This window comes from Mycobacterium sp. 852002-53434_SCH5985345, assembly GCF_001667155.1.
In the GTDB taxonomy this organism is placed as follows: Bacteria; Actinomycetota; Actinomycetes; order Mycobacteriales; family Mycobacteriaceae; genus Mycobacterium.
In genome coordinates, this window is the sequence record NZ_LZIE01000007.1 from 1 (window position 1) to 57,210 (window position 57,210).

The following is a 57,210-nucleotide window of genomic DNA, read 5'->3' on the forward strand; positions in this document are numbered from 1 at the left end:
CGGGCCAGCCGCGCCGCGGTGTAGACCCCGTCATGCGGATCGCTGGGGTTGGACGGCTTGTTCTCCTTGCCGTCGGAGAGCAGCACGATGCGGGCCGGCGGCGGGGTGTCACCCCCGGTGATCGCGGTGGCGCTCACCGCGTGCAGGGCGGTGAAGATGGCCTCGCCGGTGGCCGTGCTGTCGGCGAAGTCGAGCTTCTTCAGGGCGTCGATGGTCGCCTGGTGCTGCGGGGTCGGCGGCACGAGCAGGTACGGCGTGCCCGCGAAGCCGACCAGCCCGAGGTTGATGCCGGGCGTCAGCTGGCTGGCGAACTGGCTGGCCGCCTCCTCGGCGGCCTTGAGCCGGTTCGGTGGGACGTCGGTGGAGGCCATGGACTCCGACACGTCGATGACCAGCATGACGACCGCGCGGTTGAGCGGGATCCGGACGTCGGAGGTCGGCCCGGCCATCGCGGTGGTCAGCAGCACCAGCGACACGGCCAGCAGGATGGTCGGCACGTGCCGCCACCGGCTGGGGTGCGCCGGTGCGACCCGCTCGAGCACCTCCATGTTCGCGAACCGCAGCACCCTCCGGCGGCGGGCGAACTGCAGCACGACGTAGAGGCCCAGGACCAACAGAACGAGCAGCAGGAACAGGAAGAACCACGCGTTCTGGAAGCCGGTGACCGAGACGGGGCCCAGCAGGGGCAGCTTCATGTGCAGCCACACTATGCGCGAACTGTGGACCGCGCACGGCCCGCCGGGTCAGCCGGCGACGAGGTCGCGGCGCTGCGTGAACTTGATGTCGAGGCTGCGCAGGTGGGTCTGCAGCCCGGCGTCCTGGATCGGGATCAGGTGTGCGGGCTGGTCGGTCTCGTTGTAGTGGGCGTGCCACATGCCCGGCGGGGTGGTGAACGCGCAGCCGGCCCGCCAGTCCACCCGGGTCGGGTCGACGATGTCGCCGTGCTCGTCGAGGCGGGTGCCCAGCAACGTGTAGCAGCCGCTGGCCGGCGCGTCGAGGATGAGGTCGAGGGCCACCGACTGGTGCCGGTGCGGGCGCTGCACCTGGTTCGGGGGCAGCACGCCGAACATGGCCCACAGGACGTGGGTGATGGTCAGCGTCTGTTCCTGGTTGGCGTTGGCCAGCAGCACGCTGACCCGGCTCTTCTCGTTGGCGCCAGGGCGCGACGCGATCTCCTCCAGCTTGGCCACCGCATCCGAGCGGCGGAACTTGGTCGCCCGGAACCGCGGCTGCGTCGCTTCGGCGCCGAGGTATCGCATCAGCGGCTCGTCGTGCACCCAGTACATGGCGGTGTCGGCAGCGGCGTAGAAGACCGAGCGGGTGCCCGCGGGAAGGGTGAGGAAGTCGCCCTTCTCCCACTGCACCAGGTGGCCGTCGACCGCGGCGAAGCCGCGCCCGTAGAGCACGTAGTACAGCTGCGAGGTGGCGTTGGGGCTGGTGTCGACCTGCTCGCCCGGCCGGATGCGCACGAAGTTGGCCAGCAGCGCGGGGCTGGTCGCCGCGCCGGTCTCGATCTGCAGTTCCTTGGACAGATCCAGCGGAATCACCCCGGTGGGCTGGTCGGTGTAGACATCAGCATCGAACCGGGTAACCGGAACCTGCGGGACGTGTCCCGAGCCGATGGGGTTGGCGGCCTTGGAGTATTCGAAATACTCGGCGTCGGAGGCCCAGTCCTGGAAGCGACCTTCGAAGCCGTACTCGGCCACGTTGATCATCGGCGCGGGAATCGTCGGATCCAGGTTCGGGGTCAGGGCGGTTTCGGTGACGGACATTTCGCGTCTCCTTCGGACTGCTCGCGGGCTTCGTCGCTGCATCTCATGTTTCTTTCGTATCTATCTTGTATCTCAGTTGTCGCCCTGTCAAGGGTGGCGGTGGTGTACGGTCACGACACTGCTGGGATACGACTTAGCTACCGGAAGGCTGGATGGCAACGAGTGACCCGCGGCCGGGCACGGCCAAGGACCGCGCGCTGGATTACGTCAAGACGCAGGTCCTCACCGGCGCGTTCCCGGGCGGGGAGCTGATCAGCGAGGGTGACGTGGCCACCGCCCTTGGGATGTCGCGCACCCCCGTGCGCGAGGCGTTCCTGCGGCTGGAGGCCGAGGGGTTGCTGCGTCTGTACCCGCAGCGCGGCGCCCTGGTGGTCCCCGTTTCGCCCGACGAGGTTCGCTCGGTGATGGAGGCGCGGCTGCTGCTGGAGCAGTTCGCCGCCACCAAGGTGGTGGGCCGCGGGCCCGCGGCGTGCGCCGCGGTTTTCGAGCGACTGTCGGGCGAGCTGCTACGGCAGGGTGCCGCCGTCGACCGGTCCGACTGGGCCGAGTTTCTCGACGCCGACCGTGCCTTCCACGCCGTCACGCTGGCCGAGTCGGGGAACGCCATCTTGTCGGGTTTCTATGGGTCCCTGCGGGATCGGCAGATGAGGATGATCGGCGAATCGGCGCTGCGCGAGCCCGACCGGGTGACGACGATCCTCGACGAGCACCGCGAAATCGCCGAGGCGCTGCGCGACGGCGACGCCCAGCGCGCGCTGCGCGCGGTGCAGACGCACCTGGCCGGCACGGTGCGCGCGATCGGGCTCGCGGCCGACCTGAACTGACTTCCACACGAATTGTGTTAGAAGTCCGTATTTTCGGGGAAATCCTTCTCGCAGATGGCGCCCACCCCGGGTGCCGTTACGACAGGAGCTGAAATGGTCGGATCCATCATCCTCGCCATCATCGTGGGCGCGATCGTCGGTGTGGTCGCTCGCCTGGTGATGCCGGGGAAGCAGAACGTCGGCATGATCATGACCGTCGTGATCGGCGCCGTAGGCGGTTTGATCGGCTCGGCGGTCGCCAGCCAGTTCGGATACCACAACGCCAACGGTGGCATCGCGTGGGTTCCGTTCTTCATCGGAGTCGGCGCCGCGATCGTCCTGATCGCGCTCTACGAAGCGCTGACGGGACGTCGCACCGGCACGCGCCTCACCCGCTGAGCCGAAAGCTGCGCCGCGCGCCCGCTTTTCGGGCGAGCGGCGTCAGCCTGCGATGAGCACGGCGTAACGCGGTTTGATCACGTCGTCGATGATCGCCAGCCGCTCGTCGAACGGGAGGAACGCCGACTTCATCGCATTGATGGTGAACCGCTCGAGGTCGCTCCAGCCGTAACCGAAAGCCTCGACCAGTCGGCACATTTCAAGGCTCATCGTGGTATCGCTCATCAGCCGGTTGTCGGTGTTCACGGTGACCCGGAACCGGGTGCGGGCCAACAGGTCGAATGGGTGGTCCGCAATGCTTTTCACCGCGCCGGTCTGCACGTTGGAGCTCGGGCACAGCTCCAACGGGATTCGCTTGTCCCGCAAAATCGATGCCAGCCGGCCGAGCCGAACCCGGCCGTCGCCGAGGACTTCGATATCGTCGACGATGCGCACGCCGTGGCCCAAGCGGTCGGCGCCGCAGAACGCGATCGCCTCGTGGATGGACGGCAGACCGAACGCCTCCCCCGCGTGAATGGTGAAGCGCGCGTTGTGGTCTCGCATGTACTCGAAGGCGTCCAAGTGCCGCGTCGGCGGGTTCCCCGCCTCGGCGCCGGCGATGTCGAATCCGACAACCCCCTTGTCCCGGAACCGGATTGCCAGCGCGGCGATCTCCCGGGACACTGCTGCGTGCCGCATGGCCGTGACCAGCAGCCGCACCACGATCGGCCGGCCCGCGGCGGCGCAGGCCTTCTCGCCGTCGGCGAAGCCGGCCAGCACGGCGTCGACGATCGCGTCGAAGGACAGCCCACGGTCGATGTGCAGCTCGGGCGCGAATCGGATCTCGGCGTAGACGACCGAGTCGGCGGCCAGGTCCTCCACGCATTCGTAGGCGACGCGATGCAGAGCGTCGGACGTCTGCATCACCGCAACGGTGTGCGAGAACGGCTCCAGGTAGCGCTCCAGCGAGCCGCTGTGCGACTGGGTGCGAAACCAGGTGGCCAGCTCGTCGACGTCGGTGGTGGGCAGCCCGTCGTAGCCGGTCTGGCCGGCGATCTCGACCACGGTCGACGGGCGAAGCCCCCCGTCGAGGTGATCGTGCAGCAGCGCCTTGGGCGCCTTCTTGATCTGCTCGAGTCCCAGGGGTGTGGTCACTTGACGATCCGATCGATGATCAGCGGCCGCGAGACCGGTGGCGTGTCGCCGATGCTGTAGCCGCCGTCCAGTTCGGCCAGCGCCGCGGCGAAGCGCTCCGGGGTGTCGGTGTAGAGGGTGAACAGCGGCGCGCCCGCCGCGACCGGTTCGCCGGGGCGGCGGTGGATCCGGATGCCGGCGCCGGCCTGCACCCGTTCGCCCGGACGGGACCTGCCCGCGCCGAGCCGCCAAGCCGCCAGCCCCACTGCCATCGCGTCGATATCGCCCATTGTGCCGCCCCGGGCGGCGGTCACGGTGTCGGAATGCGCACCGATCGGCAACGGAACCGACAAATCGCCGCCCTGCGCGGCGATGAGCCGGCGGAACCGGTCCATCGCGGTGCCGTCGCGCAGCGTCTCGGCGGGGTCGCGACCGTCGACTCCGGCCAGCTCGAGCATCTCGGCGGCCAGCCGCAACGTCAGCTCGACCACGTCGGGCGGGCCGCCGCCGGCCAGCACATCCAGCGACTCGGCGACCTCGACGGCGTTGCCCACGGTCGCGCCCAGCGGGCCGTTCATGTCGGTCAACAGCGCGCGGGTGGGCACCCCGTGCGCCGCACCCAGCTCGACCATGGTGTGGGCCAGCTCGCGGCACCGGTCCGCGGAGCGCAGCAGCGCCCCCGCACCGACCTTCACGTCGAGCACCAGCGCGCCGGTCCCCTCGGCCAGCTTCTTGCTCATCACCGAGCTGGCGATCAGCGGCAGCGACTCGACGGTGGCGGTGACGTCGCGCAGGGCGTACAGCTTGGCGTCGGCCGGCGCCAGCTCTCCGGCCGCGAAGATGGCGGCGCCCACATCGCGGAGTTGGTCGCGCACCCGCCGGTTGGACAGGGCGGCGGTGAACCCGGCGATGGACTCGAGCTTGTCCAGGGTGCCGCCGGTGTGCCCCAGGCCCCGCCCCGACGCCTGCGGCACCGCGGCGCCACAGGCGGCCACGACGGCCACCAGGGGCAGGGTGATCTTGTCCCCCACGCCACCCGTGGAGTGCTTGTCCACGGTGGGCTTACCCAGGTCGTGGAAGTCAAGCCGTTCGCCGGACGCCAGCATCGCCGCGGTCCAGCTGGCGGTCTCGCCGCGGTCCATGCCGCGCAGGAAGATCGCCATCAGCAGCGCCGACATCTGTTCCTCGGCCACCCGGCCGCGGGTGTAGGCGTCGACGACCCATTCGATGGCGGCGTCGGACAACCGGCCGCCGTCGCGCTTGGTTCGGATCACCGTCGGCGCGTCGAATGCCGGCCGAGTCACGGGGTCGCCTGCGGTCTCAGGGCGCGGTCACGTTCTCTTTGACGAACGACGCCAGCGCGCCGACCAGCTGGCCGGAGAACGGCAGCGGCTTCGTATAGCCGGTCGCGGCTCCGCTCGGGTCCTCCTTGAGGACATGATTGACGCCGGTCAGGTGGACGTAGTCGGTCTTGGTGGCCGCCCCGGCCAGCCCGGAGGCCAGGTGGTCGACGTCCTGGCAGGTGATCTGGCGGTCAGCGTCGCTGCAGGTGAGCAAGACCGGCATGCCCCGGGGCAGCTTGGCCGCAAGGGCCACCGGGTCGAGCGCGTCCTCCTCCAACAGGGCCCGCGCGTTGGCGGCGTTGATGATCGGCCGCAGCCCCGGGGGCTCGTTCGGCGGGACCTGCCCGGTGTCGCGAAATTCTTGGATGGCGCCATCGACCGCCGCGGTGCTTTCGGCGGCCTGCGCGGCGGTGAGGCGCCCGGCCTGCACCGCCGCGTCGGCCTGGGCGTGGGCCTGCTCGGATACGAGGTCAAGCAGGCGCCGGCTCGCCGGTTCCACCAAACCGAGGGCGCGCACCGGGGGGACGATCCCGAGCGCGGCGGTGGCCAACGTCAACGCGTACAGGGCGCCCTCGCTGTGCCCCACCACCATCAGGCGCGACCGGTCGATGCCGGGTTGCCCGGCGAGAAACTGCAGCGCCGCGGTCGCCTCGCCCTGGAACGCGCCGATGTCGACCTTCCCCGGGTCCGCCGCGTAGGGGCCCAGGCCGGTCTGACCGGTGCCGAGCTTGTCGTAGCGCAACGTGGCGACGCCGTCGTCCGAGAGCGCCTGCGCCAGGTTGCGCAGCGTGTCGACCTGACCCGGCATCAAAGCCGAGTCGCCGTTGCGGTCCGTCGGCCCGCTGCCGGCGATCAACAGCGCCGCCGGCACCGTGGCCCGCCCCGCCGGGTGACGGAACGTGCCGTACACCGTCATGTCCGCCACCGAGAACGACACCGCGTCGTCCACCCACCCCGCCTGCCCCGCCGAAGCAGTCGGCGACGGCGGCCTCGCGGCGGGCGGTTCCGACGCGCAGCCCGCCAAACACGGGCCGGCCGCGATAAGCGCGGCGCCCAGCACCACGGGCGCGATGCGGCGCCCCGTGCTGAGGCCGATCATCGGCGCCCCCGCTCCACGTCGGCGGCGCCGAAGGCGTCGGGCAGCAGCTCGCCAAGGCGGCGGGGCCCGGCCGGATCATCGATCAGCAACTCGGGGCCGCCGTGCTCGAGAAGTACCTGGCGGCACCGCCCGCACGGCGTCAGCGGGAACCCCCGCCCGTCGACGCAGGCCAGTGCGATCAGCCGGCCGCCGCCGGTCGTGTGCAGGGCGCACACCACGCCGCATTCGGCACAGAGACCAAGGCCATATGAGACGTTCTCCACATTGCAGCCGGTGACCACGCGACCGTCGTCGACCAGGGCGGCCGCCCCCACCGGGAACCGCGAGTAGGGCGCGTATGCCGCCGCCGCGGCGCCGATTGCCTTGTGGCGCAGCGTGTTCCAATCGACATCCGGCATACCTGACCCCGCTTCGCTCATGCCACGTGAGACTGCCACCCTAACCCTGACACGCGACTTCGCTTGGCGGACTGCTCGGCACGGGGCGTCGCCGCGCCGGGTTAGGCTGAACTGCGTCGATGTCAGAAGGTGGTGAGGACTGGGTGACCACACAGGCGACAACCGCGGATCCGGCAAAAGAATCTGCACCCTCGCGCAGGCGGCGTCCACCCCGGACCCTGTATCGGGGCGACCCGGGCATGTGGTCGTGGGTGTTGCATCGCATCAGCGGCGCGACCATCTTCTTCTTCCTGTTCGTCCACGTGCTGGACGCCGCGATGCTGCGGGTCAGCCCGCAGACCTACAACGCGGTGATCCACGACTATCAGACCCCGGTGGTCGGCCTGATGGAGTACGGGCTGGTGGCCGCGGTGCTCTTCCACGGGCTGAACGGCATCCGCGTCATCCTCATCGACTTCTGGTCCGAGGGCACCCGCTACCAGAAGCTGATGTTCTGGATCGTCGGCGTCGTGTTCCTGCTGCTCATGGTTCCGGCCGGGGTCGTCACCGGCATCCATATCTGGGAGCACCTCCGATGAGCGCCCCCGACCTGCAGCTGGGCCGGGGCCAGGTGGCCCCGGTGCACCAGCGCAGCCACGACCGGCCGGCCAGCCTCGACAACCCGCGTTCGCCGCGCCGCCGGGCGGGCATCCCGAACTTCGAGAAGTTCGCGTGGCTGTTCATGCGGTTCTCCGGCGTCGCGCTGATCATCCTGGCCGTCGGCCACCTGTTCATCATGCTGATGTGGGACAACGGCGTTTACCGCATCGACTTCAACTACGTGGCGCAGCGCTGGGCCTCGCCGTTCTGGCAATTCTGGGATCTGGCGCTGTTGTGGCTGGCGCAACTGCACGGCGGCAACGGCCTGCGCACCATCATCGACGACTACAGCCGCAAGGACAGCACCCGGTTCTGGCTCAACAGCCTGCTGCTGCTGTCGATGGGATTCACGTTGGTGCTCGGCACCTATGTGCTGGTGACATTCGACCCGAATATCGGAGGCTGACCGGTGATCCAGCAACACCGCTACGACGTGGTGATCGTCGGCGCCGGCGGCGCGGGCATGCGCGCGGCGGTGGAAGCCGGCCCACGCGTGCGGACCGCGGTGCTGACCAAGCTCTACCCCACCCGCAGCCACACCGGCGCCGCCCAGGGCGGGATGTGCGCGGCGCTGGCCAACGTCGAGGACGACAACTGGGAATGGCACACCTTCGACACCGTCAAGGGCGGCGACTACCTCGCCGACCAGGACGCGGTGGAGATCATGTGCAAGGAAGCCATCGACGCGGTGCTAGACCTCGAGAAGATGGGGATGCCGTTCAACCGCACCCCCGAGGGCCGCATCGACCAGCGCCGGTTCGGCGGGCACACCCGCGAACACGGTAAGGCCCCGGTGCGCCGGGCGTGTTACGCAGCCGACCGCACCGGACACATGATCCTGCAGACCCTCTACCAGAACTGCGTCAAGCACGACGTGCAGTTCTTCAACGAGTTCTATGCGCTGGACCTGGTTTTGACGGAGACGCCGAGGGGCCCTGTGGCCACCGGCGTGGTGGCCTACGAGTTGGCCACCGGCGAGATCCACGTCTTTCACGCCAAGGCCGTGGTCCTCGCGACCGGCGGGTCGGGCCGGATGTACAAGACCACCTCCAACGCACACACGCTCACCGGTGACGGCATCGGGATCGTGTTCCGCAAGGGACTCCCGTTGGAGGACATGGAGTTTCACCAGTTCCACCCGACCGGTCTAGCGGGGCTGGGCATCCTGATCTCCGAAGCGGTGCGCGGCGAGGGCGGCCGGCTACTCAACGGCGAGGGCGAGCGGTTCATGGAACGCTACGCGCCGACGATCGTCGACCTGGCGCCGCGCGACATCGTCGCCCGCTCGATGGTGTTGGAGGTACTGGAGGGCCGCGGCGCCGGCCCGCACAAGGACTACGTCTACATCGACGTCCGCCACCTCGGCGAGGACGTGCTCGAGGCCAAGCTGCCCGACATCACCGAGTTCGCCCGCACCTATCTGGGCGTAGACCCCGTGCACGAGCTGGTCCCGGTCTACCCAACCTGTCACTACGTGATGGGCGGCATCCCCACCACTGTCACCGGACAGGTGTTGCGGGACAACACTTCTACGGTGCCGGGCCTGTATGCGGCCGGCGAATGCGCGTGCGTGTCGGTGCACGGGGCCAACCGGCTGGGCACCAACTCGCTGCTGGACATCAACGTCTTTGGCCGCCGCGCCGGCATCGCCGCCGCTGACTACGCCGATGGGCACGACTTCGTCGACATGCCGCCCAATCCGGAGGCGATGGTGGTCGGCTGGGTCGGCGACATCCTGAACGAGCACGGCAACGAACGGGTGGCCGACATCCGCGGCGCGCTGCAGCAGTCGATGGACAACAACGCCGCCGTGTTCCGCACCGAGGAGACGCTGAAGCAGGCGCTGACCGACATCCACGCACTCAAGGAGCGCTACTCCCGAATCACCGTGCACGACAAGGGAAAGCGCTTCAACAGCGACCTGCTGGAGGCCATCGAACTGGGCTTCCTGCTGGAGCTCGCCGAGGTCACCGTGGTGGGCGCGCTGAACCGCAAGGAATCCCGGGGCGGGCATGCCCGGGAGGACTACCCGAACCGCGACGACGTCAACTACATGCGCCACACCATGGCCTACAAGCAGGGCACCGATCTGCTGAGCGACATCGCGCTGGACTTCAAACCCGTCGTGCAGACCCGCTACGAACCGAAGGAACGGAAGTACTGATGACTGCAGGCGAGTCCGCCGAACCCCGCGTGGAGCCGCCACTTCCGCCCATCTCCGAGGGGGCGGTGATGGTGACGTTGAAGATCGCGCGATTCAACCCCGACAATCCCGACGCCTTCGCGGAAACCGGTGGCTGGCAAAGCTTTCGGGTGCCGTGCCTGCCGAGCGACCGGCTGCTCAACCTGCTGATCTACATCAAGAGCTACCTGGACGGCACGCTGACCTTCCGGCGCTCCTGCGCCCATGGGGTGTGCGGCTCGGACGCCATGCGCATCAACGGCGTGAATCGGCTGGCCTGCAAGGTGCTGATGCGCGACCTGCTGCCAGGAGAGCGGCGCAAGGCCAAGAAAGGTGGGCTGACCATCACGGTCGAACCGATCCGCGGCCTGCCGGTGGAGAAGGACCTGATCGTCGACATGGAGCCGTTCTTCGACGCCTACCGCGCGGTCAAGCCGTACCTGGTCACCAGCGGGAATCCGCCGACGCGGGAACGCATTCAGAGCCCCACCGACCGCGCCCGCTACGACGACACCACCAAGTGCATCCTGTGCGCTGCCTGCACCACCAGCTGCCCGATCTTCTGGCACGAGGGCAGCTACTACGGCCCCGCCGCGATCGTCAACGCGCACCGCTTCATCTTCGACAGCCGCGACGAGGCGGCGGCCGAACGCCTCGACATCCTCAACGAGGTGGACGGGGTATGGCGGTGCCGCACCACCTTCAACTGCACCGAGGCCTGCCCGCGCGGGATCCAGATCACCAAGGCGATCCAGGAGGTCAAGCGCGCGCTGATGTTCACCCGCTGACCAGCCCGGCGGGTCAACAAAGTTCGTGATGACTAGTTCGGTTGCCCCCCAACCGTTTTGCCTGATACATCGCCGCATCGGCGGCGGTGATCAGCTCGCTTAGAAGAGCTTGCGGTTCGACCGCGGTGTCGTCGAGGCGGGCGCACGCGGTGCCGATGCTGGCGGTGACTCCCGCGGTCGAGGCCGCGATCGCCCGGCACATCCGCGCGGACAACGACTCGGCGTTGCAGCCGGCCGAAGTGCCGGCCAACAGGAATTCCTCACCGCCGCTGCGCGCCGCCACCGCCTGATCGTCGGCGGCGGCCAACAGCGCCTGGGCGACTTGGACCAGAGCGTGGTCGCCGGCGGCGTGGCCGCACCTGTCGTTGAGGGCCTTGAAACTGTCGAGATCGATCAGCATGACCACGAGGTGCGAGTCGATGCCCCGGCGCGCCAGGATCATCCCGAGCGCCTCGTGCTGGAATGCACGCCTGTTGAGCAGGCCCGTCAACGGATCGCGGTCCGCGGTCAGCAGGTCTCCCGACAGGGCGCGCACCAGGACTCGGATCGCCAACGGCAGCGCGATGTTGACCTCGATCACCAGCCACAAATCCACCCCGGCCAGGCTCGGGTGCCCGGATCGCGCCAGCGACAACGCCTCCCAGGATCCGACGGCGGCGGCGACCGCGAAGTTGTACAGCACGAATCCCGTCGTGTGGAAGAAGGCCATGTAGGCGCCGAAGGTCGCGAAAGCGATGCACCCAATCAGGGCGGCCAGCGGGTTCGGGTGCGCCAGACACGCCAGGGCGACCGCGATGTTGCACGTGACGGCGAAGGCGACCGACTGCCGGCGGGTGGGCCAGCGCCACACCCACAACAGCACTCCCGCGACCCCGCCGGCGACGGCAACCCACATCATCGCCACCGGGACCTGCCCGCGCGGGCCATCCGAGCCGGCCAGCAGCGCGAGCAGGCACAGCACCATCGACGCGGCGATGGACGCCATCACGGCCCGGGTTGCTCCGCTGAGGCGCCGCGAAGCGAGGTAACCCGAGAGCCAGTCATACTGGTCGGCCCGCCACCATGGGGTGAACAGCGCGGTCATCGTCGGCTCCCCATCGCTACCACTGATCCTCGATGTCGAGTGGCTAGCGGCATGCTACGACGCTCGCGCGGTCGACGAGGCGGATTGCCGCCTCTTAGCGGGGACGCCTACCGCGCGGTGGCCTTCGTCATCGCGGTCGGTTTCGGGCATCTCGGTCGCGGGTTGCTCGTCGGCCGGGGACTGGCTGGCACCGCCGGGCGTGCTCGACGGGCTGGGCGACCTGAAGCCGGTGTCCGTCTGGGGCCGGTCGCGCCGCCCGTGCCTTACGCGCCGCCGGCCGCACCCTGTTGGCGTCCCTCGTATGGCGGCACCGCGCTTCCCGTGTCCTGCGGAGGCAACTCGCCCGTTCCGCCGTAGGTGTCCGACGCCGTCGAATCGCTCATGGGCGGATTGGCGTCTTCGTCGACCGTTCCGACGGGACGGTCCGCGCGGCCCGGCTCGGGCGTGTCCGAACCGGTGTCGCGCGCGCCGCCGCCAACCTCGGGATCATCGAAGTGTTCCAGCCGCGGATTCTCGGACTGCTGATCGTTTTGAGAGGTCATCTCAGTCTCCTCACCCTCTCATCGCGCCGCACCAGATCGCGGCGCCGATGGGAGACGGGTTACCCGAGGCGACCATGGGGAAACGCTCGCGGGCGCGCCCGTCACACTTGTCCGACCCGTCTCGTCTTCAGGGGTATGACACAGAAAACCCGCATCGAGCCCCTGTCCCCCAAGCGCGCCGGGCTGCTGACCCGCGCCATGTACCGGATCGCCAAACGGCGCTACGGCCAGGTACCCGAGCCCTTCACCGTGACCGCCCACCATCGCAAGCTGATGATCGCCGGCGCCGTGCACGAGACGATGATCGACCGGGCGTCCAAGGTGCTGCCGGTCAGCGTGCGCGAGCTCGCCGTCCTGTGGACCGCGCGCAGCGTCGGTTGTTCCTGGTGCGTCGACTTCGGGTCGATGCTGCAGCGCCTGGACGGCCTCGACATCGAGCGGCTCAAAGAGATCGACAATTACGCCACCTCAACGGCGTTCACCGACGACGAGCGCGCCGCGATTCGCTACGCCGACGCGATGACGACCGATCCGCACACCGTCACCGACGAGCAGGTCGCCGACCTGAGGGCCCGGTTCGGCGATGCCGGCGTCATCGAATTGACCTATCAGATCGGCGTGGAGAACATGCGGGCCCGGATGAACACCGCGCTGGGCATCACCGAGCAGGGCTTCAACTCCGGGGATGCCTGCCGCGTGCCCTGGGCTAGCGAGACCGCAGCGGAGAGCCGGTGAACTTGTCCGGGTTGGCGATATCCCAAAGCGCGCAGACCTTTCCGTCACGCACCGTGAACACCATGATCCGCGGCAGCATCTCCCGGTAGCCGTCCGACGCGGGGCAGCCGGCCGTGTAGACGCCCAGTTCGCCGTTGACCAGCCCCAGCTCATACGAGCTGAACATCGCCGATCCGTAGCGCTGCGCGAGGCCCAGCATGAACCGGACCACCTTGTCCGGGCCGCGGATGGTCTGAACGGCCGTGGGGGCCTTGCCATTCGAATCGCCGGTAAAGGTGACGTCGGGATGCAGCAACGAGACCACAGTGTCCAGGTCGCCGGCGGCCATGGCGGCCAGCAACCGGCCGACGACCTCGTCGTGCGACGGGTCGGGCTTTGGCGGCGGTTCCGCCGTGACGGCCTTGCGGGCCCGCGACGCCAGCTGCCGGGCGCCGGCCTCGCTGGTGCCCAGCACGTCGGCCACTTCAGCGAAGGGCACCGCGAACCCGTCGTGCAGCACGAAGGCGACCCGCTGGTCGGGCGACAGGCGTTCGAGCACCACCATCGCCGCGAACCGGGCGTCCTCGCGGGCCACCACGGCGGCCAGCGGATCAGCGGGGTCGAGCCCGGTCACCACCGGCTCCGGCAGCCAGTTGCCGGTATAGGTCTCGCGCCGGTGTGCGGCCGAGCGCAGCTTGTCCAGGCCCAGCCGGCTCACCACCGTGGTCAGCCACGCCCGCGGATCGGTAATGGTGGCTTCCCGCCCGTCGAAGCGCAGCCAGGCTTCCTGAACGATGTCCTCGGCGTCGGCCACCGTGCCGGTGAGCCGGTAGGCGACTGCCATGAGGTGCGGCCGCAGCGCTTCGAAGAGTGAGACCTGTTCGGTCCCGGTCATATCCCGAGCCTAGCGTGAAGACGGCGAGCGCCGGAACGGCGCGAGTAACGAACCGCGCCATAAAGCCGAGCGCTACGCTCACGGTCACCATGACAGAACACTTGTGGCTGCACTTCGCCCGGCACGGCGCCGGCATCGCGCCGCCGGTCATCGTCCGCGGCGACGGCGTGACCATCTTCGACGACCGCGGCAAGAGCTACCTCGACGCGCTGTCCGGGCTGTTCACCGTGCAGGTCGGCCACGGGCGCACCGAACTCGCCGAGGTCGCCGTGCGACAGGCGAGCACGCTGGCGTACTTCCCGCTGTGGGGTTACGCCCACCCGACCGCTATCGAGCTCGCCGAGCGCCTTGCCCACTACGCCCCGGGTGATTTGAACCGGGTGTTCTTCACCACCGGCGGCACCGAGGCCGTCGAGACCGCGTGGAAGCTGGCCAAGCAGTACTTCAAGCTGACCGGAAAACCCGCTAAGCACAAGGTGATTTCGCGGTCGATCGCCTACCACGGCACCACCCAGGGCGCCCTCGCGATCACCGGCCTGCCTTCCTACAAGGCGCCGTTCGAACCGGTGACGCCCGGCGGATTCCGGGTGCCCAACACGAACTTCTACCGCGCGCCCGACCCGTTTGCCAACGACCCCAAGGCGTTTGGGCAATGGGCCGCCGACCGGATCGCCGAGGCGATCGAGTTCGAGGGCCCGGCGACCGTCGCCGCGGTGTTCCTGGAACCGGTGCAGAACGCGGGCGGCGCCATTCCCCCTCCCCCGGGCTATTTCGAAAGGGTGCGGCGGATCTGCGACGAGTACGACGTGCTGCTGGTCTCCGACGAGGTGATCTGCGCGTTCGGCCGCATCGGGTCGATGTTCGCCTGTGACGACTTCGGCTACGTGCCCGACATGATCACCTGTGCCAAGGGGCTGACGTCCGGCTACTCTCCCCTGGGCGCGATGATCGCCAGCGAGCGACTGTTCGAGCCGTTCAACGACGGCAAGACCACGTTCCCGCACGGCTATACCTTTGGCGGACACCCGGTTTCGACGGCCGTGGGGCTGGCCAACCTCGACATCTTCGAGCGCGAGGGCCTCAACGACCGCGTCAAGCAACACGCGTCCGGTTTCCGCGCCATCCTGGAGAAGCTGTACGACCTGCCCATCGTCGGCGACGTGCGCGGCGAGGGCTACTTCTACGGCATCGAGCTGGTCAAGGACAAGGCGACCAAGGAAACGTTCAGCGCGGAAGAATGCGAGCGCGTGCTGCACGGGTATGTGTCGCCAGCACTCTTCGAAGCGGGCCTGTATTGCCGCGCCGACGACCGCGGCGATCCCGTCGTCCAGGTGGCGCCGCCGCTCATCAGCGGCCAGGCCGAGTTCGACACCATCGAATCGGTATTGCGCGGCGTGCTCGCGGAGGCGTCCAACAAGATTTAGCGGCGCTTCACCGCGTCGGCCGCAACCAGAACCTCCCGAGAATGCGCCGCCGTCGGGTTGCTCACCATCCGGGTCACCGCGTTGCACAGCCAGGTGAGCGCTTCCCGCAGGCCGGCGTCGGACGTGGCGTCACGATGTTGCTGCAGTTCGGTCAGCACGCCTTCCAGGCCGGAGCGCCGTACCTGCGTCGCCTTCTCGACTTCCTTGACCAGCTGTTGCAGCGACCGCGGAGCATCGCGGTTCCGCCGCAACCGGGACCAGAGACGATCGGTGTGAATGGCGGGCCCTCGGTCTCGGCGGGAAGATTCGTTGCTGTCACGCTGACGGCATGCCCAGCGTAATGGCTCGGCGGCGTTCCCGCGCGATCCGGCGGCTTCGCAACTTCCGTACCACCAGTCACAGCGCGGCTCCCTCGAATCGAGCCTGTGATCGCCTAGTCTGCACAAGCAATGAACTTCCTACGCCCCGCATCGTGCCTGGCAGCGGCCGTTTTCCTGATCGCTGCCCCGGTGACGCTGGCCGCCCCCGCCGCCCATGCCGAGCCCGGCGCCGGACCCAACGCCGCACCCGCGAACTGCCCCTTCAAGGTGAACACCCCACCCGCAGTGGATTCGTCGGAGGTTCCGCAGGCCGGTGACGCGCCGATCCCGCTGGCGGTGCCCCCCAAGCCGGTCGGCGGCGAGGCGCTGGCCGGCTGCGGCATCGTCGCCGCCCCCGATACACCGGCGCTGCCCACCGACGTCTCCGCCGACGCCTGGCTGGTGGCGGACCTGGACAGCGGCGCGGTGATCGCGGCCAGGGACCCGCACGGGCGGCACCGCCCCGCCAGCATCATCAAGGTGCTGGTCGCGATGGCATCCATCAATGCGCTCAACCTGAACAAGTCGGTGCCCGGCACCGCCGACGACGCGGCCGCCGAGGGCACCAAGGTCGGCGTCGAAGAGGGCGGGGTGTTCACCGTCAACCAGCTGCTGCACGGCCTGCTGATGCACTCCGGCAACGACGCCGCGCACGCGCTGGCCATGCAGCTCGGCGGCATGCAGCAGGCCGTGGAGAAGATCAACGTGCTGGCCGCCAAGCTCGGCGGCAAGGACACCCGGGTGGCGACACCGTCCGGGCTGGACGGCCCCGGCATGAGCACGTCGGCCTACGACATCGGCCTGTTCTACCGCTACGCCTGGCAGAACCCGACGTTCGCCGACATCGTCGCGACGCGGACGTTCGACTTCCCCGGTCACGGCGACCACCCCGGCTACGAGCTGGAAAACGACAACCAGCTGCTCTACAAGTACCCGGGCGCGCTGGGCGGCAAGACCGGCTACACCGACGACGCCGGCCAGACCTTCGTTGGCGCGGCGAACCACAACGGGCGCCGCCTGATGGCCGTCCTGCTGCACGGGACGCGGCAGCCGATCGCCCCGTGGGAGCAGGCGGCGCACCTGCTGGACTACGGATTCAGCACGCCGCAGGGCACGCAGGTCGGCAACCTGATCGAACCCGACCCCTCGCTGGCACCCGCCAAACGCGACAGCGCGGCCGACCGGCAAGGCAACGGCGCGCAGGCCGCGGGGCTCATCCCGTCGGCGGACGCGCTGCCGATCCGGGTGGGCGTCGCCGTCATCGGAACCATCATCGTGTTTAGTTTGATCATGGTCGCACGCTCGATGAACCGCCGACCGCAACACCGGTGAGATCGCGGCCCACCCGATCGCCGCGGGGATTGCTGGTCGGGCTGACCGCCGCCAGCATCGGCATCATCTACGGCTACGACCTGTCCATCATCGCCGGCGCGCAGCTGTACGTCACCGAGGACTTCGGCCTGTCCACCCGGCAACAGGAGCTGCTGACGACCATGGTGGTGATCGGCCAGATCGCCGGGGCGCTCGGGGCGGGTGTGCTGGCCAACGCGATCGGGCGCAAGAAATCGGTGGTGCTGCTGCTGGTCGCCTACGCGGCGTTCGCGCTGCTCGGTGCGCTCTCGGTCTCGCTGCCGATGCTGTTGGCGGCGCGGGTCCTGCTGGGCCTGACCCTCGGCGTGGCGGTGGTGGTCGTGCCGGTCTACGTCGCGGAATCGGCCCCGACGGCGGTGCGCGGGTCGCTGCTGACCGCCTATCAGCTGGCCATCGTCAGCGGGCTCATCATCGGCTACCTGACCGGATATCTGCTGGCCGGGACCCACAGCTGGCGCTGGATGCTGGGGCTGGCCACGGTGCCGGCAATGTTGTTGCTGCCGTTGCTCATTCGCGCGCCCGACACGGCCCGGTGGTACGTGCTGAAGGGCCGGCCCGACGAGGCCCGCGCGGCGTTGCTGCGCGTGGAACCCGACGCCCGGGTCGACGAGGAGCTCGCCGAGATCGGCCGCGCGCTGAGCGAAGGGAGCGGCGGCTGGTCCGAGATGCTGCGCCCGCCGTATTCGCGGGCCACCGCCTTCGTGGTCACGCTCGGTTTCCTGATCCAGATCACCGGTATCAACGCGATCATCTATTACAGCCCACGGATATTCCAGGCGATGGGCTTCACCGGCAACTTCGCGCTGCTGGCGCTGCCGGCCGTGGTCCAGGTCGCCGGGTTGGCCGCGGTGGGGGCGTCGCTGCTGCTCGTCGACAGGGTGGGCCGGCGCCCAATCCTGTTGTCCGGCATCGCCATGATGATCGCCGCCGACGTCGTGCTGATGGGCGTGTTCGGGCGGGGCATCGGCGGCGCGGCACTCGGGTTCGCCGGCATACTGCTGTTCATCATCGGCTACACCATGGGGTTCGGCTCCCTGGGCTGGGTGTACGCCAGCGAGAGCTTCCCGTCCCGGTTGCGGTCCATCGGGTCGAGCACGATGCTCACCTCCAACCTGGTGGCCAACGCGATCATCGCCGCCGTCTTCCTCACCATGCTGCATTCCCTCGGTGGCGCAGGCACTTTCGCGGTATTCGCCGGCCTGGCGGTGGTCGCGTTCGTCGTCGTCTACCGGTTTGCGCCCGAGACCAAGGGCCGCCAGCTGGAGGAAATCCGGCACTTCTGGGAGAACGGCGGCCGATGGTAGTGATCGCCGCGGGCACCATGGTGCTCGACGGGCAGGTCCGCCGGCCGGGCTGGCTGCAGACGGACGGCGGGCGAATCGTGGCCTGCGGCGCGGGCGTCCCGCCCAGCCCGGCCGACGCGCACTTCCCCGACGCCACCGTGGTGCCCGGGTTCATCGACATGCACGTGCACGGCGGCGGCGGCGCCTCCTACACCGAGCGCGACGGTATCACCGGGGCGGCGGAATTCCATCTGCGGCACGGCACCACGACGACGCTCGCCAGCCTGGTGACCGCCTCGCCCGCGGAGTTGCTCGCCGGCGTGCGTGCGCTGGCCGAAGCCGCCCGGCACGGCACGGTCGCGGGCATCCACCTCGAGGGGCCGTGGCTCTCCCGGGCCCGCTGTGGGGCGCACGACCCGGCCCAGCTGCGCGACCCGGACCCGGCCGAGATCGACGCCGTGCTCGACGCGGGCGGCGGCGCGATCCGGATGGTCACCCTGGCGCCCGAGTTGCCGGGGGCCGACGAGGCGATCCGGCGCTTTCTCGGCGCCGGAGTGATTGTGGCGGTTGGGCATACGGACGCCACCTACGAGCAGACCGAACACGCCATCGCGCTGGGTGCCACGGTGGGCACCCACCTGTGCAACGCGATGCCGCCGCTGCACCATCGCGAGCCGGGGCCGGTACTCGCCCTGCTGCGCAACCCGGGAGTCACGGTCGAACTGATCGCCGACGGCGTGCACGTGCATCCGGCCGTCGTGCGCGCGGTGATCGGGGCGGCGGGGCCCGAACGGGTCGCCGTCGTCACCGACGCCATCGCCGCGGCCGGCCGCGACGACGGGGCGTTCCGCCTCGGCGCGGTGGCCGTCGACGTGGTGTCCGGTGTGGCGCGGGTGCGCGGGACGTCGACGATCGCGGGCAGCACCGCCACCATGGACCGGCTGTTCCGCGCCGTGCATGCCGATGCGGGACTGGCCGTCGCGGCGCAGACGACTTCGGCGACGCCGGCGGGGGCGCTCGGCCTCGAGCGGGTGGGCAGCCTGCGCGCCGGCTACGACGCCGATCTCGTTGTGCTGGACCGCGATCTGCGGGTCAGCGCGGTCATGATTCGGGGCGACTGGCGGGTGACTGCCTAATCGGTGTCACGTCATGCGGCCCTGCCGCGTCATAGAGGTGAACAGCCATCGACGTGGGAGGTCATGATGAATTTGTTGCTATGGACGTTGCAGGTGGCGCTCGCCGCGCTCTTTGCCGCGTCGGGCCTGGCCAAGATCAGTCAACCGAAAGATCGGCTGATCGCCAGCGGACAAACGGGCGTCACGCCGTTCCCCTTACCGGTGATCCGTGTCACCGCGTTCTGTGAACTGCTGGGCGCCATCGGCATTGTGTTGCCCCGGCTGGTCGGTATCGCGGCGTTCCTCACCCCGCTGGCGGCTTTCGGGTTCGCGATCGTCATGGTGGGCGCCATCGGCTCGCACGCATACCTTCGCGAACCACGCAACGTCGCCGCGACCGTCACGATCTTCGCCGCCGCCGTCACGGTGGCCGTCGGCAGGGCGCTCGGCCTGTGAGCGGCCACCCGTTCCGTCGCGCCGTGGAAGCCGGCGAATTCAACCGCATCGGAAGCCTATTCGCGCCCGACGCGGTGCTGCACAGCCCCATCGCGCACCGGCCCTATCGGGGGCCGGACGTGATCGCAACCATCGTCTCCGCTGTCGCCCACGTGCTGACGGGCTTTCGCTTCGAAAAGGAGCTCTCCGGTGTGGGCACCGGCGATCACGCGCTCATGTTCAGGGCCGCCGTTGCGGACCTGGAAATCCAGGGCTGCGACTTCGTGCACACGCGCGCGGACGGCCTCATCGACGAGATCACCGTGATGGTCCGCCCGCTGAGGGCGGCGACGGTGTTCGCCGAACGGATGCGCACGGCCCTGGGCGGCTAGCGCAGCCGCCGGGTGACGCGGGAGAGGGCCAGCGCCCCAACGGCTCCCATCGCCATCGCGGTCAGCGTCTGCCGCGTGCTGATCCCCTCATCGGGTTGCACGCGCGGGGCGATGATCGCCGGGGCGGGCGGTGCGACGTGGCGGGTGCGCGGGTGATCGGATGCCGTCGCCGCCCACGCCGTGCAGAAGAGCACGAGATACGAGGTGATATATGCGAACACCATCAGACCCAGCACCGGGCCGAACGTGGCGCCCGCGGGGCTGCGCAATACCACCCGCAGATAGATGGAACCCACCTGCTTGAACGCTTCGAACCCGACGGCCGCCATCAGCGCGCCGCGCGCCGAGTCGGCCAGGCTGACCTTCTCGCGCGGCAGCCGGGCGATCATCCAGGTGAACAGCATCCACGAGATGGCCGTGGAGATCACGATCGACAACAGCCAAAACAGCCAATCCAACACCGAAAGCTGCGGCACCCCAAGCCATTTCAACAGTGCAGCAAGGGGCGCGTCATGGCCCACGGTGGTCAGCCCGACGGTGGCCACGATCACCGCGAATGTTCCCAGCATGGCCAACAGATCGGAAAGCTTGTTGCGCACGAAGCCCGGCGACTCGATGCGCTCGTCCCACCACATCTCCGTCAACGCCTGGCGCAGATGCGATATCCAGCCCAGACCCGCCCACACCGCGGTGGCCAGGCCGATGACACCCACCGACGCCCGCGCATTGATCGCCGAGTTCATCAAGTCGAGCAGCTGATCGCCCAGGGCGCCGGTCACCTGGGACCGGATGTGGTCGTCGATCGTTTTCAGCAGTTCGGGCCGCCTGGCCAGGATGAACCCGAAGGCCGCGAAACCGACCATCAACAAAGGGAATAGCGCGAAGATCGTGTAATAGGTGAGGCCGGCCGCGAAGAACCCGCCGTTGCGGTCGTCGAAGCGCTGGTAGGCACGCAGGACGTGGTCGAGCCAGCCGTACCGGGCCCGCAGCCGGTCGAGGGCACCCGCCTTGGCCGGCTCGCTCATGGTGAACTCATCCTCGCTGCGGAAGGAAACCTAACCGATCGTAGACCCGCCGAACGGTTTGGCCGGCCACATCCTCGGCCCGCTGGGCCCCGGCCGCCAGGATCCCCTCCAATTCGGCTGGGTCAGCCAGCAATTCGTCGACGCGGGCCTTGATCGGGCTGACGAACTCGACGACCGCTTCGGCGGTCTCCTTCTTCAGGTCGCCGTAACCCCGTCCGGCGTAACCTTCCACGAGCTTGTCGATGCCGACGCCGGTGACCGCGGACTGGATGGTCAGCAGGTTGGACACGCCCGGCTTGGCGTCGGTGTCGAAGCGGATCTCGCGCTCGCTGTCGGTGACCGCCGAGCGAATCTTCTTCGCGGACGCGGCGGGATCGTCGAGCAGGTTGATCAAGCCGGCATCGGTGGCCGCCGACTTGCTCATCTTCGATGTCGGGTCCTGCAGGTCATAGATCTTGGCGGTGGCCTTGGGGATCAGCAGGTCGGGAACCACGAACGTGTCGGGGAACCGGCTGTTGAGCCGCTGCGCCACGTCGCGCGCCAGCTCGAGGTGCTGGCGCTGGTCCTCGCCCACGGGCACCAGCTCGGCGTCGTAGGCCAGGACGTCGGCGGCCTGCAACACCGGATAGGTGAACAGGCCCACGGTGGTGGAGTCGCCGCCCTGGCGGGCCGACTTGTCTTTGAACTGCGTCATCCGCGAGGCCTGCCCGAAGCCGGTGAAGCAGCCCAGCACCCAAGCCAGCTGGGAGTGCGCGGGCACGTGGCTCTGCACGAAGATCGTGCTGCGGGCGGGGTCGATGCCGAGCGCCAGGTATTGGGCGGCCGTGGCCAAGGTCCGGCGGCGCAGCGCGTCGGGATCCTGGGGGATGGTGATGGCGTGCAGGTCGACCACGCAAAAGAACGGCTCGTGATCGTCCTGCAGCGTGACCCACTGGGTGATGGCACCCAAGGCGTTCCCCAGGTGAAGCGAATCGGAGGTGGGCTGCACGCCGGAGAAAATCCGGCGGGATCCGGTAGCGGTGCTCATGATGCACCGATCTTTTCACGCGGGCCTTTCCGGGGACCCGCCACCGCCGAGTGTGCGGCTAGCTTCACACTCGCCGCCGAGTGTGCGGACAGCTTCACGCTCGCGAGCCGGGCGGTGCCCCGACCTCGCGGAGCTCCGCTCGCTTGCGGTACCGGCGGTACCGCCTTTAATGTCGGCGGTATGGGGAGCAAGAGGACGAACAGCAACACGGGGACGCGGCCACCGATCCACCTCGGTTCGGGAGAGCCGGTTCTGTTGCTGCACCCGTTCCTGCTGTCCCAGGCGGTCTGGGAGGACGTCGCCCGGCGGTTGGCCGACACCGGGCGGTACGAGGTCTTCGCCCCGACGATGGCCGGCCACAACGGCGGGCCGCCCGCGGGGACCTGGTTCCTGTCCTCGGCGGTGCTGGCCGACCACGTGGAGCACCAGATGGACGAGCTGGGCTGGGATACCGCCCACATCGTCGGCAACTCGCTGGGCGGCTGGGTCGCGTTCGAACTCGAGCGGCGCGGGCGGGCGCGCAGCGTGATGGGCATCGCCCCGGCCGGCGGGTGGACGCGCTGGAGCCCGGCCAAGTTCGAGGTGATCGCCAAGTTCATCCTGGGCATTCCGCTGCTGGTGCTGGCCTGGCTGTTCGGCCCGAAGGTGATGCGACTGCCGTTCAGCCACCGGCTGGCCACCTACGCGATCAGCGCAACGCCCGAGGGGGTCAGCGACTCTCAACTGCTCGGCTGCATCGACGACGTCGCCCACTGCCCGGCGTACTTCCAGCTGCTGGTCAAGTCGCTGCTGCTGCACGGCCTGCAGGAGCTGGCCGAAAACGCCGTCCCGGCGCACCTGGTGATCTGCGAGAAGGACCGGATTGTGCCCGCACCCAGGTTCAGCCGGCATTTCACCACCCATTTGCCCGACGACCACCAGGTCACCGAGCTCGACGGCGTGGGGCACATCCCGATGTTCGAGGCGCCCGAGCGCGTGGCCGAACTGATCACCGAATTCCTCGACGAGTGCACCACCGCCAGCCGGGGCGCCAACCCGTCGGCTAGTTAGTCAGCGTCTTTTCCAGGTTCTCGGCGATCGAGTTGAGGAACTCCTCGCTCTGCTGCCATTCCTGGTCGGGGCCGATGAGGATGGCCAGGTCCTTGGTCATCTTGCCGCTCTCCACCGTCTCGACCACCACGTTTTCCAGCGTCTGGGCGAACTCGATCACCTCCGGGGTGTCGTCGAGCTTGCCGCGGTGCTGCAGCCCACGCGTCCAGGCGAAGATCGAGGCGATCGGGTTCGTCGACGTCGGCTTGCCGGCCTGATACTGCCGGAAGTGCCGGGTGACGGTGCCGTGCGCGGCCTCGGCCTCGACCGTCTTGCCGTCGGCGGTCATCAGCACCGACGTCATCAGACCCAACGATCCGTAGCCCTGCGCGACCAGGTCGGACTGGACGTCGCCGTCGTAGTTCTTGCAGGCCCACACGTAGCCGCCCTCCCACTTGAGGCAGGCGGCCACCATGTCGTCGATCAGCCGGTGCTCGTAGGTCAGCCCCTCGGCCTCGAACTTGTCCTTGAACTCCTCGTCGTAGATGCGCTGGAACTCGTCCTTGAACATGCCGTCGTAGGCCTTGAGGATGGTGTTCTTGGTGGACAGGTACACCGGCCACTTGGCGTTCAGGCCGTAGGCCAGCGAGGCGCGCGCGAAATCCCGGACGGATTCCTTGAAGTTGTACATCCCCATCACGACACCGCCGTCGTCGGGGATGGACACCACTTCGTGCACCATCGGCTTGCTGCCGTCCGACGGTGTGAACGTGATCGAGACGGTGCCCGGCTTGTCGACCTTGAAATTCGTCGCCCGGTACTGGTCACCGAAGGCGTGCCGGCCGATGACGATCGGCTTGGTCCAGCCCGGCACCAGGCGCGGCACGTTGGAGATCACGATCGGCTCGCGGAAGATGGTGCCGCCCAGGATGTTCCGGATCGTGCCGTTAGGCGACAGCCACATCTTCTTCAGGTTGAATTCGGAGACGCGGGCCTCGTCGGGTGTGATGGTGGCGCACTTGACGCCCACCCCGTGCTTCTTGATGGCGTACGCGGCGTCGATCGTCACCTGGTCGTTGGTGCGGTCGCGGTTTTCGATGCCGAGGTCGTAGTAGTCCAGGTGGATGTCGAGATGCGGCAGGATCAGCATGTCCTTGATGAACTTCCAGATGACGCGGGTCATCTCGTCACCGTCGAGCTCGACTATGGGCCCCTTGACTTTGATCTTGTGTTCGCCTGACATATCGAGCCCGACTTTCTCTTGGCGGCCCCTTGACCTTACGAGCCTTGCGAAGCGGCTAGCGCCTCATTGAACGTCTTGCTCGGCCGCATCACCGCAGTCGTCTTCTCGCTGTCCGGGTAGTAATAGCCACCGATGTCGACCGACTCGCCCTGCGCCTCGGCGAGCTCGGCCACGATGGTGTCCTCGTTGTCGCCCAACGACTTGGCCAGCGCGGCGAAATGCTCGCGCAGCTCTTCGTCGTCGGATTGCGCGAGTTCGGCGGCCCAGTACAGCGCCAAATAGAACTGGCTGCCACGGTTGTCGAGTTCGCCGGCCTTGCGCGACGGACTCTTGTTGTTCTCCAGCAGCTTGCCGATCGCCGCGTCCAGCGTCTTGCCCAGTATCTTGGCGCGCTCGTTGTCGGTCTTGATCCCGATGTCTTCGAAACACGCTCCGAGCGCGAGGAATTCACCGAGGGAATCCCAGCGCAGATGGTTCTCCTCGAGGAGCTGGTGCACGTGCTTGGGCGCCGAACCGCCCGCCCCGGTTTCGTACATCCCGCCGCCGGACATCAGTGGCACGATAGACAGCATCTTGGCGCTGGTGCCCAGCTCGAGGATCGGGAACAGGTCGGTGAGGTAGTCGCGCAGGATGTTTCCGGTCGCGGCGATGGTGTCCTGGCCGCGCATCGCGCGCTCCAGCGTGTACCGCATGGCCCACACCTGCGGCATGATGTTGATGTCCAGGCCCTCGGTGTCGTGTTCCTTCAGGTAGGCCTTGACCTTCTTGCGCAGCTCGACCTCGTGCGGCCGTTCGGTGTCCAGCCAGAACACCACCGTCATGCCCGAGTTCCGCGCCCGGGTGACGGCCAGCTTGACCCAGTCGCGGACCGCCTCGTCGGTGACGATGGGCATCCGCCAGATGTCGCCCTCTTCCACGTTCTGGGTGAGCAGGACTTCCCCGGTGTCGAGGTCGACGATGTCGGCGACACCGTCCTCGGGGATTTCGAACGTCTTGTCGTGCGAGCCATACTCCTCGGCCTGCTGCGCCATCAGGCCGACGTTGGGCACGGTGCCCATCGTCGTCGGGTCGAACTGCCCGTGGGTTTTGCAGAAGTTGATGATCTCCTGGTAGATCCGCGAAAAGGTCGACTCGGGGTTGACGGCCTTGGTGTCCTTCTGCCGACCGTCGGCGCCCCACATCTTGCCGCCCGCGCGGATCATCGCCGGCATCGACGCGTCCACGATCACGTCGCTGGGCGAATGAAAGTTGGTGATGCCCTTGGCCGAATCGACCATGGCCAGCTCGGGGCGGTGTTCGTGGCAGGCGTGCAGGTCGCGGATGATCTCCTCGTGCAGCGAGGCGGGCAGCGACTCGATCTTGTTGTAGAGGTCGACCAGTCCGTTGTTGACGTCGACGCCGAGCTCGTCGAACAGCTCCTGGTGCTTGGCGAAGGCGTCCTTATAGAAGACCTTGACGGCGTGGCCGAAGACGATGGGATGCGACACCTTCATCATGGTCGCCTTGACGTGCAGCGAGAACATCACGCCGGTCTCGTAGGCGTCCTCCATCTGCTCTTCGTAGAACTCGACCAGGGCCTTCTTGCTCATGAACATGCTGTCGATGACGTCGCCCTCGCGCAGCTCGACCTTCGGCTTGAGCTCGAGGGTCTTGCCGGCCTTGGTCTGAAGCACCATCTTCACGTTGCGCGCGCGGTCCAGCGTCATCGACTTCTCGCCGTGGTAGAAGTCGCCCTTGCGCATGGTCGCGACGTGGGTGCGCGAGGCAGGCGACCACTCCCCCATGCTGTGCGGGTGCTTGCGCGCGTACTCCTTGACAGCCTTTGGCGCGCGCCGGTCCGAGTTGCCTTCTCGCAGAACCGGGTTGACCGCGCTGCCCAGGCATTTGCCGTAGCGGGCGCGGATTTCCCTCTCCTCGTCGGTCTTCGGACTCTGCGGGAAGTCCGGAATCTTGAAGCCTTTGCCCTGCAGCTCCTTGACGGCGGCGATCAGCTGGGGCACCGAGGCGCTGATGTTCGGCAGCTTGATGATGTTGGTGTCGGCGAGCTTGGTCAGCTTGCCCAGCTCGCCCAGGTTGTCCGGAACCCGCTGCTCTTCGGTCAGGTCTTCTCCGAACTCGGCAAGGATCCGGGCGGCGACGGAGATGTCGCTGGTCTTGATCTGGATGCCCGCCGGCTCGGCGAAGGCGCGCACGATCGGGAGGAACGCGTAGGTCGCCAGCAACGGCGCCTCGTCGGTCAGTGTGTAGATGACGGTCGGCTGTTCGGCGCTCACGGTCCCTCTCCCGGCGTGGCAAATCTTCGAATATCGGTCAGATCTCTGGGGGGCTCAGCGTTCTTCCCGCCACGTTATCAAGGGCGTTTGGCCAGGTGTCGACCCGCCATTGGCACGAAGTCGGCACAGTAAGCTAATCTTCGTATTGGTCATGAGTGCCAGCATCAAGCCCCGGCTTGCTGGCCGGCAACCCTCCAACCGCGGTGGGGTGCCCCGGGTGATGACCAGGTCTAGTAGCCACAGGCTGCGCGGCAAGCGCGGGTCCGCCATAACGGACCCCTGACTAGAGGGGAAGACGTGATGTGCACATATCCAACTCCTTCGGATCGGCCGGTGTGTCGAATCGTGTCGCGCTGCTAACCCGCAACCCCGATACCCGATTCGCCAATCTCGAAGCAGAAAGCAAACCCACGTGAGCCCCGACAACAGCAGCACCAGCAACGACGACACCGACCCGACCGCCCGCTGGTCGTTCGAGACCAAGCAGGTGCACGCCGGTCAGCAACCGGACCCGGCGACCAACGCCCGCGCCCTGCCGATCTACCAGACCACGTCCTACACGTTCGATGACACCACCCACGCCGCCGCGCTGTTCGGGCTGGAGGTTCCGGGCAACATCTACACCCGGATCGGCAACCCGACCACCGACGTCGTCGAGCAACGCATCGCCGCGCTCGAGGGCGGTGTGGCCGCGCTCTTCCTGAGCTCGGGGCAGGCCGCTGAGACCTTCGCCATACTGAACCTCGCGTGTGCCGGGGATCACATCGTCTCCAGCCCGCGGCTCTACGGCGGCACGTACAACCTGTTCCACTATTCGCTGGCCAAGCTCGGCATCGAGGTCAGCTTCGTCGACGACCCCGACGACCTGGACTCCTGGCAGGCCGCCGTGCGACCGAACACCAAGGCGTTCTTCGGCGAGACCATCTCGAATCCGCAGATCGACGTGCTGGACATCCCCGGGGTGGCCGGCGTCGCCCACGCAAACGGGATACCGCTGATCGTCGACAACACCATCGCCACGCCCTACCTGATCCAGCCGTTTTCGCACGGCGCCGACATCGTGGTGCACTCGGCCACCAAGTACCTCGGCGGGCACGGCTCGGCGATCGCCGGTGTCATCGTCGACGGCGGCACCTTCGACTGGACGCAGGGCCGCTTCCCCGGATTCACCACGCCCGATCCGAGCTACCACGGCGTGGTGTTCGCCGAGCTCGGCCCGCCGGCGTATGCGCTTAAGGCGCGCGTGCAACTGCTGCGTGACCTTGGCTCCGCCGCTTCGCCGTTCAACGCGTTCCTGGTGGCCCAGGGCATCGAAACGCTGAGCTTGCGCATGGAGCGCCACGTCGCCAACGCGCAGCGCGTGGCCGAGTACCTGGCCGGCCACGACGGCGTGTTGTCGGTCAACTACGCCGGCCTGCCCGCCTCGCCGTGGCACGAGCGCGCAAAGAAGCTGGCGCCCAAGGGAACCGGTGCGGTGCTGGCGTTCGAGCTGGCCGGCGGGGTCGAGGCCGGCAAGGCGTTCGTGAACGCCCTGAAGCTGCACAGCCACGTCGCCAACATCGGCGATGTGCGCTCGCTGGTGATCCACCCGGCGTCCACCACCCACGCGCAGCTGAGCCCGGCCGAGCAGCTGAGCACCGGGGTCAGCCCGGGACTGGTGCGGCTGGCCGTCGGCATCGAGGGCATCGACGACATCCTGGCCGACCTGGAGCTCGGGTTCGCCGCGGCGCGCAAGTACGGTGCGGACGCGCAAACCTCGGGCGCCGACCCGCAAGCCGTGGCGGCGTTCTAAGGGCCCCGGCGATGACGATCTCCGACGTCCCCACCCAGACGCTGCCCGCCGAAGGCGAGATCGGCCTGGTGCACATCGGCTCGCTGACCACCGAGAGCGGCGCGGTGATCGAGGATGTCTGCATCGCCGTTCAGCGCTGGGGTGAGCTGTCGCCCAACCGCGACAACGTGGTGGTCGTGCTGCACGCGCTGACCGGCGACTCGCACATCACCGGCCCCGCCGGACCCGGGCATCCCACCGGCGGTTGGTGGGACGGCGTGGCCGGCCCTGGCGCGCCGATAGACACGGACCGCTGGTGCGCCGTGGCCACCAACGTGCTGGGCGGTTGCCGCGGTTCGACCGGACCGAGCTCGCTAGCCCGCGACGGAAAGCCTTGGGGCTCACGGTTTCCGATGATCTCGGTGCGCGACCAGGTGGAGGCCGACATCGCCTCGCTGGCAGCACTCGGGATCGACGAGGTGGCCGCCGTGGTCGGCGGATCCATGGGCGGCGCAAGGGCTTTGGAGTGGATGGTCGGTCACCCCAGCCGCGTCCGGGCCGGCCTGCTGCTGGCGGTCGGTGCGCGGGCGACCGCGGACCAGATCGGCACACAGACCACGCAGATCGCGGCCATCAAGGCCGACCCGAATTGGCAGGGCGGCGACTACCACGGCACCGGCCGCACACCGGACACCGGCCTGACCATCGCCCGCCGCTTCGCCCACCTGACCTACCGCGGGGAAGCTGAGCTCGACACCCGGTTCAGCAACGACAAGCAGAGCGTCGAAGACAGCCGGTATGCCGTGCAGAGCTACCTGGAGCATCAGGGCGACAAGCTGCTGGCCCGCTTTGACGCGGGCAGCTACGTGACGCTGACCGAGGCGCTCAATAGCCACGACGTCGGTCGCGGCCGCGGCGGTGTGCGCAAGGCCCTGAGCGGTTGCCCGGTGCCGGCCGTGGTCGGCGGCATTACCTCCGACCGGCTCTACCCGCTGCGATTGCAGGAGGAGCTCGCCGAGCTGCTGCCGGGTTGCAGCGGCCTGCATGTTGTCGAATCCATCTGCGGGCACGACGGTTTCCTGGTGGAATCCGATGCGGTCGGCGAGCTGATCCGCAAGACGTTGGATTTGGCCGACGCGGAGGACGGCGAAGGCGCGTGCCGGCGGTGACCCGCTCTCGCCACGACCGCTCCCTGTCGTTCGGTTCGGCGGCCGCGGCCTACGAGCGGGGCCGCCCGTCCTATCCCCCGGAGGCCATCGACTGGCTGTTGCCACGCGGCGCGCGCCAGGTGCTCGACCTGGGTGCGGGTACCGGCAAGCTGACCACCCGGCTGGTGGAGCGCGGGCTGGACGTGGTGGCCGTCGACCCGATTCCCGACATGCTGGAAGTGCTGCGCACCTCCCTGCCGGAGACCCGGGCGCTGTTGGGCACCGCGGAGGGAATCCCGTTGCCGGACAACAGCGTCGACGTCGTGCTGGTCGCGCAGGCGTGGCATTGGGTGGACCCCGAGCGCGCCATTCCCGAGATCGCCCGCGTGCTGCGCCCGGGCGGTCGGCTGGGCCTGGTGTGGAACACCCGCGACGAGCGGCTGGGCTGGGTGCGGGAGTTGGGCGACATCATCGGTTCCGACGGCGACCGGGGCCGCTTCGACGTCACGCTGTCCGAGTCGTTCACCGAGCCGGAGCGTCACCAGGTCGAGTGGACGAATTACCTTACGCCGCAAGCCTTGATCGACCTGGTCGCATCGCGCAGCTACTGCATCACCTCGCCGACCGAGGTCCGCACCAGGACACTGGAGCAGGTGCGCGAGTTGCTCGCCACCCATCCGGCGCTGGCGAATTCGACCGGGCTGGCGCTGCCCTACGTCACCGTCTGCATCAGGGCGAGGCTGTCCGAGTAGGCCGAACTAAGGCCCATCGTCATCATCCTCATCCCGTAGCAGCTTCTCGGGGTGGTGAAGTCCACCCTCAGAAATCGCCATAGATGCACACTCGCGCAAATGATTTCGGATCAGTCGTCGACCAGGCTGAGTATCGGCGCCGGCACGGGACCAACCACTTCGGGGGCGCGAGCGTCAACGCCGGCGGGTGCGACCCGCGCGATCCGTGACTCGATGTCGTAGGGCACGATGATTGCCGTCGCACCGCGGACGCGGCTGACAACACGCGCCATTTTGTCCGCCGTGCGGTCGTGCAGTAGCCGGCCCAAGAGCGGCGAATAGGTGCGCCGCGGCAACAGCACCGTCACCCTGGTGTCCGGATGGTCCTTGAGGACGCGCACCACCAATTCGTGTGCGGCGCGGCTCAGATGGCGATCCGGACAGTTGATCAGCCACAGCGGGGTGTGGTGCTCAAAGCGATCCCAACGCTCGCGCAGCCGCACGGCATGGTCGACGTCGATCACGAAGTGCACCGCGGTGAGCTCGTCGGCATGCAGCCCATAGCCGAGACGCACCGCCTCGATCTCGGCCAGGTCGATCGTGTCCACGAACACCAGCACCTGCAGCCGCGGGTGCCGCCCGAGGTCAAGGTCTTCCGTGCGCGACATCTCCAGCACGGACGCCTCGTCGCGGTATTTCCGGTTCAGCCGCATCAAGGCCAGCACCAGCAACGGGAAGATGACGACGATGAGCCACGCGCCCTCGGTGAATTTGGCCACCACGAAGATTCCCACCACGAGCGTCGACATGATTCCCGCCGACAGATTCACCACCAACTTGAATCGCCGCCCCTGCCCGCGCCGGGTCAGATGGTGCTTGGCCATGCCGTAGCCGGCCATCGCGAATGCGGTGAATACGCCGATCGCGAAGAACGGCACCAACGCACTCACCTTGGCTTCGGTGACGATGAGCAACACCATCGCCAGCGCGGTCAGCACGAAGATGCCGTTCGAGAACACCAGGCGATGGCCGCGTTTGGTCAAGGGGCGAGGCAAGAAGCGGTCCTCGGCAACGAAACTCGCCAGCGCGGGAAAGCCGTTGAAGCTGGTGTTGCAACCCGTGAACAGGATCGCCGCGGTCGACGCCTGCACCAGGAAGTAGAGCACATTCCCGATCACGCCGTGGCCGAAGACCGCCCGGGCGATCTCGGACAACATCGACGGGTATTCATCGCGATAGGGTGCGGCGTGGGTGACGTGCGTCAGCCACGCCACGCCCGCGAGCAGGAAGCCGAGGATGCAGGCCATCCACGTCAGCACCCGACGGGCGTTGACGCCCTGGGGTTTCTGAAAGACGTTGACGGTGTTCGACACCGCCTCGACGCCGGTCAGTGAGGTACCGCCGTTGGCGAAGGCGCGCAACACGATCAGGAGACTCGCCCCCATGACCAGGCCGCCACCCTGATGAACCGGCACTGCGCCCACGATGTGCTGCGGATCGTATCTCGGTAATCCCCAGAATATTTCACGAACAAAGCCGGTCAGGATCGTCACCGTGATCATGCCGACGAAGGCATAGGTCGTCATCGCGAACGTGCGCCCCGATCGTCGTAGCCCGCGCAGGTTGGCCAGGCAGATCAGGACCACCGCCGCGAGCGTAATCTCCAGGTGGTAGGGCCGTAGCTGCGGGATCGCCGACACCACCGCCACCGTCGCGGCCGCGGGCTGCACCGCCACGGTGACCACGTAATCGATGAGCAGCGCGGCCGCCGCGACCTGCGCCACCCGCGGTCCGAAGTTCTCCCGTGCGACCGTGTAGGACCCGCCGGCCCGCGTGTAGACCATGACCACCTGCCGGTACGACGCGGCCACCAACGCGAGGACCACCAGAATGACTCCGGTAATCGGAAGCACCAACGCGAAAGCCGCCATCCCGGCGGCCGGCAGCAGTTCGATCATGATCTGCTCGGTGCCGTACGCGGTCGAGGAGATCGCGTCGGGTGACAGTGCGCCGAGTGCAACGGGATTCGACAATCTCTCGCCGTCCAGCTGGTCGGTGGTCAACGGCTGGCCGAGGAAAAGCCGCTTGCACTTATCGGTAAAGGAGAGCGGTATCCCGCCACTCGGTTGCGTCACAGCATCCCTTCCTCGAAGGCTTTCCAAACGATTTAGATCCAGTGCCGGCCCGACTCGTGGCCGGATGACGTCATCCCGCGCGGGTGACCTCGGCGATGCGGGACTCGATGTCATACGGCACGATCTGCGCGACCGCACCGGGAATGCGGCTGACGGCGCGGGCGATCTTGTCCGCCGTGCGGTCGTGCAACAGCCGGCCGACGAGCGGCGAATAGGTTCGGCGCGGCAGCAACACGGTCGCCTTGGTGTCCGGATGGTCCTTGAGCACCTGCAGCACCAACTCGTGGGCGGCGCGCCCCAGGTGCCGATCGGCACAGTCCACCAAACGAAGGGAGGTGTCGTGTTCGAATATCTCCCAACGCTTCTGCAGCCGGGCGGCATGATCGGCGTCGATCACGAAATGCACCACGGTCAGCTCGTCGGCGTGCAGACCGTTGCCATATCGCAGCGCTTCCACCTCCGCGAGGTCGATGGAATCCACGAAGACGAAGACCCGGTGCCGGGTGTAGCGGGCCAGGACCGGCTTTTCCGTGCGTGACATCTCCAGCACGGACGCCTCCGCGCGGTACTGCCGGTTCAGTCGCATCAGCGCGAGCACCAGCAGCGGGAAGACAACGACGATGAGCCAGGCGCCCTCGCTGAATTTGGCGACCGCGAAAATCCCCACTACGACGGTCGACAGGATCCCCGCGGAGAAATTGACCACCGCCTTGCGCCGCCAGCCTGGGCCGCGCTTGCTCAGGTAGTGCTTCGTCATCCCATAGCCGGCCATGGAGAATCCGGTGAACACACCGATCGCGTAGAAGGGCACCAGCGCATCAACCGAGCCCCCGGTGATGAGGAGCAACGCGATCGACAGGGCGGTCAGGGCGATGATGCCGTTGGAGAAGACCAGGCGATGGCCGCGTTTCATCAGCGGACGCGGCAAAAACCGGTCCCCGGCAACGAAACTCGCCAGCGCGGGAAAGCCGTTGAAGCTGGTGTTGCCGCCGGTGTAGAGGATCGCCGCGGTCGACGCCTGCACCAAGATGTAGAGGACACTGCCGATTGCGCCGTGACCGAAGACGGCCCGGGCGATCTCGGACAACATGGACGGGTAGCCGTCCGTGTAAGGGACGGCGTGGGTCACGTGCGTCAGCCACGCCACGCCTGCCAGCAGGAACGCGAGGATGCAGGCCATGATCGTCATGACTCGCCGGGCGTTGATGCCCTCCGGCTTGCGGAAAGTGGTGACCGTGTTCGATATGGCTTCGACTCCGGTCAGTGATGAGCCACCGTTGGCGAACGCGCGCAACACAATCAGAACGGTCGCGCCCATCACCAATCCGCTGCCCTGGTGGACCGGCACCGCTCCGGTGATGTGCTGGGGATCGTATGTCGGCAGGCTTCCGCTCAGCTCGCGAATGACTCCGACAACGATGGTCAGCGACACCATGGCCACGAACGCGTAGGTAGGCAACGCGAAACGGGCTCCCGCTTCGCGCAGACCGCGCAGGTTCGCAAAGCACATCAACAACACCATGCCGACGGTGATCTCAAGGCTGTAGGGGCCCAGCACCGGTAACGCCGAAGCCACCGCGACGGTCCCCGCGGCGCATTGCACGGCGACCGTGACCACGTAGTCGATCAGCAGTGCCGCCGCGGCGACCTGCGCCACCCGAGGGCCAAAATTCTCCCGCGCGACCACGTACGATCCGCCGGACCGCGTATAGACCATGACAACTTGGCGATACGACGCCGCCACCAGCACCAGGATCAGGAGAATGACGCCGGTGATGGGAAGCAGCAGGGCGAACGCCGCCATCCCGGCCGCAGGCAGCAGTTCGATCATGATCTGCTCGGAGCCGTAAGCGGTCGAGGAGATTGCGTCGGGCGACAGCACCCCGAGCGCGACCGGGTTCGACAACTTTTCGTGTTCGAGCTGCGAGTTGATCAGGGGCCTGCCGAGAAGGCCCCGCTTGCACACGTCGGACAGCGATGACCATGCCCTGTGCTCGCCGGGCCGCCCGTCAGCCAAAGATGTTGGCACCGCGCATATTCCTTCCCCCACCTGTTTGAAACGTCTTCCCCGAGCCATGATGCTCGCCGAAAGCGTATCTGCCGCAATTGTTTTTGTCGCCCTACCTCTATCGGCCAGCAACGATAAACACAGGAAATTGTCAGAAGAATTGCCAGCACACTCTCAGCGCGTGACTTGGATGTAACAAAGACGGCGCCATTGGTAATAAACGCTCATACTTCGCGTTGATTGGTGTGCCGCGCCAAGGGTGTTGTGAGGTAACGCACTTCGTCTCAAAACAGATTTCGCACGCGTCGTCCGATATGGACAGTAAACGCACAGGCAGGTTAAAGGTGTTGTACAGCAGCCCTTCTGGACGCCATCGCGACGCTTCCTTTATATCATTTGACACAATCCGCACTTGTAAAAATTGACTTTTACTGCGCTCCAGGCTATTCAGAGCGCGAATCGCCAGCGGCGCGGTGCGCTTGATTGGAGGACAGACGCGTTCGCGCCCGCCGCATCCTGAATCTGTCTGTTAGCATCGAATTCGATCTTCATTTCCTTGGAGTAGCGCGCGATACCCGCCTCAGCAAAGTAAGTGCTTGTGCCACATGGGTTTCGCGCCACTGCTCGTGATCAATGTCGAATGAGGGGTAGCCGTGATTCGCGGAGGAGTGGAACGTCATGACCCAGTGCATCATCGTCAGCGGTGATGACGCGCTGGCGTCGACCATCGTCGACGAGTTGAAGAGGGCTGGCGCGAGCGTCGCGCGGCTCCTCGATTCGGAACTCGCCGGCGCCCGCGTCAAGACCGAACTCGCCAGGGCGGGAGTCGCCACGGCGTCGGCTGTGGTGTGCGCCGGAGATGACGACGCGACGAATTTGGAGATTGCGCTGCTGGCGCGGAAGGCCAACCCGAACATCCGCGTGGTGGCCCGGGTGGCCAATGACGTACTGCGCGAGGCCGTCGCCGCGGACGAGGGCCCGAGCGCGATCCTCGGCGTTGCCGACCTCGCCGGCGCCGCGGTGGTCGAGGCTTGCCTGGCGCGCACCACGCACCCGTTCGAGGTGGCAGGGATCGACTTCGTCGCCTTCGGCGCCGAGGCTCCGTTCGATGCGTCGCTGCGGGAGATCTACGGCGACCTGGCCCCGGTGGCGATGGTCCACAACGAAGACGCCGCCAACGCCGGTGAGGTCGTCGTATGCCCGGGACGGGATCTGCGGGTGGGCGCCGGCGACTGGACGGCGATGATCGGCACCACCGAGGAGGTCGCCGCCTGCGGAATCAAGGTTCCACGTCAGGCGCGAAGGCGCGCACGCCAGTCACGCTTGCGCCGAATCTTGTACGCCGCGCGCGCCCTGCCCGACGAGGTCAACCCCGCGTTCTATCCCGTGATCGTCGCGCTCATGTTTCTGGTCGTCGGCTCGACGACGCTGCTGCATTACTCCTACACCCACCCGGGGATGTCCTGGACCGACGCGTTCTACTTCACCAACGAGACGATCACGACGACGGGCTACGGCGACTTCAGCTTCGCCAAACAGCCCACCTGGCTGCGGCTCTACGCCGCCGTGCTGATGCTGGCCGGCGTGACCACCACCGCCCTGCTTGTCGCGTTTATCGCCGACGTGCTGCTATCGCGACGCTTTCTCACGTTGTCCGCACGCCCACGGGCACGCCACCTGCGCAACCACATCATCGTGGTCGGGTTGAGCGCGCTCGGGGTCCGGGTCGTCACCGACCTGACCGAGGCCGGTTACGACGTGGCGGTGATCGAGCGCGACCAGGGCAATCCCTTCCTGTCGACGACGGCCGAGCTCGACGTGCCGGTCATCTTCGGGGACGCGACATTACGCCCGACCCTGGAAGCGGCCCGGGTCGACAGTGCCCGCGCGGTCGCGGTGCTGACCCGAGACGACATGGTCAACATCGAGACCGGGATCGTGGTTCGCGAAATGTTGGGCTCCGCGCCGGCCCCACTGGGCAATCGATGGAGCAAGGTCCCGCTGGTCCTGCGGGTGTACGACCATGACCTGGGATCCGCGGTCGCCCAGCGGTTCGGCTTCGAAAACGTCCGGTCGACAGTCGAACTGGCCGCACCGTGGTTCATCGGCGCAGCGATGGGCCTGGAGGTGCTGGGCACGTTTTCGGTCGGCAACCGATCGTTCCTGATAGGCGGAATGTACGTGCAGGCCGGCAGCGAACTCGACGGGCTGCAGATGTTCGAAGTTTCCACCCAAACGCGTGTTATCGCAATCACTCGGGAGGACGCCCCGGTTCGGCTGCACCCGCGTCGCGACTCCCGGCTCAGCGCCGGTGACACCGTTTACCTGGTCGGTCCATACCGAGAACTCATCGCCACCCTGCGCAAGGGGCAGCCCCTGCGGCGGCCGGCCGCCGACGGATCAAGCACCGAAGGTGATTGTCGTTGCGCCGAAACTGAAATGGACGCCGATGTGTCGAATGAAGACAACGTTCGACGCCTCCAGCCGGTCAGAGAGGGGCGCGGCGTAGCGAGCCATTGACCGCAAAACCCACTGATCCGAAACGTCGCGGCGCAGGCTGAGCCGCGCCGTGCCAAAAATTCATTGAGGGGGAGACCTTTGTCGTCCATCGCTGGGGGGATTGCCGCTTACCCGGTCAACCCGGACTCGTTCAAATAGGCCGGCGGTGCAATGGATTTCGCGACGCTTCCGCCGGAAGTCAACTCGGGCCTGATGTATGCCGGTCCGGGTTCGGGACCAATGCTTGCCGCCGCCCAGGCATGGGAATCGGTTGCAGCAGAGCTGTATACCGCCGCCGGCTCGTACGAATCGGTGGTCTCCGCTCTCATCGCCGGACCATGGCTGGGTCCCTCATCGGCCATGATGGCCGCCGCCGCCAACTCCTACGTGTCGTGGTTGAACGCGACCGCCGCGCAGGCGGAGCAGACCGCTACGCAGGCCATTTCGGCCGCCGCGGCCTATGAGGCAGCGTTCGCGGCAACCGTGCCGCCGCCGGAGGTCGCGGCCAACCGGAGCCAGCTTGCGATGTTGGTCGCCACGAATCTGTTGGGGCAGAACACGCCTGCGATCGCCGCGACCGAGGCTCAGTACGGCGAGATGTGGGCGCAAGACGCCGTCGCGATGTACGGCTACGCGGGATCCTCGGCCGCGGCCACGCAGATGACGCCGTTCACGCCACCGCAGCAGAACACCGATTCGGGGGCACAGGCCAATGCGCTCAGCCAAGCCGCCCAGCTGCCCGCCGGGTCCACCCAGAGCGTGGTCTCGAGCGCCGCGGGGTCGGTGAGCTCGGCGACTGGGGCGGCGTCCGCGCTCGGCGTGAACTCGCCGTTGGACCTGATCAACGTCGGCGCCGACGCCATTGCGTACGGAGTCGACGCCCCATTGGCCCCGCTGGGGGCGGTATCCATGCCCATCGACCTGGTCGGTGCTGAAACCGGTTTGCACACCGATGACATCGTCAGTGATTGGGATGCGAATGGCGCGCCCGTCTCGATAGTGCGGGGGGTGACGCCGGCCGTTCCGGCGACAACCCCGAACGTGTTGTCAACGACGACGTCGGCGGGGCTGGGCGAGGCGGACTCGATCGGGCGGCTCTCGGTGCCGCCGACCTGGGCGGCAGGCACGCCGGCGGTACGCCCGATCGCGCTCGCGTTGCCCGCCGCGCCCGCCGGTGCCGCCGCCACGGCGGTGGTACCCGGTTTCGAGAGCACGTTCGGCGAGATGGCCCTGGCCGGCACGGCCGGACGCGCCATTCGCGACGCCGTCGGCCGGCGTGACCATAATCAGCGGATCGCGAAACCCGTTGGCAGGCAGGCGATCAGCGAGCGGCCTTCCGATGCGGATGAGGACGTGCCCGCGGAGAGCGAGCCGCGCACCGTGGTGACGGGGATCGCCGCCGAGATACGCGAGTTCGCCCGGTTGCGCGACGAGGGACTGATATCCGACGAGGAATACGTCGAACAACGGAATCGTCTGCTCGGCCGCTGAGAACTCAGAAGTTCAGCCCGGAGAACATGACTCGATTCGGGTCGTACTTCTGCCGCACGGTCGTCAGCCGCGACAGGTTCGAGCCGAAGTAGCGCGCCGGCGCGCCATTGGCCTCCAGGTAGTTCACATATCCGCCGACCGAAATCTGTTGCACCGCTTGGTGCGCTGAGCTCAGCCAGCTGTTCGCGGCGCTGACCTGGCTACTGGAGGGTTCGACGTACCACTGCAGGACGGCGGCCTGATTGCGCCACGGAAAGGCGGTGTCACCCGCGGCCACGTCCGCGACGGCGCCACCGAGCGGATCGACGAGGACCGACGCCTGTCCGGCGCCTGCCGGCCATTGCCCTATCGCGGTGGCAATGGCATGGGCCGCAGCGGAATCCACCCGCCCGACGACGTCGGATCCGGCCACGAAGGAGCGCGCCGGAGGGTCGGCGCTGCCGCCGGCCAGGAACATCACCAGATCCGTGCGGTTCATCGTCTTGTTCGAAACAGAGGTGGGCGCCACCCCGACCGCGGACTTGATCGCATCGACCACTCCCGACCCCGTGCCGGCCGGGCACGTTGCGAGCACATGGCAATTCGGGGCGGAGCCGACCATGAGATCGACGATGCCCCAGGTGTTTCGGTCGGCGGCGTTGAGCCAGGACTGCCAGCCGACGAGCACCTGGGTGGCCGACGCGGGCGGGAAGTCGAGCCGCACGACGTCGCTGTCGGCCGTCGCGAGGGTGGAGAACGTCATCGACGTCGTCACCCCGAAATTGCCGCCGCCACCGCCGCGAAGCGCCCAGAACAGATCGGGGTTGTCGTTGGCGGAGGCGGTCACCACGTCGCCGCTGGGCAGCACGACCGTCGCCGACTGCAGCGCGTCACAGGTCAGGCCCGCGCGCCGGGTGTCGGGCCCGATCCCACCGCCGAGCGCGAGACCGGCGACGCCGACGGTCGGGCACGTACCGCTGGGTATCGCGCGACCGGCGCCGGTCAAAGCCTGGTGGATCGCGTACAGGGTGGTCGCCGGGGTGACGGTGACGTTGTTGCCGTCGAAGTTGGCGCCGCCCGGAAGCCCACGCAGGTCCAGGACCAACGTGCCGTTGGCGCTCGAGGCACCGACGTACGAATGCCCACCGCCGCGCGGCGCGACCTTGAGGTTGTTCGCCGCCGCGAATGCGACCGCCTTCTGCACGTCGGCCTGCGACGAAACCGTCACGACCGCAGCGGGACTGGAGTTGTCATAGAACGAGTTGAAAACCTTTTTGCTGGTGGAGAATTGAGCGGCATTGGTCGGCAGGACAACAGTGCCGCCGATGGAGGAGGCCAGACCGCCCCATCCGGCGACGGGATCCGCCGCGGCCCGCGCGGTGCCCAGAACCGCACCGGTTGCCAGCATTCCGACGGCGCCGCGGAGAAAGGCCTGGCGCGAGATGTCCCTCTGCAACCAGGGGTCCAGCGGACGGCTGCGATTCGTCGTCATGTGCGGAGATTCTTAAACATTTCTCACCGAAAAGCCCGGAGCTTACGGCCGTGTCAGATCACAGTGTGGCCTCGATCCGCCGCGGGTCTTGACGCCACACGGCGCCCTAATAATCGACGCTGCGGCCGCGGTGACCGCGCAAAACGCTTATTGTGCGAAGCTTTATCCCACCGTGTCGCAAACGTGACAGTGATAGCTCAGAGTTCGTAACGTGATTCGAGTGCTTCCGGCGCACTCCACGAATGAGGGGGAGGCTGCATGAAGGCACGTTCACGAACGCAACACTGGATCTGGGTGTTTCGGAACCAGCCCCTGACCGTTCGCCTGCTGGCGGTGGCCGCCGGCCTGCTCACCGCGGCGTCGGCGTTCGCGGCTCCAGCCGGCGCGGACAACCCCGACGACAATTTCATCGACGCGCTCAACCACGCCGGCATCGACTTCGGCGAACCCGGGAACGCGATGTCGGTCGGTCAGTCCATCTGCCCGATGCTCGCCCAGCCGGGCGGCAACTTCGCCGCGGCCGCGTCCAGCGTGTCCGGCCGGGGCATGTCCCCCATGATGGCGCGCATGTTCACCACCATCGCGATACAGACTTACTGTCCCGAACAGATGGCAAACCTGGCCAGCGGCAATCTGTCCGGCGCGGTGCCGCAGATGCCCGGCATGGCCGGGCAGATCCCCGGCATGCCCGGGATGGCGGGGCAGATCCCCGGAATGGCGGGGCAGATCCCGGGTATCTAACGGGTGCCGAGCGGATCGATGGTCCACGCGATGTAGACCATCGCTCCCGCGACCGTCGCGGTGGTGATGAAGTCAATTCCCTTGCTGCGCACCGCCAAAAGACCGGACCGATCATCGGACAGCACCAATCGCAACGCCGCCGCCAGACCGACCCCGATACCGATCAGCAGCGAACCGCGACGCCAGAAGCTGGCCCCCACCAGCGCGAGCGCCGTGGCGAAGGTCAAGCCGACCAGCAGGATCGGCCACTGGGCCCTGACGACGGACCTCGCGTTCATTGCCGCTCGGCCAGCTCGACGACGTTGCTCAGCAGGAACGCCCGGGTCAAGGGACCGACTCCGCCGGGATTCGGCGACACGTGGCCGGCGACCTCCCACACGTCGGGGTGCACGTCGCCGACCAACCCGTTGTCGGTCCGGCTGACGCCCACGTCGACGACCGCGGCGCCCGGACGCACCATGTCGGCGGTCAGCATGTGCGGCACCCCGACGGCGGCCACGACGATGTCCGCCTGCCGGGTGTGCGCGGCCAGATCGCGAGTTCCGGTGTGGCACAACGTCACCGTGGCGTTCTCGGAACGGCGGGTGAGCAGCAGCCCCAACGGGCGGCCGACCGTCACCCCGCGGCCGATGATGACCACATGCGCCCCCGCGATCTCGACGTCGTAGCGCCGCAGCAGGTGCACGATCCCCCGCGCGGTACACGGCAGCGGTGCCGGAACGCTGAGCACCAGCCGGCCCAGGTTCGTCGGGTGCAGTCCGTCCGCGTCCTTGTTCGGGTCGACACGCTCCAGCGCCGCGTTCTCGTCCAGCTGCTTGGGCAGCGGCAACTGCACGATGTAGCCGGTGCAGTCGGGGTTGGCGTTCAGCTCGTCGATGGTGTCTTCCAGCGTCGCGGTGCTGATGTCGGCGGGCAGGTCGCGGCGGATCGACGTGATGCCGACCTTGGCGCAATCCGCGTGCTTGCCGCGCACGTAGGCCTGCGAGCCGGGATCGTCACCGACCAGGATGGTGCCCAGTCCGGGGGTGCGACCCGACGCGGTCAGCGCGGCCACCCGTTGTTTGAGGTCGACGAAGATCTCGTCGCGGGTGGCCTTGCCGTCCAGTGTGATTGCGCCCACGCCTGACAGTCTGGCAGACAGCGGGGATGGCGACCCGCCACGCCCGGCTTCGCCGCGCTTGCGACCACCATTAAGCTCCCGATATGTCAACCCCTCCGGACGTGTTCAGCCCGGCCAAGCTCGGCCCGATCACGCTGCGCAATCGCACCATCAAATCGGCGACCTTCGAGGCCCGCACGCCCGACACCTTGGTGACCGACGACCTGATCGAATACCACCGCCTGCCCGCGGCGGGCGGCGTCGGCATGACGACCGTCGCTTATTGCGCCGTCTCCCCCGGCGGCCGCACGGAGGGCAACGGGATCTGGATGCGCCCGGAGGCGGTGCCTGGATTCCGGCGGCTCACCGACGCGATCCACGCCGAGGGCGCGGCGGTCAGCGCGCAGATCGGCCACGCCGGTCCGGTCGCCAACGCCAAATCCAACAAGGCCAGGGCGCTGGCGCCGGTGCGGTTCTTCAATCCGATCGGGATGCGGTTCGCCAAGAAGGCGACCCGCGACGACATCAACGATGTCATCGAGGGGCACGCCAACGCGGTCCGGCTGGCCATCGAAGCCGGCTTCGACGCGGTCGAAATCCACTTGGGCCACAACTACTTCGCCAGCTCGTTCCTGTCCCCGCTGATCAACCGCCGCGACGACGAGTTCGGCGGATCGCTGGAAAACCGGGCGAAGGTGGCCCGCGGCATGGTCATGGCCGTGCGCCGGGCAGTGGAAAAGGAGGGCACGCCGATCGCGGTCACCGCCAAGCTCAACATGACCGACGGCGTCCGCGGCGGCATCTCCATCGAGGAATCGCTGACCACCGCCAAGTGGCTGCAGGACGACGGCGGGCTGGACGCGATCGAACTCACCGCGGGCAGCTCGCTGGTCAACCCGATGTACCTGTTCCACGGTGACGCGCCGCTCAAGGAATTCGCCGGGGCGTTCAAGCCGCCGCTGAGCTGGGGCATGCGCATGACGGGCAAGAAGTTCCTTCGCGAATACCCCTACCGCGAGGCCTATTTGTTGCGGCACGCGAAGCTGTTCCGCGCCGAGCTGACCATGCCGCTGATCCTGCTCGGCGGCATCACCAATCGGGAGACGATGGACCTGGCGATGGCCGAGGGATTCCAATTCGTCGCGATGGGCCGGGCGCTGCTGGCCGAGCCGGACCTGATCAATCGGATCGCGGCAGACGGCGCCGCGCACAGCGTGCGTTCGGCCTGCACGCACTGCAACAAGTGCATGGCCACCATCTACACCCGCACCCAGTGCGTGGTCACAGGCGCGCCCGATCTGCTAGCCCGCTGACGATCGCGGGCCGCCAACGCACATTTGGGCCTCAGGTTGGCCTCGGGTCCACGAGTTACAGTTGGTGCGATGAGCTCAGCAGCCCCGCCCGTCTTGACGGTTCGTTTTGACGGGTCAGAACGCACCTTTGCCGCCGGTCACGACGTGGTGGTGGGGCGCGATCTGCGCGCCGACATGCGCATCACGCACCCGTTGATCTCGCGCGCGCATCTGTTGCTGCGCTTCGACCAGGGCCGGTGGCTGGCGATCGACAACGGTTCGCTCAACGGCACTTTCGTGAACGGTCGGCGGGTGCCGGTGGTCGAGATCCACGACGGTCAGTGCCTCAACATCGGAAACCCGGACGGGCCTCAGCTGCTGTTCGAGGTTGGGCGGCACCAGGGAATGGCCGGGCGCCCACCGCAAACCGAATCGATGGGCATTCCGGCCGCCGCTCACCCCGGCGGGACGGCCTGGTCCGCCGCGCCGGGTGGCCCGCCCGTCGCCGCGCCACCCGGTCCCCCACCCGGACCGGCGGGCCGCCCGCCCAACTGGGCGTCGCCGCCGCGGCGCCCGCACCCGGGCGCGGCCGGGCAGCGCCCCGCCCCGCCGGGGCAACCGATGTATCCGGGCGGCGGCCGCGCGCCGGCTCCTCCGCCCGTCGTACCAGCGCCACCTTCCACCTTCCAGCCGCACCCGCAGATGCCGGCGCCAGAAACCCGGATGTCACCCACCAACGCCAAGCCGCCCGAGGTGGCGAACCTGGCGACGAAGATGTTCCAGGCGCTCAGGCCCTCGCGATCCGGAGCCATCCAGAAGCCTTCCGGCGCGCTGACCATCGGCCGTGCCACCGACAACGACGTCGTCATCCAGGACGTCCTCGCATCCCGCCACCACGCGTTTCTGACCCAGACGCCGCTGGGCACCGAGATCCGCGACGCCCACAGCGTCAACGGGACCTTCGTCAACGGTGTGCGGGTGGGGTCCGCGGTGCTGACCGAGGGCGACGTGGTCACCATCGGAAACGTCGACCTGGTCTTCACCCGCGGTGAGCTGCTCCGCCGCACCGAGGCGGCGACGCGCAGCGGCGGCCTGGAAGTGAACTCCGTGTGCTACACCGTCGACCACGGAAAGCAGCTGCTCGACCACATCTCGCTGACCGCCCGGCCCGGCACGCTGACGGCCATCATCGGTGGTTCGGGTGCCGGCAAGACCACGCTGTCGCGGCTGATCGTGGGCTACACCAGCCCCACTTCGGGCACCGTGACCTTCGAGGGTCATGACATCCACGCCGAGTACGCGTCGATGCGCAGCAGGATCGGGATGGTCCCGCAGGACGACGTCGTGCACCGCCAGCTGACCGTCAACCAGGCCCTGAACTACGCCGCCGAGTTGCGGCTGCCCCCCGACACCAGCAAAGCCGAGCGGGCTCAGATCGTCGCCCAGGTGCTCGAAGAACTCGACATGACCAAGCACGCCGAAACCCGGGTCGACAAGCTGTCGGGCGGCCAGCGCAAGCGCGCCTCGGTGGCCCTCGAGCTGCTCACCCAGCCCTCCCTGCTGCTGCTCGACGAGCCGACCTCCGGCCTGGACCCCGCGCTGGACCGTCAGGTCATGCTGATGCTGCGCCAGCTCGCCGACGCCGGCCGCACGGTGTTGGTGGTGACCCACTCGGTGTCCTACCTGGACGTCTGCGATCAGATCCTGCTGGTCGCGCCGGGCGGCAAGACCGCGTTCTGCGGGCCACCCGACCAGGTCGAGGCGGCCATGGGCACCCGCAACTGGGCCGACATCTTCGCCAAGGTGGGCGCCGACCCCGACGAGGCCAACCGCCGGTTCAAGGAGCGCAATCAGCAGCAGTCCCAGGCGCCGTCCCCGCAGAGCCCGGCCGACCTGGGCGAACCCCCGAAGTCGGACCTATGGCGGCAGCTGTCCACGATCGCCCGCCGCCAGGTGCGCCTCGTCGTGTCCGACCGCGGTTACACGATCTTCCTGGCGATCCTGCCGTTCCTCATCGGCGCGCTGTCGCTGACGGTGAAAGGCCCCCACCCCGGCCTCGGCCCGGCCGATCCGCTGGGCGTCGCCCCCACGCAGCCGCAGTACATCATGGTGCTGCTGAACATCGGCGCCGTCTTCATGGGCACCGCGCTGACCATCCGCGACCTGATCGGCGAGCGCGCCATCTTCCGGCGGGAGCAGGCCGTCGGGCTGTCCACGACCGCCTACCTGCTGGCAAAGATCGCGGTGTTCTGCATCTTCGCGACGATGCAGGCGGCCGTCGCGACGATGATCGTGCGGCTGGGCAAGGGTGCGCCGACGGCCCACCCGCCGTTCTTCGGCAACTCCACCTTCTCGCTGTTCGTCACCGTCGCCGGCACCTGTGTGGCGTCGGCGATGCTCGGCCTGCTGCTGTCGGCCGTGGCGCAGTCCAACGAACAGATCATGCCGCTGCTGGTGGTGTCGATCATGTCGCAGCTGGTGTTCTCCAGCGGCATGATCCCGGTCTATCAGCGCTTCGGCCTCGAGGAGCTCGCGTGGCTGACACCGGCCCGCTGGGGCTACGCCGCGGGCGCGTCGTCGATCGACTTTCCGTCGCTGGTGAAGGTCAAACAGATCCCGATCAACGACCCGATCTGGCAGCACTCGAAACACATCTTCGTGTTCGACATGGCGATGCTCGCGTTCCTGTCCATCGCCTACACCGGCTTCGTCCGATGGCACATCCGGCTGAAACGCTGAGATGACTCAAGGCGCGGCGCCCGTCCTGACTGTTCGATCCGACCGATCGAAGGGCAGCTTCTCGGCTGGCCGCGACGTCGTCGTCGGAAGCGACCTGCGCGCGGACCTGCGGGTGGCGCACCCACTGGTCGCCCGCTCGCACCTGCTGCTGCGCTTCGATCGCGGCAAGTGGATTGCGCTGGACAACAATTCGCTGAACGGGGTGTACGTGAACGGCCAGCGGGCGCCGCTGGTCGACATCGAGGACGGCCAGACCGTCAACATCGGCAAGCCCGACGGCCCCCGGATCACTTTCGAAATCGGCCACCACACCGGGGCCGTGGGCATGCTCCCGCCGACCACGGAGTCGATCCCGGTCATCTCGCCGCCCAGCGACGCCCAGCCCGCGCGTGCGCAGCCTGCCGGTCAGCGTCCGCCGGCGCCGCCGCGGCAACCACCGGCGCAGCCGCCGCGCCCGTGGGAGGGTCCGCACCGCACCACCGCCGTACCGATCGTCCGGCCGGACGCCGCAACCCGCTCGGTATCGCAGACGGGCGGGCTGCCGGAGCTCAATCAGCCGACCCAGATCGGCGTGAGCGGCCAGGTCGCGGAGTTCCCGACCACGCGGGTGAAGAACCTGGGTCCCGGTTCCGAGCGGGCGACCGACCGGCCCGGACGCGCGGCCTGGATCGGCCGCGCCCTTGACAACGACATCGTCATCCACGACGTGCTGGCGTCCCGCCATCACGCGTTTTTGACCCCGACGCCGGCGGGCCCCGAGATCCGCGACGCCAACAGCAGCAACGGCACCTTCGTCAACGGGGTCAAGGCCGCGTCGGCGGTGCTGTCCGAGGGCGACGTGGTGACCATCGGCAACGTCGACCTGGTGTTCTCCGGCGGCATCCTGGTCCGCCGCCAGGAGGCGGCCGCGCGCACCGGCGGCCTGGAGGTGCGGGGCGTCGACTTCAGCGTCAGCGGCAAGAACCTGCTCGAAAAGATCTCCCTGACGGCCCGGCCGGGCACGCTGACCGCGCTCATCGGCGGGTCCGGCGCGGGCAAGACCACGCTGTCGCGGCTGATCGCCGGGTACGCCACCCCGACCTCCGGGCTGGTCACGTTCGAGGGCCACAACATCCACACCGAGTACGCGTCGTTGCGGACCAGGATCGGGATGGTCCCCCAGGACGACGTGGTGCACCGCCAGCTCACGGTCAACCAGGCCCTGGGCTACGCCGCCGAGCTGCGGCTGCCGCCCGACACCACCAAGGCCGACCGGGAAGAGGTCGTCGCGCAGGTGCTCGACGAACTGGGGCTCACCCAGCACGGCGACACCCGGGTCGACAAGCTCTCCGGCGGGCAGCGAAAGCGTGCCTCGGTGGCCCTCGAACTGCTCACCGGGCCGTCGCTGCTGATCCTCGACGAGCCGACCTCCGGCCTGGACCCGGCGCTGGACCTGCAGGTCATGACGATGCTGCGCCAGTTGGCCGACGCCGGCCGGGTGGTGTTGGTCGTCACCCACTCGCTGACCTACCTCGACGTCTGCGACCAGGTGCTGCTGATGGCGCCCGGCGGCAAGACCGCCTTCTTGGGGGCGCCCGACCAGATCGGGACGGTCATGGGGACCACCAACTGGGCGCAGATCTTCGCCAAGGTGGGCGCCGACCCGGACGAGGCCAACCGCCGCTTCCTGGCGCAGAACAAACCCCCGCCGCCGGTTGAGGCGGAGGCACCGGCCGATCTGGGCGTCGTGCCTAGCACCAGCATGCGGCGCCAGTTCTCCACCGTTGCCCGCCGCCAGGTTCGCCTGGTCGTCTCCGACCGCGCCTATTTCGTGTTCCTGGCGCTGCTGCCGTTCGTGATGGGTGCGCTGTCGCTGACCGTTCCCGGCCACACCGGTTTCGGCTACGCCGACCCGACGAGTGATTCGGCCGGCGAGGCCGGCACCATCCTGACGCTGCTCACCATGGCGGCGGCGTTCATGGGCACAGCGCTAACGATCCGCGACCTCATCGGCGAGCGCCCGATCTTCCGGCGGGAGCAGGCGGTCGGGCTGTCGACGACGGCCTACCTGCTGGCGAAGATCGCGGTGTTCTGCGTGTTCGCCGTCATCCAGGCGGCCATCGCGACCGCCATCGTGGTGGCCGGCAAGGGCACCCCGAAGCGGCCGGCCGTGCTGCTCGGCAACGCCACCCTCGAGCTGTTCGTCGCCGTCGCGGCGACGTGTGTGGCCGCCGCGATGCTGGGCCTGCTGCTGTCGGCGCTGGCGCGCTCCAACGAGCAGATCATGCCGCTGCTGGTGGTGTCGCTCATGGGGCAGATGGTGCTGTCCGGCGGGATGGTGCCGGTCACCAACCGGATCTTCCTCGACCAGTTGTCCTGGGCTGTGCCCTCGCGGTGGGGGTACGCCGCGCAGGCGTCGACGGTCGACCTGTGGACCGTGTCGCCCGGCCCGCAAAGCCCGCGGGACAGCCACTTCCAGCACACGCCGGGCGCCTGGCTGTTCGACATGGGCATGCTGGCGGCGTTATCGGTCGGCTACGCCGTTCTGGTGCGGTGGCGCATCCGGCTCAAGCACTGAGCCGATCAGCCGTCGAGGCGCAGCCCCTGAGCCGCCGCGAAGGCCACCGCCTGGCCGACGTCGACGCGGGCGCCCGCCAGCGACGCGGTTCTCCACAACGAGGGATCCACGGTCGCGCCGCGCAGGTCGGCGTCGTCCAGCCGGGCGCCCGTCGTCCGCGCGCCGGACAGGTCGGCGCCGCGCAACACCGCCTTGCGCAGGTCCGCTTCCACCAGGCTGGCCTCGCGCAGCCGGCAGCCGCTCAGGTCGACGCCGCGCAGGTCGTTACCACCGAGCACCGCGAGCGTGAAGTCGACCTCGTCGAAGGCGATCGGCCGCATCCGGCACTGCACGAAGACCGAGCCCAGCATACTGCACTGCGCGAAATCGCTGTGCCACAACGAAGTTCGCTTGAACGTGCAATTGCGGAACGCCGACCCGCGGTGCTGCGACTCGGCCAGGTTGGCGCCGCTGAAGTTGCACTCGTCGAACACGACCCGTTCGGTCTGCCACCGGCTGAGGTCCTCGTCGGTGAAGTCGTGGCCGTCGAAGTGACGATCAACCCACCGGGTGCTCAACTGGCAGTCAGGCTGGCCAGAGCGTATTCGCTGACCGCGATCAGCGCATCGGTCGCCGACCGGCGATCCCGGGCGTCGACCGAGATCATCGGGATGTGCGCGGGCAAGGTGAGCGCCTCGCGCACCTCCGCAACGGGATAGCGCGGCGCGCCATCGAACTCGTTGACCGCGACCAGGAACGGCAGGTTGCGGTGCTCGAAGAAGTCGACCGCGGCGAAGCTGTCCTCCAGGCGCCGGCAGTCCACCAGCACGATCGCCCCGATGGCGCCCCGAACCAGGTCGTCCCACATGAACCAGAACCGGCGCTGCCCCGGCGTGCCGAACAGGTAGAGCACGAGGTCCTCGTCCAGCGTGATCCGGCCGAAGTCCATCGCGACGGTGGTGGTCCGCTTATCCGGGGTGGCCTCCAGCGCGTCGACGGCCGTCGAGGCGTCGGTGAGCATCGCCTCGGTGCGCAACGGCATGATCTCCGACACCGCCCCGACGAACGTCGTCTTGCCGGCACCGAACCCGCCCGCGATGACGATCTTCGTGGAAGCGTGGGCGGAGTCGGAGTACATCTCGGAGTGCGCCTCAGAGTGCCTTAAGGCCACGCAGCGTCCTTCCTATCAGTTCGTGGCGCTCATCGGAGGTCGAACGCTCGGACAACGTCCTATGCACCCGAAGGTAGCCGGACAAAACCAGATCGCCGACCAGGACGCGCGTGACACCGAGCGGCAAATCCAGCCGGGCGGAGATCTCCGCGACCGACGGACTGCCCACGCAGAGTTGGATGATCTTGCCTTTCGCGTCGTCGGCTGGCCACCGGTAAGCCAGGCCGGCCTGCAACGTCTGTATCGGCGCTTCCACCGGAAGGTCGACGTCGGTGCCGGTCCGTCCGGAGGTCAGGGTGTACGGGCGGACCAGATTCCCTCTACCTGCGCCCGGCCGGGGTTCGCGTTCGTCCATCGCGGCTCACGAGACGCCAGACCGGCGGGTGGACTGCACCACGCCCCCGACCCGCTCGACCAGGATGGCCATCTCGTAGCCGATTTGACCGATGTCACACGACGTGGCGGCGAGCGTGGCCAGATGCGAGCCGTCACCGACGCGCATCAACAGCAGGTAGCCGTGTTGCATCTCGACCACCGACTGCAGCACCTGGCCGCCCTCGAACAGCTGCGCGGCGCCGGTCGCGAGGCTGGCCAGACCGGAGGCCACCGCGGCCAACTGGTCGGCGCGCTCACGTGGGAGATGCTCGCTGGCGGCGAGGGGCAGTCCGTCGACGGAGACCAGCAAGGCGTGCGCCACGCCGGGAACCTCGCGGGCGAACCGCGTCACCAGCCAGTCCAGTGAATTGTCAGGTGAATTCATTCCTGATCGGGCCCTTGAGTCGTGTCGCGGGCGTGCGACCGGCCGGTGCGCACGCCGCCGAAGTGATTACTGAAGGAGGCGCGAACCGCCTCGGGATCGCGCGCCGCCGCGGCGTGCTGCGGCTCGCGGGCGGAGTGGCTGCCACCGTTGGTTCCCTGGTCTTCCTCGGCCGGCTGGTCCTCCTCGGGCAGGCCCGTCCCGTTGGCCGTCCCCGGCACCAGCCGGGCGCCGGGCGTGCGCACCGGAAGGCCGTGCTCGGCGGTGCGTGATTCGACGGGCTTCTCCTCCGCCGCCGCCGCCAGCGTCCAACCGCGGTCCCACACCGACTGCCAGTCCAGGTCGGGGCTGTTGACCAGGTCGTGCGGGTCGCCGAGCATCTCCGACAGCATCCGCCGGTAGATCACGTCGTCGTCGGCCGGGGCGCTGTCGCTCTTGGGGACGGCCGGAATCGACGGGCCGGGCGCGCTCGGGGCGGGGGCCGCAGGCTTGTCGGCCTCCCGCGACCGCGCGGCGAAGAACGCCGACGTGTCCGACGCCGTCCGCGCCGGCGCGGGTTTGGGGTCCGGCTCCGCCGGGGTGCCGCTCTCCCACCACGGGGTGGGGAGTTCGCGCCGGTGCCGCTGGGGCTGCCGCTCTTCGGCGGGCACCTCGGTGATGCCGCTGGAACCGGGGTTGCGCCGCGGCAGCAGCGTGACCGGCGGTACGGGAGCCTCGGCGTGCGGGAGCGCCGGCTCGGGCCTGCGTTCCTCGGCCGGCGCGGCGAGTTGTGCGCTGGGGGACGAAACGGCCCGGATCCGCGTGGCTCGGACGGGCCGGGCCGCGCCCTCGAGGATGGTCGGCGGCAGGTAGATCTCCGCGGTGGTGCCGGAGCCCGTCTCGTTCGCCGCCGGGCCGCGCAGCCCCACCCGGATGCCGTGCCCCGCCGCGATCCGGCCGACCACGAAAAGCCCCATGTGGCGCGCGTTGTCGGGGCTGACCTCGCCCCCGGCCTGCAGCCGCATGTTCGCCATGCGGCGATCGGTGTCGTTCATGCCCAGGCCGGAGTCGGCGATCCGCACCACGACTCCCCCGTCCCCGCCGCGGCCCGCCGAGACCCGCACGGGAGTCGACGGCGGTGAGTAACGCAGGGCGTTGTCGATCAGCTCGGCGAACAGGTGAATGGCGCCGCCGGCGGCCGCGCCGATCAGCGTGCTGTTGTCGGGCAGTCCGGCGATTTCGACGCGGCGGTAATCCTCGACCTCGGACACCGCTGCGTTGAGCACCGTCGACAGCGGCACCGGGTCACGCTGGTCGCGGGCCAGCTGCGCGCCGGCGAGCACCAGCAGGTTGGCGCTGTTGCGGCGCAGCCGGGCGGCGAGGTGATCCAGCCGGAACAGGCTGTCCAGGCGTTCGGGGTCCTCCTCGTTGCGCTCCAGCCGATCGATGAGCGACAGCTGTTGGTCGACCAGCGACCGGCTGCGGCGCGACATGGTCTCGAACATGTCGTTGACCAGCAGTCGCAACCGCGCCTCGTCGCCGGCCAGCAGCAGGGCCTGGGTGTGCAGTTCGTCCACCGCGTGGGCGACCTGGCCGATCTCCTCGGTGGTGTACACCGGCAGCGGTTGCGGCGTCGGCTCGGCGCCGCCCGCCTTGACCCGGGCGATCTCCTCCTCGAGGTCGGTGTGGGCCACCTTGAGGGCGCCGTCACGCAGGATGCGCAGCGGCCGCACCAGCGCGCGCGCCACCAGCAACACGACGACCAGCGCGATGACGATGGCGCCCAGCACCAGGATGGTGTCCAGGATCGCGGCGTTGCGCTTGTCCGCGGCCTGCGCGTGCACCGACTTGGTCACCGACGCGGTGGCGTCCTTGATGACCTGTTCGGCGATGTCGTCGGTGGTCTGTATCGAGCGCAGCAGGTCGGGGTTGTCGACGAGCACGCTGGCCGGATCGGACATGATCGCCATCCGGGCCACCAGCTGCTGCTGCAGTGTCTTGGCTTCCGGCGATCCGGCGCCGAGCACTTCGCTCATCCCGAACAGGGTCGACGGCTCGGTCCCGGCCAGGGTGATCATCGAGGTCCGCAGTTGCGGCTCGGGCAGCTCGGCGCCGCGGGTGACGAGGATCTTCTGCATCGTCATCTGCCCGCGCGCCCCGACCGCCCGGCTCAGCCCCTCCGTCTGCGCGCGAATCTTCTCGTCGTCGACGCGCACCGACGCATTGATGACGTCCTCCGCGGTCAGCAGGATCGGGGCATACAGGGTCACCCGCTCCCGCAAACCGAGGCCGTTGTCGGACGCCTTGTTCACCAGCATCTGACCGCCGTCCAGCAGGTTGTTCACGCCCGAGCGCACTTCGGCGCTCACGTCGGTGTCGTGCAGCCGCGTGTCCAACTCGTACTTGCGCGCCTCGAAGTTCTTCTTGGCCCCCTCCACGTCGCGCCCGGTGCTGCCCGCCATCAGGGCGACGTCCAGGGCGGACATGTATTTGGTGACCACCGGGACCACGTCGGCGCGGGCGGCCGCGAGCCGCAGACCGCCCGCGTTCGCCATCGCGCCCTCGATGCGCAGCACCCCGAACACCGTCGCCAACACCAGCGGGACCAGCACAATCGCCAGCACTTTCCACCGAACCGGCCAGTTGCTCAGCGACCAGGTCGGCGGGCGTTTGTCCGGCGCCGGGTCGGTGGCGTGCGGCTGTGGGGATTCGGAGGCGGCCGCCTCGGCCGGGTTGGCCGGGCGGGCGAACATGGTCACGTCGCCACGGCCGTGCGACCGGCCGCCGCGCTGATGGTCAGCGCTCGAGAAATCGAGAGGCTCATGAGACTTCCTGCTTTATCCACCCGTACCACGCCAGATGGGCGCGAGCGCGTCAACGTGGCAATCCGACGAGTATGACAGCCCGCGGCCCAGGTCACCAGAATCGTTACTGAGCAGACAGGTCCCTCCAAGGTGGACCCGCGCACGGGCGGACGATTCTGGCAAACGGTTCCTACACCGGCCGGAGGACCGCGACGAGGAAATCCGAGCCATCGGCGAACGGTCGCAGGTCCCAGGTGGAGAGCAGCAGATCCGGCGCGAAGCCGGCCGCCGCCGCGTCGTCGAGGAAAGCGGCGAACGCGTAATCGCGGCCGGCGCCGAAGCCGATCGCCGCCCGGCCGTCGCCCTTGAGGTGGGCGCGCAGCCGGCCCAGCACCCGCCCCCGCGTGCTGGGGGCGAGGAAAGTCATGACGTTCCCGGCGGACACGATCACGTCGAACGGCTCGGCGATGCCGCGGGCGGGCAGGTCCAGTTCGGCGAGGTCGCCGACGAGCCAGCGCGGGCCGGGATGATCCTGCTCGGCCGCTTCGATGAGCGCCGGGTCGACGTCGACGCCAACGACGTCGTGACCGGCGGCGGCCAGGTACCCGCCCAGCCGGCCGGGGCCGCAACCCGCGTCGAGGATCCGGGCGCCCCGGGGCGCCATCGCGTCCACGAAGCGGGCCTCGCCGGCAAGGTCATCACCGGCGCGGGCCATCGCGCGGAACCGCTCGATGTACCACTGCGAATGTCCGGGATCGGCAGTGACTTTCTGCATCCAGATGCTCTGCTCGACCATGCGACCATTATCGCGTTGTGTTCAAGCTGATGTTCTACTCCCCGCGCATCGCCCCCAACACGGGCAACGCGATCCGGACGGCGGCGGCGACGGGCTGCGAATTGCATCTCGTCGAGCCGATGGGCTTCGACCTGTCCGAACCGAAGGTGCGGCGGGCCGGGCTGGACTATCACGACCTCGCGTCGGTGACCGTCCATGCCTCACTCGAGGCCGCCTGGGAGGCGCTCGCGCCGGCCCGGGTGATCGCGTTCACCTCGCACGCGCCCACCTCGTTCGCCGATGTCCGCTACCGGGCGGGCGACGTGTTGATGTTCGGGCCCGAACCCACCGGGCTGGACGCGGCGACGCTGGCCGACGCGCACATCACCGAGCAGGTGCGGATCCCGATGCTGGCCGGCCGCCGCTCGCTGAACCTGTCCAACGCGGCGGCCGTCGCCGTGTATGAGGCCTGGCGGCAGCACGGCTATCACGGGGCGCTCTGAGCGATGAGTTCCGGGCGCGGCGCGAGTCAGCAGTGACATGGCAACCTTCATCACGATCGGTTACGGCGACGAGGCCGGATACCACCAGTTGAGCGACGACCGCAGACAGGCCGCACACGCCCGCGACGACGAACTCAGCGCGTCCGGCGCGCTCGTCGCCCGAGCCGGAGACCCCGTGCAGGTGCGCAACCCGGACGGCACGGGGGTGCGGATCGAGCAGGGCCCCTTCCTCCGATCGGCGATGCCGATCGCGGGGTTCGCGGTGTTGGAGGCCGACGATCTCGACGCGGCGATCGAGCGGGTGAGTCAGACGCCCTGCGCGGTCGCGCACGGGGTGGTCGAGGTGTGGCCGCTTCAGACCTGATTACCAAGCGTCCCAATGGGTGACCTGCTCGGCGGGCAACCGCTTGGCGGGGCGGAAGTCGGTGCCCTTGGTGTAGGCGATCGGGAACAGCCCGCCCTGGCTGTATTTGTCGTAGGGAATGCCCAGCACGTCGGCCACCTGCTGCTCGCCGTCGCGCAGTAGGTGCAGCGTCGTCCAGCACGAGCCCAGCCCGCGGGAGCGCAGCGCCAGGCAGAAGCTCCAGACCGCCGGGAACAGCGAGGCCCAGAACGACACGCCGCCCAGTGGCGTCTTGTCCTCGCGGCCTTCGATACAGGGGATCAACAACACCGGCGCCTCGTGCATGTGCTCGGCGAGGTAGGTCGCGGAATCGCGGACCTTGTCCATCCGCTCGCCGCGGGTGTCCCCCTCGCCGTATTGCGGCGCCGGCGCGCTGAGGTAGCCGCGGGCGTTGGACAGATAGACGTCGCCGATCGCCTTCTTCTTCTCCGCGTCCTCGACGAACACCCATTGCCAGCCCTGTGAATTGGACCCTGTGGGCGCCTGCAACGCCAGGTCGAGGCATTCCACCAGCACCTCGCGGCCGACCGGCTTGTCGAAGTCGAGACGTTTGCGGACCGAGCGGGTGGTGGTGAGGACTTCGTCGACGGACAAGTTGAGGGTCATGCTTGGAGACTACCGATGCCGCAATCAGGGGTGTCGTTTCGGGACCGATGGCCGAAGCGTCTGTGACCAACGGCCCTACGTCGGGCCGCGGATATGCGGCGATAGTCGTCCCGAACAGCAGTTTCTGCATGACAGACATGAGGGGGCGATTGGCGATGCCGGCAGGCCACCAATCCGTGGATGCTCGCGTTCCCGCGCATTCCGGGAGTTCGCCACGGAACCGATTGGGCCGCAACGTTACTGCCGTTGAGCGCATCGGTGTCCTCGCGCTCGCCGTGTTCATCGTGGTGGCCGTGGGGTGGGCGTCCAGGACGCCGAGCCACGCGATGCCCACCGGCGACAAGGGCCTGCCCGGGAAGTGGCTCGGAGATGCGCAGTGCTACGACGGCTCCAAGGGCACCGCGGCCCTGGAGGTCACCAGCGTCGTCTTCAACGAGTTCCACGGCAAGATGAGCTACTCACCGTGGGGCTTTTGCGAACAGTATCACGATGAATACCTCTGGGGCAGTGTGAATCCGGACGGCAGTCTGCAGGGCAATGTGTTCGCCGGAACCTATTTCTACAGCCGTACCAATGACTGGACGCTGCAATACAACTGGGACCAACAGTGGGGCGGCGTGGACAAATGGATCCACGGGCGGCTGGTCAAGCAGACCGGCGAACCCATGCCCGTACCGGCACAGCCCGCCAACTAGCTGGGAAGGATGAAGCAGATGAAAATTCTTGGTCGTGCGGCAATTTGGGCCGCAGTGGTGACGGTAGGACTCGGTATGACATCCGGGGTGCGTGCCAGTGCCGAAGACTATCTGTATGTGCATACCCAGACCGGAAGGACGCGGTGTTCCATCGGAACGCACGACGTTCTATGCGTGAGCCAAACCCTGGAATTGCCAGTAGGATTCGGCAACAACGCGGCACAGGTCGATGACACGGGCAAGTTGCAATACCTGGGCGTGGGTATGGTCGGCGACCCTGATCGCGATATCGTGCTGCATTACGGCGAGACGTATCACCTGCAGGGCTGGACGGTGCTGCCAACGGATCATGGCACCCGGTTCACCAACGACCGCACCGGCCACGGCATGTTCGTGAGCGTTCACGGGATCTATTCGTTCTGAGGCGCGAACGCAAGAGCCTCACCGGAAGTCGCGGGACTTCGAGCCGACGGCCAGGGTGATGCTGCCCAGCCGCTCGGCGACGACGGTGACTGCCCCGCTGGCGTTTTGGACCTGACCGCGCACCAGCATCGCCGGCGCGGCGTTGGCCAGCTTGCGGTGCCGCGCCCACACCGCCGGCGTACAGAGCACGTTGACCATGCCCGTCTCGTCCTCGAGGTTGAGGAACGTCACCCCCTGGGCCGTCCCGGGCCGCTGCCGGTGGGTCACCGCGCCGGCGATCAGCACCCGGTCGCCGTCGGGCACGCTGAGCAGCTGCGCGGCGGGAACCACGCCCAGCGCGTCCAGGTCCGCCCGCAGGAACTGCGTCGGATAGCTGTCCGGGGAGACGCCGGTGGCCCACACGTCCGCGGCGGCCAGTTCCAGCTCACTCATCCCGGGCAACGCCGGGACGTGCGACGACGAGCCCACACCCGGTAAGCGGTCCGGCCGTTGCGTGGCGGCCGCCCCGGCCGCCCACAGCGCCTCCCGCCGTGACATGGAAAAGCAGCCCAGCGCCCCGGCCGTCGCCAGCGCCTCGGTCTGCGGCACCGAGAGCTGCAGCCGGGTGGTCAGGTCCAGCAGGGATACGAAGGGGCCGTTGGCCTTTCGCTCCTGCACCAGCCGCTCGGCGAGGTCGTCACCGATGT

The 57,210-nt window shown here is 68.2% G+C and carries 51 protein-coding genes, 3 pseudogenes and 1 riboswitch (1 of these 55 only partly in view); of the genes and pseudogenes, 27 read left to right on the forward strand and 27 right to left on the reverse strand.

Annotated features, from left to right (window positions below; translation table 11 throughout):
* Together A5756_RS00795 and A5756_RS00800 are read right to left on the reverse strand one after the other, a co-directional pair.
* Positions 1-695 (reverse strand): VWA domain-containing protein (locus tag A5756_RS00795; RefSeq protein ID WP_066945903.1); only part of this gene is annotated, 695 nt, incomplete at its 3' end.
* Positions 696-743: 48 nt separating this feature from the next.
* Positions 744-1,772 (reverse strand): cupin domain-containing protein, encoded by a 1,029-nt coding sequence (locus A5756_RS00800; protein WP_066945367.1) that lies wholly within the window; start codon positions 1,770-1,772, stop codon positions 744-746.
* A 152-nt stretch (positions 1,773-1,924) separates the two neighbouring features.
* Between A5756_RS00800 and A5756_RS00805 the strand changes: the two genes are divergently transcribed.
* Together A5756_RS00805 and A5756_RS00810 are read left to right on the forward strand one after the other, a co-directional pair.
* On the forward strand, positions 1,925-2,596 hold the full coding sequence (locus A5756_RS00805) for a GntR family transcriptional regulator (protein ID WP_066945370.1): 672 nt from the start codon (positions 1,925-1,927) through the stop codon (positions 2,594-2,596).
* Positions 2,597-2,689: 93 nt separating this feature from the next.
* Positions 2,690-2,974: a GlsB/YeaQ/YmgE family stress response membrane protein gene (locus A5756_RS00810; RefSeq protein ID WP_066945373.1), complete on the forward strand. Its 285-nt coding sequence runs from the start codon at positions 2,690-2,692 to the stop codon at positions 2,972-2,974.
* Between the two features lie 42 nt (positions 2,975-3,016).
* Here the strand turns inward: A5756_RS00810 and A5756_RS00815 are convergent, their stop codons facing one another.
* Genes A5756_RS00815 through A5756_RS00830 form a run of 4 tightly spaced genes read right to left on the reverse strand, consistent with a single transcriptional unit; the run spans position 3,017 to position 6,927 of the window.
* Entirely contained in the window at positions 3,017-4,108 is a 1,092-nt protein-coding gene (locus A5756_RS00815) for an adenosine deaminase (protein WP_066945376.1), read from the reverse strand.
* Complete coding sequence (locus tag A5756_RS00820; RefSeq protein ID WP_066945379.1) at positions 4,105-5,391, reverse strand: thymidine phosphorylase; 1,287 nt, start codon at positions 5,389-5,391, stop codon at positions 4,105-4,107. The genes A5756_RS00815 and A5756_RS00820 overlap by 4 nt, the downstream gene beginning before the upstream one ends.
* 16 nt (positions 5,392-5,407) lie before the next feature.
* The gene (locus tag A5756_RS00825; RefSeq protein ID WP_066945382.1) at positions 5,408-6,529 is read right to left on the reverse strand and encodes an alpha/beta fold hydrolase; all 1,122 of its coding nucleotides are present in this window, start codon (positions 6,527-6,529) and stop codon (positions 5,408-5,410) included.
* Positions 6,526-6,927 carry a cytidine deaminase gene (locus tag A5756_RS00830; protein WP_066945386.1) on the reverse strand — a complete coding sequence of 134 codons (402 nt, stop codon included), beginning with the start codon at positions 6,925-6,927 and terminating at the stop codon, positions 6,526-6,528. The genes A5756_RS00825 and A5756_RS00830 overlap by 4 nt, the downstream gene beginning before the upstream one ends.
* A 239-nt stretch (positions 6,928-7,166) precedes the next feature.
* Between A5756_RS00830 and sdhC the strand changes: the two genes are divergently transcribed.
* The 4 genes from sdhC to A5756_RS00850 are packed head-to-tail and all read left to right on the forward strand — an operon-like array spanning position 7,167 to position 10,536.
* Positions 7,167-7,505 carry a succinate dehydrogenase, cytochrome b556 subunit gene (sdhC, locus tag A5756_RS00835; protein WP_066945389.1) on the forward strand — a complete coding sequence of 113 codons (339 nt, stop codon included), beginning with the start codon at positions 7,167-7,169 and terminating at the stop codon, positions 7,503-7,505.
* On the forward strand, positions 7,502-7,972 hold the full coding sequence (locus A5756_RS00840) for a succinate dehydrogenase hydrophobic membrane anchor subunit (RefSeq protein ID WP_066945393.1): 471 nt from the start codon (positions 7,502-7,504) through the stop codon (positions 7,970-7,972). Before sdhC ends, A5756_RS00840 begins: the two co-directional genes overlap by 4 nt.
* 3 nt (positions 7,973-7,975) lie before the next feature.
* Positions 7,976-9,730, forward strand: coding sequence for a succinate dehydrogenase flavoprotein subunit (sdhA, locus tag A5756_RS00845; protein WP_066945395.1), 1,755 nt, complete (start codon positions 7,976-7,978; stop codon positions 9,728-9,730).
* On the forward strand, positions 9,730-10,536 hold the full coding sequence (locus A5756_RS00850; protein ID WP_066945397.1) for a succinate dehydrogenase iron-sulfur subunit: 807 nt from the start codon (positions 9,730-9,732) through the stop codon (positions 10,534-10,536). Before sdhA ends, A5756_RS00850 begins: the two co-directional genes overlap by 1 nt.
* 13 nt (positions 10,537-10,549) lie before the next feature.
* On the opposite strand, the gene A5756_RS00855 is transcribed toward A5756_RS00850, so the two are convergent.
* Complete coding sequence (locus tag A5756_RS00855) at positions 10,550-11,620, reverse strand: diguanylate cyclase (RefSeq protein ID WP_066945399.1); 1,071 nt, start codon at positions 11,618-11,620, stop codon at positions 10,550-10,552.
* 263 nt (positions 11,621-11,883) lie between these two features.
* Positions 11,884-12,162: a hypothetical protein gene (locus tag A5756_RS00860; RefSeq protein WP_066945401.1), complete on the reverse strand. Its 279-nt coding sequence runs from the start codon at positions 12,160-12,162 to the stop codon at positions 11,884-11,886.
* Between the two features lie 101 nt (positions 12,163-12,263).
* On the opposite strand from A5756_RS00860, the pseudogene A5756_RS00865 reads away from it, so the two are divergent.
* Positions 12,264-12,897, forward strand: a pseudogene (locus tag A5756_RS00865) (carboxymuconolactone decarboxylase family protein); the annotation flags it as partial.
* On the opposite strand, the gene A5756_RS00870 reads toward A5756_RS00865, so the two are convergent.
* Complete coding sequence (locus tag A5756_RS00870; protein WP_066945405.1) at positions 12,869-13,771, reverse strand: sigma-70 family RNA polymerase sigma factor; 903 nt, start codon at positions 13,769-13,771, stop codon at positions 12,869-12,871. The pseudogene A5756_RS00865 and the gene A5756_RS00870 overlap by 29 nt on opposite strands.
* 59 nt (positions 13,772-13,830) lie before the next feature.
* On the opposite strand from A5756_RS00870, the gene A5756_RS00875 reads away from it, so the two are divergent.
* A complete protein-coding gene (locus tag A5756_RS00875) occupies positions 13,831-15,195 on the forward strand; it encodes an aspartate aminotransferase family protein (RefSeq protein WP_082959966.1) in 1,365 nt (454 codons plus the stop codon).
* On the opposite strand, the gene A5756_RS00880 is transcribed toward A5756_RS00875, so the two are convergent.
* A complete protein-coding gene (locus A5756_RS00880) occupies positions 15,192-15,416 on the reverse strand; it encodes a hypothetical protein (RefSeq protein ID WP_066945907.1) in 225 nt (74 codons plus the stop codon). The two genes, A5756_RS00875 and A5756_RS00880, sit on opposite strands and share 4 nt — an antisense overlap.
* A gap of 228 nt (positions 15,417-15,644) precedes the next feature.
* Here A5756_RS00880 and A5756_RS00885 point away from each other — a divergent pair, with 228 nt between their 5' ends.
* The 5 genes from A5756_RS00885 (at position 15,645) to A5756_RS00905 (ending at position 20,150) form a co-directional block, all read left to right on the forward strand.
* The gene (locus A5756_RS00885) at positions 15,645-16,886 is read left to right on the forward strand and encodes a D-alanyl-D-alanine carboxypeptidase family protein (RefSeq protein WP_066945412.1); all 1,242 of its coding nucleotides are present in this window, start codon (positions 15,645-15,647) and stop codon (positions 16,884-16,886) included.
* Positions 16,883-18,229 carry a sugar porter family MFS transporter gene (locus tag A5756_RS00890; RefSeq protein ID WP_066945415.1) on the forward strand — a complete coding sequence of 449 codons (1,347 nt, stop codon included), beginning with the start codon at positions 16,883-16,885 and terminating at the stop codon, positions 18,227-18,229. The genes A5756_RS00885 and A5756_RS00890 overlap by 4 nt, the downstream gene beginning before the upstream one ends.
* Positions 18,223-19,344, forward strand: a complete 1,122-nt coding sequence (gene nagA, locus A5756_RS00895; protein ID WP_066945418.1) for an N-acetylglucosamine-6-phosphate deacetylase — start codon at positions 18,223-18,225, stop codon at positions 19,342-19,344. The genes A5756_RS00890 and nagA overlap by 7 nt, the downstream gene beginning before the upstream one ends.
* Before the next feature lie 66 nt (positions 19,345-19,410).
* The gene (locus A5756_RS00900; protein WP_066945909.1) at positions 19,411-19,779 is read left to right on the forward strand and encodes a DoxX family protein; all 369 of its coding nucleotides are present in this window, start codon (positions 19,411-19,413) and stop codon (positions 19,777-19,779) included.
* Entirely contained in the window at positions 19,776-20,150 is a 375-nt protein-coding gene (locus A5756_RS00905) for a nuclear transport factor 2 family protein (protein WP_066945421.1), read from the forward strand. Before A5756_RS00900 ends, A5756_RS00905 begins: the two co-directional genes overlap by 4 nt.
* Here A5756_RS00905 and yhjD read toward each other — a convergent pair.
* A complete protein-coding gene (yhjD, locus tag A5756_RS00910; RefSeq protein WP_066945424.1) occupies positions 20,147-21,175 on the reverse strand; it encodes an inner membrane protein YhjD in 1,029 nt (342 codons plus the stop codon). The genes A5756_RS00905 and yhjD overlap by 4 nt on opposite strands.
* 7 nt (positions 21,176-21,182) lie before the next feature.
* Positions 21,183-22,202, reverse strand: a complete 1,020-nt coding sequence (gene trpS / locus A5756_RS00915; protein ID WP_066945427.1) for a tryptophan--tRNA ligase — start codon at positions 22,200-22,202, stop codon at positions 21,183-21,185.
* A 252-nt stretch (positions 22,203-22,454) separates the two neighbouring features.
* Here trpS and A5756_RS00920 point away from each other — a divergent pair, with 252 nt between their 5' ends.
* The gene (locus tag A5756_RS00920) at positions 22,455-23,252 is read left to right on the forward strand and encodes an alpha/beta fold hydrolase (protein WP_066945912.1); all 798 of its coding nucleotides are present in this window, start codon (positions 22,455-22,457) and stop codon (positions 23,250-23,252) included.
* On the opposite strand, the gene A5756_RS00925 is transcribed toward A5756_RS00920, so the two are convergent.
* On the reverse strand, positions 23,245-24,474 hold the full coding sequence (locus tag A5756_RS00925) for an NADP-dependent isocitrate dehydrogenase (protein WP_066945430.1): 1,230 nt from the start codon (positions 24,472-24,474) through the stop codon (positions 23,245-23,247). The two genes, A5756_RS00920 and A5756_RS00925, sit on opposite strands and share 8 nt — an antisense overlap.
* Positions 24,475-24,509: 35 nt before the next feature.
* Positions 24,510-26,747: an NADP-dependent isocitrate dehydrogenase gene (locus tag A5756_RS00930; protein ID WP_066945434.1), complete on the reverse strand. Its 2,238-nt coding sequence runs from the start codon at positions 26,745-26,747 to the stop codon at positions 24,510-24,512.
* A gap of 147 nt (positions 26,748-26,894) precedes the next feature.
* Positions 26,895-27,011: riboswitch (SAM riboswitch) on the forward strand.
* A gap of 148 nt (positions 27,012-27,159) precedes the next feature.
* On the opposite strand from A5756_RS00930, the gene A5756_RS00935 reads away from it, so the two are divergent.
* The 3 genes from A5756_RS00935 to A5756_RS00945 are packed head-to-tail and all read left to right on the forward strand — an operon-like array spanning position 27,160 to position 30,418.
* Positions 27,160-28,539, forward strand: coding sequence for a bifunctional o-acetylhomoserine/o-acetylserine sulfhydrylase (locus tag A5756_RS00935; RefSeq protein WP_066945437.1), 1,380 nt, complete (start codon positions 27,160-27,162; stop codon positions 28,537-28,539).
* An 11-nt stretch (positions 28,540-28,550) separates the two neighbouring features.
* The gene (locus A5756_RS00940) at positions 28,551-29,687 is read left to right on the forward strand and encodes a homoserine O-acetyltransferase (protein WP_066945441.1); all 1,137 of its coding nucleotides are present in this window, start codon (positions 28,551-28,553) and stop codon (positions 29,685-29,687) included.
* Positions 29,684-30,418, forward strand: coding sequence for a class I SAM-dependent methyltransferase (locus A5756_RS00945; protein ID WP_066945914.1), 735 nt, complete (start codon positions 29,684-29,686; stop codon positions 30,416-30,418). Before A5756_RS00940 ends, A5756_RS00945 begins: the two co-directional genes overlap by 4 nt.
* A 110-nt stretch (positions 30,419-30,528) precedes the next feature.
* Here A5756_RS00945 and A5756_RS00950 read toward each other — a convergent pair whose 3' ends face one another.
* Positions 30,529-32,532: an APC family permease gene (locus A5756_RS00950; RefSeq protein ID WP_082959101.1), complete on the reverse strand. Its 2,004-nt coding sequence runs from the start codon at positions 32,530-32,532 to the stop codon at positions 30,529-30,531.
* 88 nt (positions 32,533-32,620) lie between these two features.
* Positions 32,621-34,549 (reverse strand): annotated as a pseudogene (locus tag A5756_RS00955) (APC family permease); the annotation flags it as partial.
* A gap of 669 nt (positions 34,550-35,218) precedes the next feature.
* Here A5756_RS00955 and A5756_RS00960 point away from each other — a divergent pair.
* Positions 35,219-36,928, forward strand: a pseudogene (locus tag A5756_RS00960) (NAD-binding protein); the annotation flags it as partial.
* A 282-nt stretch (positions 36,929-37,210) separates the two neighbouring features.
* On the forward strand, positions 37,211-38,530 hold the full coding sequence (locus tag A5756_RS00965; protein WP_066945443.1) for a PPE domain-containing protein: 1,320 nt from the start codon (positions 37,211-37,213) through the stop codon (positions 38,528-38,530).
* Positions 38,531-38,534: 4 nt separating this feature from the next.
* On the opposite strand, the gene A5756_RS00970 is transcribed toward A5756_RS00965, so the two are convergent.
* Positions 38,535-39,965, reverse strand: a complete 1,431-nt coding sequence (locus A5756_RS00970) for an FAD-binding oxidoreductase (RefSeq protein ID WP_066945917.1) — start codon at positions 39,963-39,965, stop codon at positions 38,535-38,537.
* A gap of 294 nt (positions 39,966-40,259) precedes the next feature.
* Between A5756_RS00970 and A5756_RS00975 the strand changes: the two genes are divergently transcribed.
* Positions 40,260-40,742 (forward strand): DUF732 domain-containing protein, encoded by a 483-nt coding sequence (locus A5756_RS00975; protein ID WP_066945446.1) that lies wholly within the window; start codon positions 40,260-40,262, stop codon positions 40,740-40,742.
* Here the strand turns inward: A5756_RS00975 and A5756_RS00980 are convergent.
* Positions 40,739-41,020 (reverse strand): DUF3017 domain-containing protein, encoded by a 282-nt coding sequence (locus tag A5756_RS00980; RefSeq protein WP_066945449.1) that lies wholly within the window; start codon positions 41,018-41,020, stop codon positions 40,739-40,741. The genes A5756_RS00975 and A5756_RS00980 overlap by 4 nt on opposite strands.
* Positions 41,017-41,862 (reverse strand): bifunctional methylenetetrahydrofolate dehydrogenase/methenyltetrahydrofolate cyclohydrolase, encoded by an 846-nt coding sequence (locus A5756_RS00985; protein ID WP_066945453.1) that lies wholly within the window; start codon positions 41,860-41,862, stop codon positions 41,017-41,019. Before A5756_RS00985 ends, A5756_RS00980 begins: the two co-directional genes overlap by 4 nt.
* Before the next feature lie 83 nt (positions 41,863-41,945).
* Here A5756_RS00985 and A5756_RS00990 point away from each other — a divergent pair, with 83 nt between their 5' ends.
* The 3 genes from A5756_RS00990 to A5756_RS01000 all read left to right on the forward strand — a co-directional run bounded on the left by A5756_RS00990 (position 41,946) and on the right by A5756_RS01000 (position 48,429).
* A complete protein-coding gene (locus A5756_RS00990; protein ID WP_066945456.1) occupies positions 41,946-43,154 on the forward strand; it encodes an NADH:flavin oxidoreductase in 1,209 nt (402 codons plus the stop codon).
* A gap of 69 nt (positions 43,155-43,223) precedes the next feature.
* Positions 43,224-45,872, forward strand: coding sequence for an FHA domain-containing protein (locus A5756_RS00995; RefSeq protein ID WP_066945460.1), 2,649 nt, complete (start codon positions 43,224-43,226; stop codon positions 45,870-45,872).
* Position 45,873: 1 nt separating this feature from the next.
* Positions 45,874-48,429: an ATP-binding cassette domain-containing protein gene (locus tag A5756_RS01000; protein WP_066945464.1), complete on the forward strand. Its 2,556-nt coding sequence runs from the start codon at positions 45,874-45,876 to the stop codon at positions 48,427-48,429.
* A 5-nt stretch (positions 48,430-48,434) separates the two neighbouring features.
* On the opposite strand, the gene A5756_RS01005 is transcribed toward A5756_RS01000, so the two are convergent.
* The 6 genes from A5756_RS01005 to A5756_RS01030 form a co-directional block, all read right to left on the reverse strand.
* On the reverse strand, positions 48,435-48,986 hold the full coding sequence (locus A5756_RS01005; RefSeq protein ID WP_066945467.1) for a pentapeptide repeat-containing protein: 552 nt from the start codon (positions 48,984-48,986) through the stop codon (positions 48,435-48,437).
* Complete coding sequence (locus A5756_RS01010) at positions 48,983-49,579, reverse strand: ATP/GTP-binding protein (RefSeq protein ID WP_156659117.1); 597 nt, start codon at positions 49,577-49,579, stop codon at positions 48,983-48,985. Before A5756_RS01010 ends, A5756_RS01005 begins: the two co-directional genes overlap by 4 nt.
* On the reverse strand, positions 49,560-49,934 hold the full coding sequence (locus tag A5756_RS01015; RefSeq protein WP_066945473.1) for a DUF742 domain-containing protein: 375 nt from the start codon (positions 49,932-49,934) through the stop codon (positions 49,560-49,562). Before A5756_RS01015 ends, A5756_RS01010 begins: the two co-directional genes overlap by 20 nt.
* Positions 49,935-49,940: 6 nt before the next feature.
* Positions 49,941-50,339, reverse strand: a complete 399-nt coding sequence (locus tag A5756_RS01020) for a serine protease inhibitor (protein ID WP_066945476.1) — start codon at positions 50,337-50,339, stop codon at positions 49,941-49,943.
* Positions 50,336-53,068 carry an ATP-binding protein gene (locus tag A5756_RS01025; protein WP_066945920.1) on the reverse strand — a complete coding sequence of 911 codons (2,733 nt, stop codon included), beginning with the start codon at positions 53,066-53,068 and terminating at the stop codon, positions 50,336-50,338. The genes A5756_RS01020 and A5756_RS01025 overlap by 4 nt, the downstream gene beginning before the upstream one ends.
* A 241-nt stretch (positions 53,069-53,309) precedes the next feature.
* Positions 53,310-53,915, reverse strand: a complete 606-nt coding sequence (locus A5756_RS01030) for a bifunctional 2-polyprenyl-6-hydroxyphenol methylase/3-demethylubiquinol 3-O-methyltransferase UbiG (protein WP_066945478.1) — start codon at positions 53,913-53,915, stop codon at positions 53,310-53,312.
* A 17-nt stretch (positions 53,916-53,932) separates the two neighbouring features.
* On the opposite strand from A5756_RS01030, the gene A5756_RS01035 reads away from it, so the two are divergent.
* Complete coding sequence (locus A5756_RS01035) at positions 53,933-54,397, forward strand: tRNA (cytidine(34)-2'-O)-methyltransferase (RefSeq protein ID WP_066945481.1); 465 nt, start codon at positions 53,933-53,935, stop codon at positions 54,395-54,397.
* 37 nt (positions 54,398-54,434) lie between these two features.
* Positions 54,435-54,761 carry a YciI family protein gene (locus tag A5756_RS01040; protein ID WP_066945484.1) on the forward strand — a complete coding sequence of 109 codons (327 nt, stop codon included), beginning with the start codon at positions 54,435-54,437 and terminating at the stop codon, positions 54,759-54,761.
* Here the strand turns inward: A5756_RS01040 and A5756_RS01045 are convergent, their stop codons facing one another.
* Complete coding sequence (locus A5756_RS01045) at positions 54,762-55,406, reverse strand: nitroreductase family protein (RefSeq protein ID WP_066945487.1); 645 nt, start codon at positions 55,404-55,406, stop codon at positions 54,762-54,764.
* A 224-nt stretch (positions 55,407-55,630) separates the two neighbouring features.
* Between A5756_RS01045 and A5756_RS01050 the strand changes: the two genes are divergently transcribed.
* Together A5756_RS01050 and A5756_RS25745 are read left to right on the forward strand one after the other, a co-directional pair.
* A complete protein-coding gene (locus A5756_RS01050) occupies positions 55,631-56,101 on the forward strand; it encodes a hypothetical protein (RefSeq protein ID WP_066945490.1) in 471 nt (156 codons plus the stop codon).
* A gap of 9 nt (positions 56,102-56,110) precedes the next feature.
* The gene (locus tag A5756_RS25745; protein ID WP_156659121.1) at positions 56,111-56,524 is read left to right on the forward strand and encodes a hypothetical protein; all 414 of its coding nucleotides are present in this window, start codon (positions 56,111-56,113) and stop codon (positions 56,522-56,524) included.
* A gap of 18 nt (positions 56,525-56,542) precedes the next feature.
* Here the strand turns inward: A5756_RS25745 and A5756_RS01060 are convergent, their stop codons facing one another.
* Positions 56,543-57,210 carry the 3' end of an error-prone DNA polymerase gene (locus A5756_RS01060; protein ID WP_066945497.1) on the reverse strand. Its footprint extends 2,611 nt past the window's final position, so the window shows 668 of its 3,279 coding nt (coding positions 2,612-3,279); the start codon falls outside the window, past its right edge; the stop codon is at positions 56,543-56,545.

Excerpts from the sequence above, each read along its gene's own strand:
- A5756_RS00800 (WP_066945367.1), bottom strand. The coding sequence starts at position 1,772 with ATGTCCGTCACCGAAACCGCCCTGACCCCGAACCTGGATCCGACGATT.
- A5756_RS00805 (WP_066945370.1), top strand. The coding sequence starts at position 1,925 with ATGGCAACGAGTGACCCGCGGCCGGGCACGGCCAAGGACCGCGCGCTG.
- A5756_RS00810 (WP_066945373.1), top strand. The coding sequence starts at position 2,690 with ATGGTCGGATCCATCATCCTCGCCATCATCGTGGGCGCGATCGTCGGT.
- A5756_RS00825 (WP_066945382.1), bottom strand. The coding sequence starts at position 6,529 with ATGATCGGCCTCAGCACGGGGCGCCGCATCGCGCCCGTGGTGCTGGGC.
- A5756_RS00830 (WP_066945386.1), bottom strand. The coding sequence starts at position 6,927 with ATGCCGGATGTCGATTGGAACACGCTGCGCCACAAGGCAATCGGCGCC.
- sdhC (WP_066945389.1), top strand. The coding sequence starts at position 7,167 with ATGTGGTCGTGGGTGTTGCATCGCATCAGCGGCGCGACCATCTTCTTC.
- A5756_RS00840 (WP_066945393.1), top strand. The coding sequence starts at position 7,502 with ATGAGCGCCCCCGACCTGCAGCTGGGCCGGGGCCAGGTGGCCCCGGTG.
- A5756_RS00850 (WP_066945397.1), top strand. The coding sequence starts at position 9,730 with ATGACTGCAGGCGAGTCCGCCGAACCCCGCGTGGAGCCGCCACTTCCG.
- A5756_RS00855 (WP_066945399.1), bottom strand. The coding sequence starts at position 11,620 with ATGACCGCGCTGTTCACCCCATGGTGGCGGGCCGACCAGTATGACTGG.
- A5756_RS00860 (WP_066945401.1), bottom strand. The coding sequence starts at position 12,162 with ATGACCTCTCAAAACGATCAGCAGTCCGAGAATCCGCGGCTGGAACAC.
- A5756_RS00870 (WP_066945405.1), bottom strand. The coding sequence starts at position 13,771 with ATGACCGGGACCGAACAGGTCTCACTCTTCGAAGCGCTGCGGCCGCAC.
- A5756_RS00885 (WP_066945412.1), top strand. The coding sequence starts at position 15,645 with ATGAACTTCCTACGCCCCGCATCGTGCCTGGCAGCGGCCGTTTTCCTG.
- nagA (WP_066945418.1), top strand. The coding sequence starts at position 18,223 with ATGGTAGTGATCGCCGCGGGCACCATGGTGCTCGACGGGCAGGTCCGC.
- A5756_RS00900 (WP_066945909.1), top strand. The coding sequence starts at position 19,411 with ATGAATTTGTTGCTATGGACGTTGCAGGTGGCGCTCGCCGCGCTCTTT.
- yhjD (WP_066945424.1), bottom strand. The coding sequence starts at position 21,175 with ATGAGCGAGCCGGCCAAGGCGGGTGCCCTCGACCGGCTGCGGGCCCGG.
- trpS (WP_066945427.1), bottom strand. The coding sequence starts at position 22,202 with ATGAGCACCGCTACCGGATCCCGCCGGATTTTCTCCGGCGTGCAGCCC.
- A5756_RS00925 (WP_066945430.1), bottom strand. The coding sequence starts at position 24,474 with ATGTCAGGCGAACACAAGATCAAAGTCAAGGGGCCCATAGTCGAGCTC.
- A5756_RS00940 (WP_066945441.1), top strand. The coding sequence starts at position 28,551 with ATGACGATCTCCGACGTCCCCACCCAGACGCTGCCCGCCGAAGGCGAG.
- A5756_RS00965 (WP_066945443.1), top strand. The coding sequence starts at position 37,211 with ATGGATTTCGCGACGCTTCCGCCGGAAGTCAACTCGGGCCTGATGTAT.
- A5756_RS00975 (WP_066945446.1), top strand. The coding sequence starts at position 40,260 with ATGAAGGCACGTTCACGAACGCAACACTGGATCTGGGTGTTTCGGAAC.
- A5756_RS00980 (WP_066945449.1), bottom strand. The coding sequence starts at position 41,020 with ATGAACGCGAGGTCCGTCGTCAGGGCCCAGTGGCCGATCCTGCTGGTC.
- A5756_RS00990 (WP_066945456.1), top strand. The coding sequence starts at position 41,946 with ATGTCAACCCCTCCGGACGTGTTCAGCCCGGCCAAGCTCGGCCCGATC.
- A5756_RS00995 (WP_066945460.1), top strand. The coding sequence starts at position 43,224 with ATGAGCTCAGCAGCCCCGCCCGTCTTGACGGTTCGTTTTGACGGGTCA.
- A5756_RS01000 (WP_066945464.1), top strand. The coding sequence starts at position 45,874 with ATGACTCAAGGCGCGGCGCCCGTCCTGACTGTTCGATCCGACCGATCG.
- A5756_RS01015 (WP_066945473.1), bottom strand. The coding sequence starts at position 49,934 with ATGGACGAACGCGAACCCCGGCCGGGCGCAGGTAGAGGGAATCTGGTC.
- A5756_RS01020 (WP_066945476.1), bottom strand. The coding sequence starts at position 50,339 with ATGAATTCACCTGACAATTCACTGGACTGGCTGGTGACGCGGTTCGCC.
- A5756_RS01025 (WP_066945920.1), bottom strand. The coding sequence starts at position 53,068 with ATGTTCGCCCGCCCGGCCAACCCGGCCGAGGCGGCCGCCTCCGAATCC.
- A5756_RS01030 (WP_066945478.1), bottom strand. The coding sequence starts at position 53,915 with ATGGTCGAGCAGAGCATCTGGATGCAGAAAGTCACTGCCGATCCCGGA.
- A5756_RS01040 (WP_066945484.1), top strand. The coding sequence starts at position 54,435 with ATGGCAACCTTCATCACGATCGGTTACGGCGACGAGGCCGGATACCAC.
- A5756_RS01045 (WP_066945487.1), bottom strand. The coding sequence starts at position 55,406 with ATGACCCTCAACTTGTCCGTCGACGAAGTCCTCACCACCACCCGCTCG.
- A5756_RS25745 (WP_156659121.1), top strand. The coding sequence starts at position 56,111 with ATGAAGCAGATGAAAATTCTTGGTCGTGCGGCAATTTGGGCCGCAGTG.